Source organism: Nocardiopsis sp. KDC1DS13DA1 (assembly GCF_055632325.1).
In genome coordinates this window covers 56,173-113,843 of sequence record NZ_JBVMUY010000009.1, presented here as the reverse complement: position 1 = coordinate 113,843, position 57,671 = coordinate 56,173, and the positions used below count along the sequence as shown (strand labels likewise).

The following is a 57,671-nucleotide window of genomic DNA, read 5'->3' as shown; positions in this document are numbered from 1 at the left end:
GTCCCGGCGACTACCTCACCGTTCACGACTACCTGTGGCGGTGGGACACCGACTGGTTCTGGTGCTCGCGCGCCTTCGGCGCCCAGCACCCCCTCGTCCGTCCGCTGTGGCCGCGCTCCCTCAAGCGTTCCGACGTGTACCGCAGGCTCGTCGCCTGGGACCGGCGCACCGACTTCTCCCGCCTGCTCAACCACTACCGGGGCAGGCGCCCCCAGGAACCGCTCATCCAGGACGTCGAGGTGGGTGTGGAGCGCGGCGCGCAGTTCCTCGACTTCTTCCACTCCCGGATCGGCATGAGCCCCGTGTGGATGTGCCCGCTCCGGCTCCGGGAGCCCCGGCGGTCCGGGGCGGGGGAGGGGGAGCACGTGTGGCCCCTCTACCCCCTCGACAACGACCGCCTCTACGTCAACTTCGGGTTCTGGGGGCTGGTCGACATGCTGCCCCGCCAGCGCCGGGCACACCACAACCGCCTGGTGGAGGAGGAGGTCGCGCGGCTCGGCGGCCACAAGTCGCTCTACTCGGACTCCTTCTACACCGAGGACGAGTTCTGGCGCCTCTACAACGGACCCGCCTACTCCCGTCTCAAGGAGTCCTACGACCCCGGGGGACGGCTGCTCGACCTGTACGCCAAGTGCGTGCGCAACCGCTGACACCGCAGACACCGGGCGGTCCCCTCCAGGGGCGCGCCCGGGAGAGGGAGGACGAGAACGTGCGGCTTGCAGAGATCTTCGAGCGGGTCGTCGGCCCCGACGCACCCATCCGTTTCACCGCCTACGACGGCAGTTCCGCCGGGGACCCGGACTCCGACGTCGCCCTCCGCGTGCGCACGCCGGTCGCCGTCAACTACCTGGCCCAGTCCCCGAACGCGGTCGGCCTCACCCGGGCCTACGTGTCCGGACACCTGGACGTGGAGGGCGACATGTACACCGCCCTGCGTCGGATGTCCGACTTCGCCCTCGCCAAGGGGGTCAACCTCTCCCTCGGCGACCTGGCCGCCATCGTCCGGTCCGTCGGCTGGGTCAAGTTCGTCAACCGCGTGGCCCCGCCGCCGCAGGAGGTGCGCAGGAGCAGACTCACGGGCCTGGGCTGGCGCCACTCGAAGGGGCGCGACGCCGAGGCCATCCACCACCACTACGACGTGTCCAACGCCTTCTACGAGCTGGTGCTGGGCCCGTCCATGACCTACACCTGCGCCGTCTTCGACGACGGGGACGGCGCGCTGGGCCGGGTGGGGGCGTTCGACGGCGCACTGGAGAGCGCCCAGTTCCGCAAGTACGAGCTGGTCTCGCGCAAGCTCGGGCTGGAGCGGGGCATGCGCCTGCTCGACGTCGGCTGCGGATGGGGCGGCATGGTCATGCACGCCGCCCGCGAGTACGGCGTCAGGGCGCTGGGTGTCACCCTGTCCAAGGAACAGGCCGAGTGGGCGGCCAAGCGGATCGCCCAGGAGGGACTGTCGGAGCTGGCCGAGGTCCGCCACATGGACTACCGGGACGTTCCCGACGGCAGCTACGACCGGATCAGCTCGATCGGACTGACCGAGCACGTCGGCGCGCGCAACCTGGACTCCTACTTCGCGTCCCTGTACGCCAAGCTCGTCCCCGGCGGCCGGCTGCTCAACCACTGCATCACCCGCCCGCGCAACGACCTCAGGGCCATGGACTCCAAGGGCGTCATCAACCGGTACGTGTTCCCCGACGGCGAGCTCGAGGGGCCGGGTGCCCTCCAGACCGCGATGAACGACGCCGGGTTCGAGATCCGCCACCAGGAGAACCTGCGCGAGCACTACGCGCTCACGCTCCGCCACTGGGGCGCCAATCTCGACCGGAACTGGGCCGAGGCGGTCTCCCTGGTGGGCGAGGGCACCGCCCGGGTGTGGCGGCTGTACATGGCCGGATGCGTGCTCGGCTTCGAGGAGGACGTCGTGCAGCTGCACCAGATCCTCGGGGTCCGCCTGGACGGCGCCGAAGCGCACATGCCGCTGCGTCCGGCGTTCTGAGCGCGCCCCGGTGTCCTCTCCTGTTCGCCGGGAGGGGACACCGGCCCGTCGGGCGGGCGCGAACGGGTCCGTGGCGGCATGATGGAAGCCGTCACACCGACCCGCAGCACCGTGAAGGGACCCGACAGTGTCCTCCGAACCCTCCGACGAGAACGTGCCGCAGAGTGACGGGGAGGCCTCCGCCCCGGACCTGCCCGACCGCGTCAAGCGCACCGCGATCGCGCTCGTGGGCGCCTACGCCGACCGCAACCGGGACGAACTCGACGAGGCGGTCCCCGCGGCCGCCGACGACGTCGACGACGTGATGTCGGAGCTGAAGGTCATCGCCGCCTTCCTGAGCCGCCGGGTCCAGCAGACCGGCGTGGTGTGGAAGCCCGCCGACTCACGCGAGGCCGTCGCCCGCACGGTCGCCGAGATGCTCCCGCCCGAGCTGGAGTTCGCCGTCAGCACCGCGTGGGAGGCGCACTCCGTCGGTGAGGAGGAGACCGCCGAGCGGTTCGCCCAGGGCGACCCCATGGTCTTCGTGCACATGCTCGCCGCGTTCAGCGCCGCCATCGGACTGGCCGTGTACCGGCGTCCCGAACTCGTGGCCACCCTCCGCCAGGTGACCGGACTCGCGCAGGACTGAGGGGGTTCGCGGCGGCCCCGGGGCCGACCTCTCCTAACGGCTCAGACACAAGGGCGTGTTGTTTACTTCACACGGGGCGTTTCCTTACGTAGGTTTCCTACCATCCCCCGGGACCCTCGAAAGGAACGGGAGGCGCGCCGATGGCACGCAGACGAGCACAGACTCACGTTCACCTCCCCGCCGCGGCGATGGCCGTGACCCTCGTCGCCACCGCCTGCGGTATGGGCACGGGCGGCGACCCCGTGCCCGACAACCTGGTCGTCTGGATCATGGAGGGCACCAACCCCGACGCGACGGCCTACTTCGACGCGGCCAACACGGACTTCACCGGGCGGACGGGCGTCGAGGTCGACGTCGAGTTCGTACCGTGGAGCGACGCCCAGAACAAGATCTCCACCGCCATCGCCGGAGGCACGGTGCCGGACGTGGTCGAACTCGGCACGACCTTCGTCCCCGAGTTCGCCGACTCCGGTGCCCTGCACGACCTGTCCGGCTACGTCGAGGACCCCTACGCCTACACCCCGAGCCTGCTCCGGATGGGGCAGATCGACGAGCGGATCTACGGCGTGCCGTGGTACGCGTCCATCCGCTCCGTCGTCTACCGCACCGACATCTTCGAGGAGCACGAACAGGAGGTTCCCGGGAACTGGGCCGAGCTGCGGGCGACCGCCATCGCGCTCTCCAAGGCGGAGGAGGACATGATCGCCTTCCCGATCCCCGGCGACGCGCAGTACTCGGTCATGCCCTGGATCTGGGGCGGCGGTGCCGAAATCGCCGTCCAGACCTCCGACGGCACGTGGGTGTCGGAGGTCGACAGCGACGGAGGCCGTGCCGGGATGTCCTTCTTCACCGGTCTGGCCGTGGAGGACGGCGTCTCCACCACCGGCGCGGTGAACTGGAACGAGATCGACGTGATGGAGTCCCTGGCGCAGGAGCGGGCGATCATGGCGATCTCGGGCAGCGCCAACCCCAGGGCGATCCTGGAGTCCAACCCCGACCTCGAGGGCAGGCTCGGCGTCTTCGTCATCCCGGGGCGGGAGGGCGGCTACACCGACTCCTTCGCGGGCGGCTCCCTCCTGTCGGTGTTCGAGGGGACCGGCCAGGAGGACGTCGCCTGGGAGTACGTCGACCACCTGACCGGGGACGAGTTCTCCTCGCGTTGGGCCCGGGAGACGGGGTTCTTCCCGGGGCGCGAGGAGGCCGTGACCGCGTTCGCCGAGTCCGAGGACCCGCTGGTCCGGCCGTTCGCCGTGCAGCTCAGCGCCGCCAGTCGCGGAACCCCCGTCACCCCGGCCTGGGGGCGGGTGGAGGCGGAGAAGGTCATCGTCGCCATGCAGCAGAGCATCCTCAACGGTGACGCCACGGTGGACGGGGCCACGGCGACGGCCGCCGCGGAGATCGAACGCATCCTCAACGGAGGCTGAGCGTGGGCACACCGGTCGGACTGGGGGAGCCACGCGGGACGGAGGAGGCCGCCCGCTCCGCGGCGGGGGCACACCTGCCGCGGAGCCGAGGCCGACGGCGGCCCCCCCTCCTGCGCGCGGCGGTCCGCCGGACCCTCCTGCCGTGGGTGCTGCTCGCGCCCGCGCTGACGGTCGTCGGGGTGCTCCTGCTGTTCCCCCTCGGACGGGTCGTGTGGTTGTCCTTCCGCGACTTCCACCTGCGCAACCTGGTCTCGGGTGAGTCCGAGACCATCGGGTTCGACAACTACGCCGCACTCCTGGGCGACCCGTACCTGTGGCGGGTCGCCCTGCCCAACACGGTGGTGTTCGCCGCGGTCGCGGTGGTCTCGACCGTGGTCCTGGGCACGCTGGTGGCGCTGCTGCTGTCCACGCTGCGTCCGCTCGCACGGGTGGCCGTCGTCTCCTGCGTGATGGTGGCCTGGGCGATGCCCGCGGTCAGCGGCACGTACGTGTGGATCTGGATCTTCGACGTCGACCACGGCATCGTCGCCCGGGCGCTGACATCCCTCGGTGTGCTCGGCCCCGAGGGGTACAACTGGTTCGCCGACCGCCTCTTCTTCTACGCGATCGTCACCCTCAACGTGGTGCACAGCGGCTTCCCGTTCGTGGCGGTCACGGTGCTCGCGGGGCTGCTGACCGTGCCCCGGGAACTGCACGAGGCGGCGCTGATCGACGGCGCGGGCGCCTGGAAGCGGTTCTGGCACGTCACGTTCCCCGTGCTGCGGCCGGTGTTCGCGGTGGTGACCGTGCTCTCCACGATCTGGGACTTCAAGGTGTTCGCGCAGATCTACCTCATGCCCGGAGGGGACGTGGGCGGGTCGCGGATGCTGAACCTGGGGGTGTGGGCCTACGTACGGTCCTTCGGCCACAACGACTACGGGGCGGGGTCGGCCGTCGCGGTACTGCTCACGCTGCTCCTGCTGGGGATCACCGTGCTGTACCTGCGCGCCCTGTTCAGGGAGGACGAGCTGCGATGACCGGTCGACCCGCGGGGGCGGTGGGCGGGGGCGGGGTCCGGGCCCGGTCAGGCGGTCCCCTCGACGAGCTTCTCGCGGACCCGGCGCCAGTCCACGGCGGCCAGGGGGCGCCGGTCCAGGTCCTCCAGGACCGCCTCCATCGTGCGCAGGTCGTGGTCGCCCAGGGGGCGTCCGTCGTCGTGGCCGCGGTTCACCAGGTTGTTCACGTACACGAACAGGCGCTGCCCGGAGGGGTCGGCCAGGGCGTGGCGCACGGCGCTGTCGCGGAACCGCGCGTCGTGCGGGATCCAGCTGACGACGACCTCGGTGGGGGAGGGGCCGGCGGACTCGTTCACGGTCTCACGCCGCCGTCTCCGATGACCACGCCGACACGGCCGTCACCCCTCCACCGTCGCCTCGGCGCCGCGGGCGCCCCTTCACGGACAGAGCAGGAGTCTAACGGCCTCCCCCGGGCGGCCCACCACCCGACCGGACCCGGTGCGGGGCACCGGGGAGAGGAGCCGTGTTGGACACGCGCGTAGCCGCACCCGACGTCCGCCTGCGGCAGGACCGTGTCGCCCGGGCCCGCCGCAGGGGTGGGGCGCTCCGGGCGCTCCGGGCAGCGGCCAGGTCGGCGGGGGTGGTGGCCCTGTTGGCCTTCACCCTCTTCCCCGTCTACTTCATGCTGGTCAGCGCCTTCTCCGCCCGGAGCACCTCCGGGACGGGCGCGCTGGTGCCGACGGACGTCACGTTCGCCAACTTCACGTACGTGATGACCGAGGGGGACTTCACGGTCTACCTGCGCAACTCGCTGGCGGTCGCCTCGATCACCGTCGTGGGCGCGTGCCTCCTGGCGCTGCTGGCCTCCGTGGCCGTGGCGCGGTTCCGCTTCCGCTTCCGGACATCGGTGCTGGTGCTCGTCCTGGTCGTGCAGATGGTGCCGTTGGAGGCCCTGGTCATCCCGCTGTTCCTCCAGGTGCGCGACCTGCGGATGCTCAACATGGTGCTGGGGCTGGGGGTGGTGTACGTGGCGCTGTCGCTGCCGCTGGCACTGTGGATGATGCGCGGGTTCGTGGCGGCGGTGCCCAGGGAGGTCGAGGAGGCCGCCTACATCGACGGCGCGTCGTGGCCGCGCATGTTCTGGTCGGTCCTCCTCCCGCTCGTCGCACCGGGCCTGGTGGCCACGGCGATCTTCTCGTTCATCGTGGCGTGGAACGAGTTCGTGCTGGCCCTGACCTTCATGCAGCAGAGCGACCGGTACACGGTCGCGGTGGGGCTGCGCCAGTTCTTCGGCCAGTACGCCAACGAGTGGGGGCACGTCATGGCCGCGTCCACGATCATCACGCTCCCGGTGATGGTCTTCTTCGTCCTCGTACAGCGCTGGCTGGTCGCCGGACTGGTCCAGGGCGCCGTGAAGGGCTGAGCGGGGGCGGGGACACGGGCGGCGGACGCGCGCCCCTCCCCGGGCGCCGGAAGGGGCTCGGGGAGGGGCGGGGAGAGGGGTCAGCGCAGTTCGCGCTTGAGGATCTTGCCCGTGGCGGTCATCGGCAGCTCCGTGCGGAACTCGACCCGGCGGGGGTACTTGTAGGCGGCGAGGCGCTCCTTGGCCCAGCCGACCAGTTCCTGCTCGGTGAGCGTGGCGTCGGCCTCCCGGATCACGTAGGCCTTGGCCTCCTCGCCGTGGGTGTCGTGCGGCACGCCCACGACGGCGGCCAGGCTGACCTCGGGGTGGGTCATCAGGACCTCCTCGATCTCGCGCGGGTAGACGTTGTAGCCGCCGCGGATGATCATGTCCTTGGACCGGTCGACGATGAAGTAGAAGCCGTCCTCGTCCCGGCGGGCGATGTCCCCGGTGCGGAACCAGCCGTCCCTGATGACCTCCGCGTTCACCTCGGGCCGGTTGTGGTAGCCCTTCATCACGCAGTGGCCGCGCACCGCGATCTCGCCCTCGTCCTCGGCGTCGTTCCACTCGGGGTCGATCAGCTTCATCTCCACACCCCACACGGGCAGGCCGATGGAGCCGGTCTTGGCCCTGACCCGGGGGTTGTTGAAGGAGACGACGGGGGAGGTCTCGGACAGGCCGTAGCCCTCCTTGATCCCCACGCCGAAGGTCTTCGTGAAGTCCTCGGAGAGCTGGCCGGGCAGGGAGGCGCCGCCGGAGACCGCGTCGACGATGTTGCCCGCGATCTTCTCCAGGTCGTAGGTGCCCGGTTCGGCCGACTGCACCGCGTTGAGCAGGCCCCAGTACATGGTCGGTACCCCGGCGAAGCCGGTGACCTCTTCCTTGTCCATGAGCTTGAGCGCCTCGTCGGGGTCGAAGCGCGGCATGAGGACCAGGGTCCCGTGCCGGTACAGGGCCGCGTTGAGCATGACCGTCTGGCCGAAGATGTGGAAGAGCGGCAGGACGGTGAGGGAGACGTCGCGGCCGTCGGGGTGGGCGTTGACCAGGTTGGCGGACCCGACCGCGTTCATCATCAGGTTGTGGTGGGACAGCTGGGCGCCCTTGGGCTTACCCGTGGTGCCGCTGGTGTAGATGATCACGGCGGTGTCGTCCGAGCTGGCCTGCACGCTCTCGAACGTGCCGGGCTGGCCGTCGAGGGCCTTCCACAGCGTCTCGGCCCCCTCGATGTCGGACTGGGTGGCGCCGGGGGAGGCGGGCAGGTCGATGTAGGTCTCGCAGGAGTCCACCTGGTTGAAGGCCTCGAAGGCGCGTTCACCCAGGGGGAGCTCGGGGGAGCCGGTGAACGCGAACAGCGCCTTGGCTCCGGAGTCCTCCAGGTGGTAGGCGATCTCGCGCGGGGTGAGGAGCACGTTGAGCGGGACGACCACGGCGCCGGCCTTGAGGGCGCCGAAGTAGACGAAGGGGAAGTAGGGAAGGTTGGGGCTGGCCAGTGCGACGCGGTCGCCCGGCCGGACGCCCCTGGCCACCAGGAGGTTGGCGACCTGGTTGGCGATCATGTCGGTCAGGGCGTAGGTCAGGCGCAGGTCGCCCAGGACCAGGCACTCCTTGTCGGGAACCGACCGGGCGCCGTCCTCCAGAAGCACGGACAGGTTGAGCATGGGGGCCTCCCGCTACGAGTGAGTGACGGACCCAGGTGTGGTCTGGGTCTCGTGGTCCGCGTCACGTGAACGGCAGAGTAACAAACCATCCGGTCGGTGTGCGGAATGGGGATCGGATCGAAACCTAACAGTGTTCGGAAACAGTTTCCAGGGTCGCCCCGCCGGGGGCGGGGAACCGGAGCGCAGACGGGTCCGGAGCGGTTCGGGCGAGGCTGCGGCGGGGGCTGTCCACAGGGTGGGAAACCGGTCCGCGACCCCGGGTGCGTACCGCTAACCTGGAAACTGCACGAGCGGACACCCGACCCGGATCGGCGTGCCCGCACGCGACCGACCCAGAGACCGGCTAAGGGAACATCAGCGATGACAGCGGTAGACGGCGACCAGAAGACGGGCGACACCTACGACGCCCGCGCCCTCCAGGACAAGTGGCAGGCGCGCTGGGCCGCTGAGCTTCCGTTCCAGGCCGACGAGGACCCCGGCGACACCCGGCCCCGCACCTACGTGGTCGACATGTTCGCCTACCCCTCCGGTGACCTGCACATGGGGCACGCCGAGGCCTACGCCATCGGCGACGTCATCGGCCGCTACCGCTTCCAGCGCGGCGACAACGTCCTGCACCCCGTCGGCTGGGACTCCTTCGGCCTGCCCGCGGAGAACGCCGCGATCAGGAACGACTCGCACCCCGCCGAGTGGACCTACGCCAACATCGAGACCCAGGCGTCCTCGTTCCGCAGGTACGGGATCGGCGTCGACTGGTCGCGCCGTCTGCACACCAGTGACCCCGAGTACTACCGCTGGAACCAGTGGCTGTTCCTGCGCTTCTTCGAGCGCGGACTGGCCTACCGCAAGGACGGCCAGGTCAACTGGTGCCCCCAGGACCAGACCGTGCTGGCCAACGAGCAGGTCGTCCAGGGCCGGTGCGAGCGGTGCGGCTCCGAGGTCGTGCGCCGCAGCCTGAACCAGTGGTACTTCAAGATCACCGACTACGCCCAGCGCCTGCTGGACGACATGGACCAGCTGGACGGCGGCCGCTGGCCGGACGAGATCCTGGCCATGCAGCGCAACTGGATCGGCCGCTCCACCGGTGCCGACGTCCACTTCGCCATCGAGGGCCGTGACGAGCCGGTGACCGTGTTCACCACGCGTCCCGACACCCTCTACGGCGCCACGTTCTTCGTCGTGGCGGCCGACGCCGACCTGGCCGACGAGCTGTGCGCGCCCGAGCAGCGCGAGGCCTTCGAGACCTACCGGTCCGAGGTCGCCAAGCTGTCCGACATCGAGCGCCAGGCCACCGAGCGCCCCAAGACGGGCGTGTTCCTGGGCCGGTACGCGATCAACCCGGTCAACGGCGAGCGCATGCCGGTCTGGGCCGCCGACTACGTTCTGGCCGACTACGGACACGGCGCGATCATGGCCGTGCCCGCGCACGACCAGCGCGACCTCGACTTCGCCCTGGCCTTCGACCTGCCGGTCAGGGTGGTGGTGGAGACGGGTGAGCCCGACCCGGCCGAGACCGGTACGGCCACCGCCGGCGAGGGAACGCTGCGCGACTCCGGGCCGCTGGACGGCCTGAGCAAGGCCGAGGCGATCGACCGCATCGTCGAGGTACTGGCCGAGCGCGGCACCGGTGCCGCCACCATCAACTACCGCCTGCGCGACTGGCTGCTGTCCCGTCAGCGCTACTGGGGCACACCGATCCCCATCATCCACTGCCCCTCCTGCGGCGAGGTGCCCGTCCCCGACGACCAGCTGCCGGTGGCGCTGCCCGAGCTCAAGGGCGCCGAGCTGGCCCCCAGGGGCGTGTCGCCGCTGGCCTCCGCCACCGACTGGGTCGAGGTCGACTGCCCCTCCTGCGGCGGGGCGGCCCAGCGCGACACCGACACCATGGACACGTTCGTCGACTCGTCCTGGTACTTCCTGCGCTACTGCTCGCCGAACCTGGACACGGCGCCCTTCGACCGCCGGGCCGTGGACCGGTGGGGCCCCGTCGACGACTACATCGGGGGCAAGGAGCACGCGACCCTGCACCTGCTGTACGCGCGCTTCTTCACCAAGGTCCTGTACGACATGGACATGCTCTCCTTCACCGAGCCCTTCCGCCGCCTGACCAACCAGGGCCAGGTCATCAACCAGGGCAAGGCGATGTCCAAGTCCCTGGGCAACGGTGTGGACCTGGGCAGGGAGATCGACGAGCACGGGGTCGACGCGGTCAGGCTGACGATGCTCTTCGCCAGCCCGCCGGAGGAGGACGTCGACTGGGCGGACGTGTCCGTCACCGCCGCCACCAAGTTCCTCAACCGCGCCTTCCGCGTGATCAGCGAGGCGGGCGCCGCCAGCTCGCCGGGGACCGACACCGCGGCCGGGGACACCGAGCTGCGCCGGGCCACCCACCGCACCATCGACCAGGTCACCACCCTGGTGGAGGCGCGCCGGTTCAACGTGGCCATCGCCCGGATCATGGAGCTGGTCTCGGCCGCCCGCAAGGCGATCGACTCCGGCCCCGGCGCGGCCGACCCGGCCGTGCGCGAGGCGGCCGAGTTCGTGGCCGTGGCGCTGTCCCTGTTCGCGCCGTACGTGGCCGAGGAGGGCTGGGAGCGCCTGGGCCACACGGGCACGGTCGCCGTCGGCAACTGGCCCGAGGCGGACCCGGAGCTGCTGGTCCAGGAGTCCGTGACCTGCGTGGTGCAGGTGCAGAGCAAGGTCCGGGACAAGCTGTCCGTGGCGCCCGACATCGACCCGGCGGAGCTGGAGCGGCTCGCGCTGGCCTCGGAGAAGGCCCGGGGATTCATCGGTGACAAGCAGATCCGCAAGGTGATCGTCCGCGCGCCGAAGCTGGTGAACATCGTCGTCGGCTGATCCGGCGTCTGGGGCGGCGGTCGCGACCGGCGGTCGCCGCCCCCGTGTGACACGCCGGAACGAGCCACGACCGACAGGGAGGCGGTGGCCGGGTGTCCCGATCCGGTAGGTCGGGTGGTCCGCTGGTACGCGGCGCCGTCATCGTGTGCGGTGCCGCGGTGCTCTCCGCGGTGGCGATCGGCGGCGGGCTCGTGTTGGCCGGCGGCGACCCCGACGTCCCCGGTACCGACGACGTCCACACCGCCGCCCCCGACTGCGCCGCCGTACCCGGTTCCGCGGTCGAGGAGGCCCTGCCCGGTGCGGTGCCCGAGGCCGTCGAGTCCGGTCCGCGGCCGGGCGGCGACAACGCCGTGTGCACGTGGAGTTCGCTGGGCGCCGCCGATGACCCGGGTGTGCTGCGGGTGGAGTTCTCCGCTCTGTTCACCGACACCTCCGGCGAAGAGCCCGTCGCAGGCACCGAACAGGCCGAACGGGCCCTGGCCGCCCTGGTACCACCGGCGAGCGAGGGAGTACGGCTCCCGTCGGACGTCGGGGGGCGCGTGTGGGCGGACGAGGCACGGGGCACCGCCGACCTGGCCTTCACCACCGACAACCTGCTGGTCCGGGTGGCCTACTCCGGTGTCTCCGGGGACGGGCCCGCCGACCGTGAGGACGCGCGTGAGCTGACCGTGCGCGTCGCGGAGCAACTCGTGGAGGCGCTGTGATCCCTCAGGCCCCCCGTCCGCCCGTCCCGGCGACGCAGCCCCAGAGCCGGGGGTGCGCGGTCGTCGGTGTCACGGCCCTGGCCTTGGTGGTGGTCCTGCTCATCGCCGGAGGCGTGTGGTTCGCCCTCAACCGCGAGTCCCTGGAGTCGGGTGACTTCGAGGCCGCACCGGAGTGCGCGTCGGGGGAGACCGAGGTCCTCGACGCCGCGGTCCCCTCGCACACCCTGGAGATCCAGGAGCCGCTCGGCGGCCAGCAGGACGCGTTCGGTACCGGCTGGCAGTGCCGGTGGGCCACCCCGGCGGGGCCGGGGGAGGCGGTGCCGTCGTTCGCGACTCTGGTGATGGTGGCCGCGCCCAACCCCGGCGGGATCGAGACGGCCACCGAGAACCTGCGGAACACCACCGCGAACCAGGACACGACCGCCGTGGACGGTGTCGGCGACGAGGCGGTCTCCTGGACCGACGAGTCCGACTTCCCGTTCGCCTGTGTGGGCGCCCGCGTGTCCAACCTGTACGTGGAGACCTGCTACGGCGCCGCCGCCGACTACGGTGTCGCGCGCGCGGCGGAGGCGCAACGAGGGGTGCAGACGGCCGAGGAGCTCGCCCGCGCCGTGGTCGCCGAACTGCCCGCCTGACCGGGGTGCCCGGCGGGGACGGTCACCAGGCTCGGTCGAGGAACTCCTCCAGGGCCGGGGCGACCTCCGGGGCGAAGGGTCGGTCGGCGTCGAGTACGGCGGCACCGGGCTCGTCCCTGAACTCACGGAACACGTGGTCGGCGCCGGGGACGTCGACGCGTTCGGCGTCGGCGAACCCGGTCATGAGGCGGTCCACGTCCGACCGGGTGATCTGGGCGTCCTGGTCGCCCCACAGCACCAGCACCGGTGTGCCCTCGGGGACGTCCCGGGCCAGTTCCACGGGGTCGAAGGCGTCGATCCAGGACAGGAAGGCCGCGTTCTGCTCGGAGTAGACGTTCTCCAGAGCGGATGACAGGCCGTCGGGCAGGGTGCGCCCGCCGCGCAGAGCAGCACGTCCCGCCCGGGCGTCGGAGAGCAGCTCGACGCTGTCGACCTCACCGAGCTGTTCGCGCGCCTCGGCCACGCGGACCCTCTCGGTGAGCTGGCGGTCGATGAGGTCCAGGTAGCGGGTTCCGGGTGGGGCTGCCAGGACCAGAGCGGGTGAGGCGGCCACGAGTTCGTGGGCGCGCAGGGCGAACAGGGCGCCCTCACTGTGCCCGACGACGGCGGTGCGCTCGGGGTCCACCTCGGACTGGGCGAGCAGCTCCTCGTAGGCGGCGGCCACCTGGCGGTCGAACACCTCGGGGGCGACCGGCTCGTCCGGGTCGAGGCCACCCAGTCCCGTCTCGCCGCTGCCGAGTTTGTCGTAGCGCAGCGAGGCGACCCCGGCCTCGGCCAACACCCGGGCGAGGTTGAGGTTGGTGTCGGCGTCGGGACGCGCCGACGCGTTCCCGTCCCGGTCGGTGGGGCCGCTGCCGGAGATGATGAGCGCGCCGGGCACCGTACCGACGGTTCCCGGGGGCGCGGTGAACGTCGCGAACACCTCCTCGCCGTCCACGGTGAACGACAGGTCCCGGGCCGATCCGTTGACTCCGGGCGGCGGGATCGGGGGAGCCTCGCCGGAGCAGGCGGTGGAGAGCAGGAGGCCGACGGTCGCGCCGACGGCGGCGAGCGTCCGCCAGCGGCCGTGTGCGGGGGAGGCGGTGGGTGTGGGCACGCTTCTCAGCTTAGGGCGTGCGCGGCAAGCACGTGTTCCGCCGCGCGACCGGCCCGTCGCCGACAGGCGGACGGGCCGGGGAGCGGGTCAGACGCGGCGCATGACCGTGACGACCTTACCGAGGATGGTGGCGTTGTCTCCGTTGATGGGCTCGTAGGCCTCGTTGCGGGGCAGGAGCCACACGTGGCCGTCCTCCTCGCGGCGCAGCACCTTGACGGTGGCCTCGTCGTCCAGCAGGGCGGCCACGATGTCGCCGTTGTTGGCGTCCTGCTGCTGGCGGACCACGACCATGTCGCCGTCGGTGATGGCGGCCTCCGTCATCGAGTCACCGACCACGGTGAGCATGAACAGCCGCCCCTCGCCGACCAGTTGGCGGGGGAGGGACAGCACGTCCTCCACGGACTCCTCGGCGAGGATCGGACCGCCCGCGGCGATCCGGCCGAGGAGCGGCACGGCGGCGGCGCGTGCGGCGTCGGCGGTGAACTCCGGGCGGTCCGCCTGCGCACCGGACGGGCGGCCGGGGGTGCGCAGTTCGACGGCGCGTGGGCGGTTCTGGTCGCGGTGCAGGTAACCCTTGCGCTGGAGCACCTTGAGCTGGTGCGCCACGCTGGAGGGGCTGGACAGGCCGACCGCGTCGCCGATTTCCCTTATCGAGGGCGGGAAACCGCGTTCCCGTACGTAGCGCTGGATACAGTTCAGCACGCTCTGCTGACGCGCCGTGAGTTTGGGAGCGTCGGGCGTCGGCCCGCCCGCGTCGCCCACGGGCGAGAGGACGGTGGTGGTTCCGGGGTTCTCCTCCGGCACGGCCGGGCCTCCTCGGCGTTCGGTTCGGTCAGGGCCTGCTTGTGTGACTGGCCACGTCCGATCCGCGACCGCGCCGACCCGTGGGCCCACGTGATGGCGAAACCGGAGTGAAATCAACGTCAACATTAGTCGTTGCGGACGGTGATATCAAACAAGCGTTCGAGGGGTCGGACAATTGCGCACGCGTTTTCGCGGTCAATTCCCGGCCTCCACTTACGTGTACACGTGTACCCGTGCCGGTGTCCCGGGAATGCGTCAACAGAGTGTGTCCGTGTCCCCCGGGGTTCGCCGTTTCCCGCCGGGGTTCGCGCGCCGACCCCGGCGGGCGCGATGATGGCGACTCCCGGGTGCCCTGTGCCTCGGCGGCCGAACGGCGCGCCGGCGCTATCCTGGGAGGCGGATTTCGGGCGGCCCGGTCCACCGTCCGCGGGCCGTCCGCCGCCCCCCTCCCCCTCCGTGTTCCGGCTGTCCGGGCCCCTGCCTGCGGCCGCCCGGGCGTGCGTGGAGCGCGCGTACGTCCAAGGTTGCGCCGCCATGCGTGGGCGTCTAGGTTCGACCACAACATCTGGGTGTGTCGGGGAGGTTGTCGTCCAGAAGTTGTGGTTAAGTGGACGTGCGGGTCGTCGCGAGGGAAGCAGGTGAACAGGGATGCATTGTCCGTTCTGCCGCCATCCGGACACCCGGGTGATCGACAGCAGGTCCACCGACGACGGTGCGGCCATCCGCCGCCGACGGTCCTGCCCCGTGTGTGAGCGCAGGTTCACCACCCAGGAGACCGTCCTCCTGATGGTCGCCAAACGCTCCGGGGTCACCGAGCCCTTCAGCCGTACCAAGGTCATCGCCGGGGTGCGCCGGGCCTGCCAGGGCAGACCCGTCTCCGAGGACGCCCTGGCCAAGCTCGGGCAGCGGGTCGAGGAGGAGATCCGCAGCCGGGGCATGGCCGAGGTCCCCGCACACGAGATCGGACTGGCCATCCTCGGGCCCATGCGCGAACTCGACGAGGTCGCCTACCTGCACTTCGCCAGTGTCTACCGCGGCTTCGAGAGCCTGGCCGACTTCGAGGCCGAGATCGCCAGCCTGCGTCAGGACCACGAGGCCGGGCCCGGCGCGGACGGGGAGTAACACCACCACCTCCACCGCATGGCCCGGCCCGGGCCGGGCCGTCGACGCGTTCTCAGGGGGATGCCGTCATGACGGAGAACACGAGTGACCGGACGGGACGCGGGGGACTCGGGATGGGGCGTGTCCTCACCACACCCGGTGTCCATCCGTACGACACCCTCGAATGGGAACGCCGCGACGTCGTCATGACCAACTGGCGCGACGGAACGGTCAATTTCGAGCAGCGCGGTGTGGAGTTCCCCACCTCGTGGTCGATGAACGCCACCCAGATCGTGGCGAGCAAGTACTTCCGGGGGGCGCTGGGAACCCCCGAACGCGAGTGGAGCCTCAAACAGGTCGTCGACCGCGTCGTGGGTGCCTACACCGAGGCCGGCCGCTCGCACGGTTACCTCGCGGGAGACGAGGACGCCCAGACCTTCGACCACGAACTCAAGTACGCGCTCGTCCACCAGCTCTTCAGCTTCAACTCGCCGGTCTGGTTCAACGTCGGCACGACCTCACCGCAGCAGGTCTCGGCGTGCCAGCCCCGCGGTGCGAGGGTGAGTACACCGGCCGGGCTCGTCCCCATCGGCGAACTGGTGGACGACGACGCGGTCGGAACCAAGGTCTACGACGGACACGGCCTGACCCGTGTCGTCGCGACCAGGGCCAACGGGACCAAGCAGGTCCTGCGCCTGCACACCGGGGCAGGGCACCCGCTCGACGTCACCGAGGACCACCTGGTGTGGCGGAGCGGCGGGAGCGGTCCGTCCCGGGGACGCTTCGTACCCGCGGGGGAACTCCGGCCGGGTGACCTCCTCCAGTGGCACAGGAGGGGCTCCCACGGTGAATCCGAGATCCGTCCGGGTGACATCGCCCAGGCCGCTCTTGCGGGCTGGCTCCAGTGCGCCGGATCCGTCGTTTGGTACGGGGGGACCGACCGGTCACCCACCATCGAGGCGACGACCGCCACCCCGTCGGAGCTGGAGTGGGTGACCGCCGCGCTCGACGAGGTCCTTCCGGAAGCGCAGCGTGGGGAAACCCCCGTCACGGACCGCGGCCGGTCCCCGGACCGCCGACGCACACGCTCGTACGGAACGGGTCTGGGCGGGTTCGTCGAGAGGTGGGGGCTGCGTACGCGCGGCGCCGACACGGCGGTCCCGCCCTTCCTGTTCACCGCTCCGCTGCCGGTCGTGCGCGCGTACCTGCGCAGCGTCTTCCAGACCGGGGGCGGTGCCGCGGACCGGGAACGCCCGACGCCCGTCGGCCTGGACATGCCCTCCGAGGAGTTCGTCCGGGGGGTCCAGAGGCTCCTGTTCCGTTTCGGAGTCCTCTCCCGTGTGCGCAGGAGGGTGGAGCGGGGGCAGAGCCGCCGTGACCTCTGGTCGCTGGGCATACCGGCTCCGGGGGACCGGAGCGCCTTCCACGCGGAGATCGGTTTCGTCGACGGGGCCGGGCCGCCGGAACCGGAGCCCGGCCCCGAACGCCCCGGTGGGGCGGCGGGCGCGACGGAGCATCTCGAAGTCTCCCGTGTCGAGTGCCTCGGGCCGATGGAGGTCTACGACATCCAGACCGAGAGCGGTGAGTACCTCTCGGAGAACATCCGCGTGCACAACTGCTTCATCCTCTCCGTCGACGACACCATGGAGTCGATCCTGGACTGGTACAAGGAGGAGGGGATCATCTTCAAGGGCGGCTCCGGCGCGGGTGTGAACCTGTCCCGTATCCGCTCCAGCCGGGAGCCGCTCTCCTCCGGCGGTACGGCCTCGGGTCCGGTCTCCTTCATGCGCGGTGCCGACGCCTCGGCCGGGACGATCAAGTCCGGCGGCGCCACCCGCCGGGCCGCCAAGATGGTCGTGCTGGACGTCGACCACCCCGACATCGAGGAGTTCGTCGAGACCAAGGCGCACGAGGAGCACAAGATCCGCGCCCTGCGCGACGCGGGATTCGACGTGGACCTGGGCGGCGCCGACATGTTCAGCGTCCAGTACCAGAACGCCAACAACTCGGTCCGGGTCTGCGACGCGTTCATGCGCGCGGTCGAGGACGGCTCCGACTTCGGCCTCACCTCCCGTACCACGGGCGAGGTCATCGCCACCGTCGACGCCGGGGAGCTGTTCCACCGCATGGCCCGTGCCGCCTGGGAGTGCGCGGACCCGGGCATCCAGTACGACGGTGCCATCCAGGACTGGCACACCAACCCGGAGACCGGCCGGATCAGCGCCAGCAACCCGTGCTCCGAGTACCTCTCCCTGGACGACTCCTCCTGCAACCTCGCCTCGATCAACCTGCTGAGGTTCCTGCGCGAGGACGGCACCTTCGACGTGGGGACGTTCACCCGCCTCACGGAGCTGGTGTTCACGGCGATGGACATCTCCGTCGCCTTCGCCGACTTCCCCACGGAGAGGATCGGGGAGACCACCCGCGCCTACCGCCAGCTCGGCATCGGCTACGCCAACCTCGGCGCCCTGCTGATGGCCACCGGCCACGCCTACGACTCCGACGGCGGACGCGCCGTCGCCGCCGCGATCACCTCGCTCATGACGGCGACCGCCTACCGCCGCAGTGCCGAACTGGCCGGGGCGGTCGGCCCCTACGCCGGGTACGAACGCAACGCGCGGGCGCACCGGCGGGTCATGCGCAAACACGCCGCCGCCAACGACGACCTGCGCACCGTCACCGCGCTGGAGGAGCCGATCCACGAGGCGGCCACCCGGGAGTGGTCGGAGTGCCTGCGTCTGGGCGAGCGGTACGGCTGGCGCAACGCCCAGGCGAGCCTGCTCGCACCCACCGGGACCATCGGCTTCATGATGGACTGCGACACCACCGGCATCGAGCCGGACTTCTCCTTGGTCAAGTTCAAGAAGCTGGTCGGCGGCGGGTCGATGCGGATCGTCAACCAGGCCGTCCCGCGCGCCCTGCGGACCCTGGGTTACCAGGACGAGCGGATCGAGGCCATCGTCGGGTACGTGTCCGAGCACGGCCACGTCGTGGACGCCCCCGGGCTGAGCCCCGAGCACTACGGGGTGTTCGACTGCGCGATGGGCCGCCGCTACATCGAGCCCATGGGCCACGTACGCATGATGGCCGCCGTGCAGCCCTTCCTGTCCGGGGCCATCTCCAAGACGGTCAACGTCCCGGAGGAGGCCACGGTCGCCGACTTCGAGCACCTCTACCTGGAGGGGTGGCGCAGGGGACTCAAGGCGCTGGCCGTCTACCGGGACAACTGCAAGGTCGGCCAGCCGCTGTCCACCGGCGCCTCCGGGGCGGAGGCCGGCGCGGCCGGTCCCCGGCCCGCCGAGGAGGTCCGTCCGGTCCGCCGCCGCCTGCCCAAGAAGCGACCGAGCCAGACCACCTCGTTCTCCGTCGGCGGCGCCGAGGGCTACATCACCGCGGGCTCCTACCCGGACGACGGCCTGGGCGAGGTGTTCCTGAAGCTCGGCAAGCAGGGCTCGACCCTGGCCGGGGTGATGGACGCCTTCTCCATCGCCGTCTCCATCGCGCTCCAGTACGGGGTCCCGCTGGAGACCTACGTGGAGAAGTTCACGAACATGCGCTTCGACCCGGCCGGGGTGACCGACGACCCGGACGTCCGCATGGCGCAGTCGGTCATGGACTACATCTTCCGCCGTCTGGCCCTGGACCATCTGCCCTACGAGGAACGCGCCGCCTTGGGCGTGTTCTCGGCCGACGAGCGCAGAGCCCGGGTCGAGGGGGAGGACCCGTCACAGGTGGCCGCCGAGGTGGAGTCCCTCGCCCAGTCGGCCGCCACCAGCGACACCGTTTCCGGGGGCGCCGACGCACCGTCCGCGGGGGAGGAGGGGACGGAGCCGGACGAACCGCACTCCAGCACCGAGCTGATGGAGCGGCAGCAGGGGTTCGTCGCGGACGCCCCGTTGTGCATGACCTGCGGCACGAAGATGCGCCCGTCCGGGAGCTGCTACGTCTGCGAGGGCTGCGGAGCCACCAGCGGGTGCAGCTGACACCCGGAGCGAGACCGTCCGCCCGGGACGGCTGGTGCGCGGGGCGCGGTTGGTCCAGACCTGTGGTTGGCGGCTCGGGGAGCGGGTAGTCCTTCGGGACCGAGTGCCCCGCCAGTGGGAGGTGGTCCCCCGTGCTGATCGCCGCGATCCTCCGGTCCAAGGGGGCGGAGGTGGTCAGCGTCGCCCCCGACGCGACCGTCGCGTTCCTGCTCACCGAACTCGCCCGACACCGGATCGGCGCCGTCGTCGTCGCCGAGGGCGACCGCCTCGTCGGCATCGTCTCCGAGAGGGACGTCGTCCGCGGGCTCGACCGGTCCGGACCCGGACTCCTCTCCGCCCCCGTCTCGACCATCATGACCGGCGACGTCTTCACCTGCACCACCGAGGACACCGTCGAGGACGTCAGCGAGGCCATGACCCTGCGCCGCTTCCGGCACGTTCCGGTGCTCTCCGGGGGCAGACTCGTGGGCATCGTCAGCATCGGCGACGTCGTCAAGAGCCGTCTGAGCGTGCTGGAGGACGACCGCGCCGCGTTGGAGGCCTACATCCAGGGCCGCCGCGCGTAGCCGCCGGAGCCCCGGCGGGGGCACCCGTCACTCGTGTGCCCGGTCCCCCACGGTGACGGCGACCGCCGCCGTCGCGGCGGTCACGCCCAGGACGGCCGGCCAGGAGCCGACCTTCTTCGCCAGCGGGTGCGCCAGGCCGAACGCCCCCACGTACACCCCGGTCAGCGCGATCGCGGTGCCCGTTCCCGCACGCCGGCGCCATGTCTCGAACGCCGCCGCGCCGAACGCCGCCAGCACCGCACCGCCCAGCGGCCGGTTGCCGGTGGCGCGGGCGGTGGCGTAGCCGCCGATCAGTCCTGCGGTGGTCAGCGCCGCGGTCGGTACCGAAGTCATCGGATGCTCCTCCTCGTCGTGGCCGCCTTCCGGTGCGGCCCCGAGCACGACGGTAGCCCCCGCTCCGGGGGCACCGCCATACGGCACGCACGCGGGGCGGTGCACTGGGGGCGCCCGTGCTGGCGGATCCCCGGTGCCGCCGCAGGTCACGCTCAGGACACGGGCGATGGGTTTCGGACGTGACCCATGCGACAGTTGTTCCTGTCCGCTCCGGCTGATCCTGTCCGCTTACCCGCTCCTACCTGGAACCGGACCGGGGTAGGCCGCGTCGAACCCGACAGTTCCCCATCTCCGCCAACAAGGAGTCCACGCCTATGTCGTTCGCGCAGACCGTGCGCGGCGCCGCCGACGCCGTCGCCCAGGGAGGCGATCCGCGTCAGGCGATGGCCAGCGCCGTCCAACAGGTCTCGGACCAGGCCTCCGGCCAGTCCGCCGGAGGAGGCGGACTGGACCCCCGCGACTTCGTCGCCGCCCGTGAGCAGGGCGAGTCCGTCGGCACCCGGATCGAGCAGAAGACCACCTCGATCAACAACGCGGGCGAGGCCCTCAACCGCAGCTACCACGAGCGCGGCCGCACCGGCCCGGTTCACGTCATCTGCCCCATGGTCATCCCCCGCGGCCGCACGTTCCTCACGATGCTCCCGGCGATCGCGCTGGTGGTCCTCGGCCTCCTCGGCGCCTTCGCCGTTCTCGTCCCGGCCTCCCTCACCGGGGCGAACCCCCTCCTCAACCCCTTCTTCGGCATCCACTACTGGATCGTCACCATCGCCGTCACGGCGTTCATGTGGTGGCGCCAGGGGATGGTGATGGTCCCGGAGGGCTGTGAGGCGATCGTCACGCGCTTCGGCAAGCGGGAGGACAACTTCAGGCCCGGCAGGGTGACCCTGTTCAACCCCTGGAAGCGCGTCTCCTACATCGTCAACACCACGCGCGAGTACCCCTTCAACGCGCCCATCCGCTCCGCCCCCACCAAGAGCGGCGTCCAGGCGTCGGTCGACCTGTTCGTCCAGTTCCGGATCGAGGACGCGACCAGCTTCGTCTACACCCTGGGCGGCGTGCACGGCTTCCAGGAGAAGCTCAACAACGCGATCAGCGAGACCACCCGCAGCCTCATCTACGAGCAGGAGGCCTCGGCGATCTACGACATGGTCGGTGAGAGCACCCACGCCCTGCTCGACCAGCTCAACAGGCAGTTCGGCGGGATCGTCGTGCTGACCAGCGCCAACATCACCCACGCCGAGCCCTCCAGCCAGGAGTACCGGATGGACCTGGCGGCGCCGGAGATGGTGCGCGTGGCCAAGGACGCCTACACCTTCGAGTACGAGCTCCAGCTGCGCAAGGAGCAGAACGAGGGTGACCTGAACAAGGAACTGGCGACCCTGAACGAGACGCTCTCGGCGATCCAGGCGGACATCGCCCAGTACCAGGCGCAGATGGACACCGCCCTGGAGCGTGAGACCAACCGGGCGCGCGCACTGGCCCGCCAGCGCTTCGTCGAGGCCGAGTCCGAGGCCAACGCGAACGCCGCCCTCCTCCAGGCCCAGGCCCTGGACATCCGCGCGGTCAGCGCCGCCGAGGCCCCCGAGATCCTCAACTACCGCTTCCGCGAGAACCTCCTCGACAAGCTGGAGGCGGTCGCCGACAGCCTGCCGCAGGTCCTGCGGATCGGTTCGGGCGACGCCGCCTCCGTCGACTACCTGCGCATCGCCCAGGAGATCATCGGCCAGACCGACACCGCCCTGTTCTCCGAGGCGGACATGGAGGCCATCCGCGCCCGCCTGGGCGCGATCTCCGCCCGCATCGCCGAACGCGAGGAGGAGATCAGCGCGCTCGTCGCCGACCCCGGGGCCGAGCGGCGCCAGTCGGAGGGCGAGGACCCGGGCGAGGACCTGGTGGAGGAGATCCGCCAGTCGGTCTCGGAGGAGGCCATCGACGAACGCCTCACGGAGGCGCCGCAGGACACCGAGGACCTCGGTCCGAACCAGGGAGGTCTTTCCCGATGAGCCAGCCCGTGAACACCGGCAACGGTTCCAGCATCAAGGAGTCGCTCTCCTCCTGGGGAGACCTGGCCGGTCTGCTGCGCGGCGGCGACCAGGGGGCGCTCGTCCCCGTCGTCATCCCGCGCGACACCCGGGGCCTGCGCTGGACCGTCCTGGTCTGGTTCGGTCTGTTCGCCCTCAGCTCCGCGCTGATGATGGCGCTGAACGCCATGCTCGGCAACGGCGTGGTCGCCTACACCCTCCTGGCGATCCCCGCCATGCTCGTCGGCCTGCTGAGCGTCGTGGCCGCCGGTCTGTGGTGGTGGCGCGGCTCGATCGTGGAGATCGAGGAGGGGACCCACGGGATCCTCACCAAGTACGGCGCCATCGTCCGTGCGATCGGTCCGGGCCGCCACTACCTGTGGCACCCCTGGTCGCGGGTGGACTTCGTGGTCGACACCCGTACGGAGATCCCCTACACGGCGCCGGTCCTGGCGTGCCCGACCCGTGAGAACGTGCCGCTGAAGTCGATCGAGTTCTTTCTCAAGTTCCAGATCACGGACCCGATCCGGTTCGTGACGATCATCGGCGCGAGCAACTTCGACCTGGTGCTCTCCAGCGCCGTGCAGGACGCCATCCGCCAGCGCAGCCGCCTGGTCAACACCGAGTCGGCCTACGACCTGCGCGGGTCCAACGTCGAGGACATGCGCCGCCTGCTCAACTCCCAGCTGGAGAAGTACGGCGTGCGCATCACCGGCTGCAACATCCCCGACGTGCAGCTGCCCAACCAGTACCAGCAGCACCTGGCCACCCGTGAGCGGGTCGCCAAGGAGCTGGTCGCCTACGAGCAGGAGTGGGAACTGACGCGCAAGCGCCGCATCGACACCCTGCTCATGGACATCGAGCGCTCCAAGAAGACCCGCGACGCCAAGATCGTCGAGGTCAACGCAGCCCTCAACAAGGCGCGCAAGGACGTGGCGCAGATGCTGGAGGAGCAGGAGACCGAGGCGCAGCGGGTGCGCTACGAGATCGAGACCCGCGGCCGGGCCGACCTGGTCGCCGCCGAGAACGAGGCCAAGGCCCAGCAGCGGCTGGCCACCGCCTACCGGGACAACCGGGCGGTGCTGGAGTACGAGCTGGCGCGCCGCCGCCTGGACGTGGGCGCCGCGCTCGCGGAGCGGGCACCGCGTCCGGTGGTGGTGCAGACCGAGGCGGGTTCGGGCGACTCCTCGGCGCTGTCCACCCTGCTCACCGCGCAGCTGCTGCCGAAGGTGCTCGACGGTGCGGCGTCCTCCCACCGGGGCTCCTCCGCCGTGCCGTCGGCGGGTGCCCAGGAGGTGGTGGACTCCGCCCAGGGCGCGATCGCGGCCGCCGCCGAACGCCAGCAGCAGATGGCGGACGAGTACCAGCGCCAGCAGGAGACCGCGATGCGTCAGCAGTTCGAGCGCGGAGAGGGGTACGGCCGCCGCTGACGACATCCGCCCCGGCTCCTGAGTCCCGGGGACGGAACCGAGGAGGACCCGTGACGGCCGTCACGGGTCCTCCTGCCGTACACGCCCTCGCGCGCGGGTACCCGAGGGCCGGCCCTCACCCCGCGACGGAGAGGGAGGAGTAGCCCGCCGCGATGTCGATGCCGTTGCGCACGGCGATCTCCACGAGGTCCTCCACCTCGCCCGCGAGGGCGCTGGCGAGATCGTCGTCGCCGGTGGCGTGCGCCCGACGCAGGGCGGTGATCGAGTCGTGGATGCGCAGGTGGAGGGTGAGGGCGAACTGACGCATGGGGCAGCTCCTCGGGGTCGGTGAGGCCGTGGGGGAGGGGTCGGGGACCCTTCCCGGGGGTGCCCCCTGTCTACCGGGCCAAGGTGAGAGCCGGATGTGAGCACGGTAGCGGGCGGCAAAGGGCCGGGAAAGAGGGCCGCGTCGCCCGTCACCCGCGGGTGCGGAGCCCGCCCTAGTGGCTCACCCACACGTACCAGTCACCGGACACGTGCTCGTAGATCCGGGAGCCCTGCCCCGGGACGAACACGCCGACGGGCAACTCCTCCGTGCTGCGGGCGAACCCGGCCGCGGGGTCCAGCAGCCCGGCTCCCTCGACCGTGAAGTGGACGAGGTCGCCGGAGACCGCGACCTCGTCCAGCGGGTAGGCCCCCGTCCACGCGCCGTCACGCGCGGCGGTCGACCCGTCGCCGACCTCCCCGGCCAGTTCGATCAGCTGGTCGGCGGAGGCCGCCAGCCGTAGCTGGAGGGGCACGTCGGCACCGGACAGGCCGAGGGCGGCCGCAGCGATCAGCGGCGCGGAGATCCACCGCAGCCAGTAGCGGCGGATCATCGGACGGGCGACGACCAGCGCGATCCCCAGGCGCAGGGCGCCCATCGCGGCGAGCAGCAGGCCGCACACCAGGCCGACGGTGAACGCGGCAAGGTGCCCGGCCGGGACGCTGTCCTCGAAGACCAGGATGAGCGCGACCAGGGCGCACGAGGGGATGTAGAGCCGGCCGGGCGGCCGGGACGCCCAGCTGATCAGGCGTTGGCCGAGGGTCGGCGGCTCCGCGATCTCGATCAGTTTGGCAACGGACCCGTCGGGGTCCGGGCCGGAACCTGCGGCGGACATGGGTTCCCCTCCGTCGAATCCGCGTCCTCGTGACGCGGTCCGTCGGGCATGCCGAAGGGCCGAACCGGCCGCGTCACAGTCGAGACGGCCGTCCAAGCGCGGCCTCACCCACAGGATAGAGCAGTGGCGGAGCGTGTTCGGGCCGTCGGGAGGAAAAGGGGGGAGCACCGTCGCGGGCGGGCGGCCGCTCCGGGGCGGTGTCCCGGGGGCGGTCGCCGGAACGGGAGGGCCGGGCGGTCCTGGGCGCCAGCACCAGATGGTCCCAGGACCACCGCCCGCCGCGGACGGCCATGAGTACGCACACCGTTGTGACCAGCACGGTCGTCGGCCAGGAGGCGAGCGGGGACAGGTCCGTCCCACCGCCCTCCGAGGCGAGCGCGCCGACCAGGGCGGCCGCCGCGAGGAGGGGACCGGTCAGCCATGTGAGCAGCCCCACGGCGAAGGCGACCGACAGCCCGATCAGCAGTGCCGGAAGCAGGGGGACCAGGGCGCCCGCGACCGTCGTGCCGGGGTCGGACAGGCGGGCGGACACCTCGTCGGCGCGCCCCCGCACCTCCAGGCCGTGTTCGACGAACATCCAGCCGACTCCGACCCGGGTGAGGGCGGCGACGATGTCGTACAGGCCACCTCGGGAGATCCGGGGGCGGCTCCTGGTGGACCGCATGTCCATCCCTCCTGAGGTGGGATCGTGACTGAGCCGACAAGCGGAAACTACCGAACGTGGCCGTGCGCGGCGTCGCGTCACGCGCGGTGAGTCGTGGAAAACCGCCCCCGCACCGCCGGCGGCGGAGGCGCACACGCCACCGGGGGCGGCCCCCAACCCCTATGGTGGTCGGGTGAGCACCACTTCCACGAGCCCCCGCCCGCCCGCCGCCCCCACGTTCGAGGTGGAGGACGAGCTCCGCGCCGACGGTGCCCGGGTCGTGGCGGGGATGGACGAGGTCGGACGCGGCGCGTGGGCCGGCCCGCTGCTGGTCTGCGCGGCCGTGCCCGGCGAGGGCGATCCGCCCGCCGGACTGACCGACTCCAAGCGGCTCACCCCCAGACGCCGCGGGGAACTCGCCGCGCGGGTCGGGCCCTGGGTCGCCGACCACGCCTTCGGCTGGTCCGAACCCGCCGAGATCGACGAGGTGGGGATGACCGAGGCACTGCACCGCGCCGCCCACCGCGCCCTCGACGGCCTGTCGGTGCGCCCCGACGCGGTGATCCTCGACGGCCGCCACGACTTCATCGGCCGCCCCTGGCGGGTGCGCACCCAGGTCAAGGGCGACCTGACGTGTGTGAGCGTCGCGGCCGCCGCGATCCTGGCCAAGGTGCGCAGGGACGCGTTCATGGCCGAACTGGACGCCGACCACCCCGGATACGGCTTCGACGGCGCCGCCGGGTACCCCTCGCCCGTGCACCGCGCGACCCTGGCCGAGTCCGGTCCCACCCCGCACCACCGGTTGAGCTGGTCCTACCTCGACGCCCTCCCGCGCTGGCGCCACCTGCGCACGTACCGCGAGGGCACCGGGCCCACCACCGCGGCGCCGCCCGGAGCGCGGGGAGACGGCCCCGAGGACCAGGGTGAGCAGTTGTCCCTGCTGTGACCGCCGCGCGGACGGCGGCCGACGCGTCCGCGCCCGGACGGGGGACGGCGCCCCGCCCGGATCCGTGCCCCTCCGGGCGCGACACGCCGCCTCGCACTGGACATCCACACCACTTCGGGCAAGGCTGGTGGCGTTGCCGATGCCGTGGACACGGCTGTGGAGCCGGTCCCCCCGGCACCACCTCGGCCGGCCCCCACGGTCAGGAGAGCCGACCTCCCACGGACCCCCAGGCAGGAAGGGTACGGATGACGCGCGATACGCATTCCACCGCCGCCGCGGAACCGGAACGCGCGTCCGGCCTCGCCCGTGTGCGCGCCCTGTACCACCGCGTCCCCCTCGGCAGGCGGCTGGTGGCCGCTCTGGTCCTGGTCACGGTGGTCGCCGTCGTCGCGCTCGTGGTGAGCCTGCCGGTCCTGGGCGCGGTGGCCACCACACTCGCCCTCCTCCTGCTCCTCGCCGCCCTCATGCGTTCGCTCGACGCGTTCGTCACGGTGTTGGTGTGCATCGTGTGGCTGACGGTGGCCATCCCCCTGTTCCAGATCCCGCTCACCGGAGAGCCGGCGACGCTCCTGCTCCTCCCGCTGCCCCCGCTCGTCGTCCTCGCCGCGAGCCGCGTGCGCGAGTTCCCCGTGTGGCACACCGCCGCGCTGTCCCTCACCGCCGGGCTCGTCACCGGGTTCTCCCTTGCCCTGGCCGGGATGATGATTCCCGCGCTGCCCGCCTCCTGGGGCGTCGCGCTGCTCTACGCCGCCGCCGGGGCCTGCCTGGTGTGGCGGCTGACCGCCTCCCGGCAGATCACCAGGGAGGGCGCAGCCGCGCGCACGACCCCGGCCTCCGCTCCGGACACCCGGTCGGGCGGCGGACGCACGTCCCGGGGCGACTCCGAGCCGGTGCGCGGCCGGACGGGGGACGGGACCCGCGCGGCGCGGGGAGGGAACGGCTCCGCCGACGACACCGAGCCCGTGCCGGTCGACCAGGCCCTGGCCGAACTGGAGGCCATGATCGGGCTCGACCCGGTGAAACAGCAGGTCCGGGGACTGGCCGCCTCCATCGAGGCAGCCCGGCTGCGCGCCGACGCCGGATTCCGCGTCGAGCGCCCCCTGCGCCACCTGGTCTTCTCCGGGCCGCCCGGCACCGGAAAGACCAGCGTCGCCCGCACACTCGCCACGATCTTCCACTCCTTCGGGCTGCTGCCCACCGCCCGCGTCGTGGAGGCCCAGCGCGCCGACCTGGTCGGTGAGTACCTGGGCGCTACCGCGATCCGCACCAACGAGCTCATCGACCGCGCGCTGGGCGGGGTGCTCTTCATCGACGAGGCCTACTCCCTGGTCAACGAGGGCGACGGCCAGCCCGACCGGTTCGGCAACGAGGCCGTGCAGACCCTGCTCAAGCGCGCCGAGGACGACCGCGACCGGCTCGTGATCGTTCTGGCCGGGTACGAGCAGGAGATGGACGCCTTCCTGGCCTCCAACCCCGGCCTGGCCTCGCGCTTCGCCACCCGCATCACCTTTCCCAGCTATTCCGCGGACGAGCTGTCCCGTATCGCCGGGTTCCTGGTGTCGCAGCGGGGCGACAGCCTCGACGACGACGCGGCCCGGGAGCTCCGGCGCGGCTTCGACCAGGCGGTGCGGATCGAGGCGGTCGACGAACTCGGCAACGGACGCTTCGCCCGCTCGGTGGTGGAGAAGGCCGCCCAGGCACGTGACGTGCGTGTGGTCACGGCCGGTGCGCGGGAGGGGGAGCCCGCGCACCGGCCCGAGGCCGAGGACCTCATCACGGTCCGCGCCGTCGACGTGGCCACGGCCTACGGGGAGCTCACCTCCCACCTGCCCGGTTTCGGTGAGGCGCCGGGTATCGAGGAGGCGATGGCCGAACTGGACGCCATGATCGGGCTGGAACCGGTCAAGGAGCAGGTCCGCTCGATCGTCGCCCAGCTGCGGGTCGCCAAGCTCCGTGAGGAGCAGGGCCTGCCCAACCAGGCACCGATGCGGCACTTCGTCTTCTCCGGTCCGCCGGGTACCGGCAAGACCACGGTCGCGCGCGTCCTCGGCCGGGTCTTCTCCGCGCTGGGGCTGCTCGGCCGGGCCGAGGTGGTCGAGGCCCAGCGCGCCGACCTGGTCGGTGAGCACCTGGGCGCCACCGCGATCCGCACCAACCGGCTGGTCGACCGCGCGCTGGGCGGCGTGCTGTTCGTCGACGAGGCCTACTCCCTGGTCAACCCCGGTTACAGCGGCGGTGACGCGTTCGGGGCTGAGGCCGTGCAGACCCTGCTCAAGCGCGCCGAGGACGACCGCGACCGGCTGGTCGTGGTCCTGGCCGGGTACCCCGACGAGATGGAGCGCTTCCTGGTGTCCAACTCCGGACTGTCCTCGCGGTTCAACGTGCGCGTGCGTTTCCCCTCCTACACCGCGGAGGAGCTGACCGCGATCGCCGAGGCGGTCGCGGCGCGTACGGGCGACGCCTTCGACGACGGCGCGCGCGAGGACCTGCACAGCATCTTCACGCACGTGTGCGCGGAGGGCTGGATCGACGAGTTCGGCAACGGGCGCTTCGCCCGCTCCCTGTTCGAGAGGGCGTGCTCCCACCGCGACCTGCGGGTCTCCCAGGAGGTCGGCGAGACCGCGACCGCGGCCCAACTCACCGTGGTCACCAGCGCGGACGTCCGGCTGGCCTACGCCGACGCCACCCAGCAGGCCTGAGGAGCGGGTCCCCCCGACACGGCCTCGGCGCCCGGCGGGCCGACTGCTAGGGTCCGGTCCATGACCGCGACACCCTCACCTTCCGCGCCTCCCGTCACCCAGGCGCTCATCCTCGCCGGCGGCCAGGCCACGCGGCTGCGGCCCTACACCGACACCCGCCCCAAGGCGATGGTCGAGGTGGCCGGACGCCCGATCATCGACTACCAGCTGGAGTGGCTGGCCTCCCACGGTGTCGAGCAGGTCGTCGTCTCCTGCGGCTACAAGGCCGAGGTGCTGCGCGACCACCTGGCCGCACGGACGGAGGGGCCGGAGATCACCCTGCTGGTCGAGGACGAACCGCTCGGCCGGGGCGGGGCCCTCCGGTACGCCGCCAGCGGGCTGCGCGACCGGGAGGCACCCTACTTCGCGCTCAACGGGGACGTGCTCACCTGGTTCCCGCTCGACGCGATGACCGCGCACCACCGCGAGCGCGGCGGGCTGGCCACCCTCGCCCTGTCGCAGTTCCGCACCACATGGGGCATCGTCGACGTCGACGACCAGGACCGGATCGAGGGGTTCACCCAGAGCCCGCTGCTCCCGGTGTGGATCAACGCGGGCGTCTACCTGTTCGAGCCGGGGATCACCCCCCTGCTGCCGGTCAAGGGCGACCACGAGTCCTCCACCTTCCCCGACCTGGCCGGGCAGGGCCGGCTGACGGCCTACCGCATCGACGGCTTCTGGCGCGGGGTGGACACCGCCAAGGACGTCAAGGAGGCGGGCGAGGCGATCACCGCCATGGGCCAGGCCGATCCGCCCCGTTAGGCGCCCCTTCCCCGGAACGTCAGACGCGGGCCGATCGGGTTCTGGGGCGGGTGGGTATCGTCGCGAGCGTGACAAAAGACGGATTCATCCTCCCCAGCGCCCCCAACTTCCGTGACCTCGGCGGCCACCGCACGACCTCAGGGCACACGGTCCGCACCGGGGTCCTCTTCCGCTCCGACGCCCTGCACTCGGTGTCCGACGAGGACCTGCCCGCCTACCACGGCCTGGGCATCCGCCAGTTGGTCGACCTGCGCACGCCCCGCGCACGGGCGAGTCTGCCCGACATCATGCCGACCGGGGCCGAGTACGCCCCCGTGGCCGTGCAGGACCCCGACACGGTCGGGGCCAACCTCGAGGACGTACTCGCCGACCCCGAGGCCGCCCGCGCCATGTTCGGCGACGGCGCGGCCGAGCGCTTCATGCACGCCGTCTACCGGGCACTGGTCACGGACAGCACGGCCCTGAAGGGCTACCGCGACCTGGTCGAGCGCGCCGCCGAGGGACCCACCGCCCTCGTCTTCCACTGCAGTGCGGGCAAGGACCGCACCGGTTGGGGCGCGGCGCTCCTCCTGCGCCTGCTGGGCGTCGACCACGCCACCGTCGTCGCCGACTACCTGGTCAGCAACGAGCGCCAGGAGGGCACCGAGCGGTGGATGCGCAAGCTGTCGGCCAACAGCGGGCTCGACTGGGCGGACCTGGCGCCGATGACACGGGTCCGCCCCGAGTACCTGGACACCGCGCTGTCGCACGCCGACGCGGTGTACGGCTCCTTCGACTCCTACGTCACCGAGGGTCTCCGGATCTCCGACGGCACCGTGCGGCGGCTGCGGGAGCGCATGCTGGACTGAGTTCATGCGCGCTCGCAGGCTCGCGCGGGGCTCGGGGCGTGGAGAACGGGGATTCTTCATTCTCGGTGGCGCCTGTGGCTCGTTCCTCGCCGACGGCTTGCCTCGTCTTGCAGAACCCCGTACGCCCCTTGCTGTTCATGCGCGCTCGCAGGCTCGCGCGGGGCTCGGGGTGTGGAGGACGGGGGGTCTTCGGTCTCGGTGGCGCCTGTGGCTCGTTCCTCGCCGGTGGCTTGCCTCGTCTTGCAGAACCCCGTACGCCCCTCGCTGTTCATGCGCGCTCGCAGGCTCGCGTGGGGCTCGGGGTGTGGAGGACGGGGGGTCTTCGGTCTCGGTGGCGCCTGTGGCTCGTTCCTCGCCGACGGCTTGCCTCGTCTTGCGGAACCCCGTACACCCCTCGCTGTTCATGCGGCCTCGCGGGCCCGCCCGTCGCCCGCCGGGACTCAGAGTGAGTCCAGGCGGCGGCGCAGGTCGGTCTCGTCTGAGGCCGACTCCAGTTCCGCGCCCAGGGCGGCCAGTACGCCGGGTCGGTCCACGCCCCGGTCGAGCAGGCGTCGGGCTGCCCGCCACAGGTGAGCGGGGCGCCCGTGCCAGAGCCGTTCGGCGAGCCGTTCGTGCCGGTCCAGTTCCCGCTCGCGCTCGGGATCGGTCCCGGTCACCGGGCGGTACCAGTGGTCCTGCCCGGTGGAGTGGCGGCCGCTGTGGGGGGTGGCGGCATCGTACTCGCCGTAGTGGTCCAGACGGAGCAGCGCCCGGCGGCCGTCCCGGGTGGCGGGGTCGAACTCCTCCGGGGCGCCCGCGACGATCTCGCTGGCCAGCAGGGGGAACGCGAACATCCGCCGGGCGAGCGAGGCGAAGTCGCCGTCGGGCAGCAGGCGGCGGACCGCCTCCTGGCGCAGCCCCAGCGGTCTGGCCGGGTCGCGGTAGGTGCGCACGAAGGGGCCGGTGGACTCCCACACGGCGTCGAGCGTTGCTCCCACGGCGACCTCCGGCAGCCGCGAGAGCGCTCCCGCCCAGCGCACCCACGCCGCCAGGACGTGCGGCATCGCCTCCTGCTCCTCCGGCAGCAGCACGACGCGTCCGGGCAGCCAGTGCAGCAGGAACGACTCCACCTTGCGGGGGCTGACGCGCAGCGGCCGACCGGAGTCCACGTCGCAGCCGTGGGCGATGACGTGGTCGACACAGCGGCTGGCGGCGTAGGAGTCCGAGAGCCCGGCGGCCTCCTCCGAGGCCAGGAAGCGCGCCGCGAGCACGGCGCGGCTGTCGCGCCGCCACACCGGGACGGCCGGGGCGTCGGGCCCCGGGGCCGGGAGCGCCCGGACCCGGGAGCGGGCGAGTGCGTAGTGGGCGGCCAGGGAACCGCCGGTGAGGTCTGCGGCGCCCAGTCCGACGGCGTGCACCGTGGGACCCGCACCGGGGTCGTCGGAGGCCCCGCCCACGACCAGGTCGGTTCGTTCCAGGGCCCGGGTGAGCAGGGCGCGGGCCGATCCGAGGCCGATCGCGCAGAACCGGGTGAAGTCGTCCTCCTCCGCGCGGGCGCGGCACTGGTCGAGTAGCTGGTCGACCTTGGAGGTGACCCACGCGTCGCGCAGCAGTCCGCCGCCGTTGTGGTCCACCACCAGGATCAGGGCGTGCTCCGGCGGAGGGGGCGCCGCTCCCTCGTCCCGCCCCCGCCCGAAGACGCACACGACGTCGTCGGTGTCACCGAACCGGTCGCCGTGGACGTACACGGCCAGCGGGGTGACGGCACCGAGTTGGGAGGCCCACTCGGGCACCTGGAGGCCGTGCTCCCTGAGCGCGATCATCCCCTGTTCGGCCAGGTGCCGTTGGGCCGGAGAGGTGCCCAGGGCGCTGACGGCGGCCAGCACACCCAGCCCCGCCGACTTGCCGGAGGCGGTCGCGTGCGCGACCAGCCCCTCGCCGAGCAGGCGCTCCACGTCCACTCCCGGGACGCGCTCACCCCACCAGCTCCCGAGCATCTCGCTGAAGGCCAGCTCCGCGTCCAGGGGTTCGCGCATGGCCAGCAGTGCTCGGGCGGCGCGCAGCATCTCGTCGAAGACGGCGCCGGGTACGGGCTCGGGTCCGGTGGGAGGTTCAGGGGTGGGCACCACCCGAGGGTATGCCAGCGCCGCCGGAACCTGGTCCGGCCTGTGGACGGCGGGGCGGCGGCACGGAGTTGACCATCGCCTCCAGGTGCTCACGGGCGACCCTCTCGACCAGGTGCGGGGTGACCGCGATGCCCAGGTGCTCGACGCAGTTCCACGTGTCGCTGACACAACGCTCGACACAACGATGGGACAGGTTGCTGAACTCGTCGTGGAGCCTCGCCGAGATCCGCCTGAGATCCTGGACCGGGAAGGTCTGGAGCATTCTCGCTCACACCCCTTGCTGGCTTGCTGGAAGATGGCCTGGACGGTGACCTCCACCCATTCCACTTGTTCTGGACGGACTGTCAACCCCCGTCGCGGTGCGCTGTTGACAAAACCTCGGGGAGACAGCGTTTACTCTGGTCTCCCCATCAACGCGGCCCAGCGGTGAGAATTGGACTTTTCGGGCGTATAAAGCCTGGTTTCGGAGTTGGGGTCGGAAACCGGTCGCACGGTGCCGACTTCGACAATGGCGGCGAAACGCCGGAGGGAAACGGCTGGTTGACCGTTTCGCGGCCGGTGCGTGGCTCCGCCCTGACCTTCCGTGTTCGGGCCGCCCTGTCCACAGGGGCCGTTGCGCGAGTGCGGGTGTGTCTTATGCTTGAGCGGTGACAGCGGCCGAGAGGAGTCGCGTCCCCAGGGAAAACGAGTGGGGAGTCCGACGGTTCCGGAGGTGTCGAGCAGGTGAGCGCCGAGACGTCCATTCCGCCTCCCCGGATCGAGGGGGCCGAACTGCCAGACGCGGTGAAATCGCTTCTCACCGACGCCCCCGTCGGATTCGCCCTGATCGGTTCCGACGACCGGCTCGGGACCGTCAACCAGCAGCTCGCCAGCATGTTCGGCGTCGTCCCGGCCGAGTGCCTCGGCCGGACCCCCGCCGAACTGCTGGAGGAGTCGGGCGACTCCGCGGCCGCGGCGGCGCAGCGCGCCTCCCTGGCCGCCGTCCGCGGTGGCGGGGGCACCGTCCGGGACCGGTTCAGCACCTCCCGGGGGCAGGGGTGGGACCTGACCTGGTTCCCGGTCACCGACCCCGAAACCGGGGAGGAACAGGTCGGCCTCCTCGCCGCCCGCGAGCACGAGTCCGCGGTCGCGCGGCGCGACGAGCGCCGGCTGCGCGCCCTGCTCCAGGCGGGCCACCAGATCGTCTGGGCCGCCGGGCCAGGCGGGGACATGCACGAGGACTGTCCCCGGTGGCGCTCCGTCACCGGTCAGGACGCCGAGGCCTACCTCGGCCGCGGCTGGCTCGGGGCGATCCACCCCGACGACCGCACCAGGGTCGAGCGGGCGTGGAACGACGCGGTGCTCGACGTGACCCCCTTCGACGCCATGTTCCGCGTGCGGACCCGTTCGGGCGGCTACGACCATTACCGGGCACGCGCCAACCCGATCAAGGACGGGACCGAAACCGTCGAATGGATCGGCACCTTCGTGGACGTCACCACCGAACGCGAGGCCGACGAACTCCGCGAGCGGCTCAACCAGCAGCTCAGTGAGGCGGCCATGCGCACCGCCCGCCTCCAGAAGGCCACCTCCGACCTCGCCGAGGCGCTCACCGTCGACGACGTGGTGGGCGCCATGTCCGAGATCGGCCGCTCCGGTGTGGGCGCGGACCACACCCGGGTCGTCCTGTACGACCGCGACCGCCTCCGCCTGCGCACCATGGCCGCCGGTCACACCCACGCGCCGCACCGGGCCTCGTTCCCGCTCGAACACCCCGACCCCGCCGCCCGGGCCGTCGCCGACCAGGCGCCGTGCCTGGCCGCGAGCCCGGCCGAGCTGAGCGCGCTGTTCGAGGACGCGCCGGAGGTCGACGAGCTGGTCGAGGCCACCCCGGAACGCGCCTGGGTCGCCCTGCCGATGGCCATCGCGGGCCGGACCATCGGCGCGCTGCGCCTGTCCTTCACGGAGCCGCGCGAGGTCACCGACGAGGAACGCGTGTTCCTGGAGGCGCTCGCCGGGCAGTGCGCCCTGGCGGTCGGGCGTGCCCAGCTCTACGAGCGCGAACACGACACCGCGCAGGCGCTCCAGCACAGCCTCCTGCCCGAGGAACTGCCCGAGATCCGCGGTGTGCGCCTGGCCGCCTACTACCGCTCGGGCTCCCAGCACGTGCAGGTGGGCGGTGACTGGTACGACGCCTTCCCGCTGCCCTGCGGCCGCGTCGCCGGGGTGCTCGGCGACGTCATGGGCAAGGGCATCCCGGCCGCCGCGGGGATGAGCCGCATCCGCAACGCGCTGCGCGCCCTGGCCTTCAACATGCCCGAACCCGCCGACGTGCTCACCGGCCTGGACCGGATGTTCGACGCCACCGAGGGGATGGACCAGGTCACCACACTCGTCTACTTCGTTCTCGACCCGGTCACCGGCCAGCTGGACCTGAGCAACGCGGGCCACCTGCCCCCGCTCGTGGTGGCGGGCAACGCCGGCCCCTCACTGCTGGAGGGGGAGCCCGACACGCCGTTGGGCGTCAGCGCTCCCAGAGGCCACCACAAATTCTTCGTGCAACCCGGTAACACCGTGGCCCTGTACTCCGATGGTCTGGTTGAGAACCGCAAACGGTCCGTCGCCTCCGGTCTCGACGAGTTGGTCCGTGTGGCCGCCTCGGCGCCGCCGGAGGCTGTGGGCGACCCACATCAGATGCTGGAGTACCTTGTTGAGAGCATGCTCGAAGGGTACGAGCAGGACGACGACGTCACACTGCTCGCCGTTCAGCTTCCGGTGATCGACTCCGCGTCGGAGCGGTAGACCGTACGAACAAGTCCATTGCCTTGCCTACAGTGAAGAAGCCGTTCCGCCCCGCGACGCGGGGGTGATCCTCCAGGGGGATGACCTCCAGGAGCGCATACGCTTGATAGACAAACGGCTTCCCCGCCCCAGTGGGGACGATCCCAGGCCGCAGGTGGGAGAGGGCGCGCGCCCGGTCCCGGCCAGGCGGACCACCGGGTCCGACAATCTCGCCACACGTCCGTTCGAGAGGTGTTTGTGTCATCTGCCAGTTCGACTCGCTCGAAGCAGTCCGAGTCACTGCAAGAGCCCGTCATTCAGCAGCTGATCGAGCGTGGGCGGTCCCAGGGCTATCTTGAGCCCGAGGACGTGCGCCGTGCCTTCGAAGAGGCCGAAATCCCGATGTCGCAGGCGCAGTCCGTGCTTCGCATCCTCGCCAAGGAGGACGTGACCGTACGAGTGCCCGAGTCGGCCTCCTCGCGGCGCAAGGCTCCCCGGCGCAAGACGGCGGCCACGCGGTCCACCTCGACCAGGTCCACCAAGACCACGACCACGCGGTCGACCAAGCCCGCGCGCGCCGCGGCGGCCCAGCAGCAGCCGGAGACGGTCACCGCCGTCGTCGGCTCGGACGACGCCGAGGACGCTCCCACCGGTACCGCTGCCGCCGGGAAGACCGCGGCCAAGAAGACGACGACCGCCAAGAAGGCGGCGCCGAAGAAGCCCGCGGCCAAGAAGGCGGCCGCCACCAAGAAGGCCGCCACCAAGAAGACGGCCAAGAAGGACCTCGAACTCGCGCCCGCGGGAGAGTTCGAGGACGAGGGGCTGGACGACCTCGAGCACACCGGCGCCGAGCTGGAGCTGGTCGAGGACCCGCCGGAGGCGGCGGACAAGGACACCAAGCCCGCCAAGCCCGAGGCCGTCGGCGCGCCCACCGCGCCCAAGTCCGAGGACGAGTCCTTCGTCCTGTACGACGATGACGACGACGCCCCCGCCGCCCAGGTGGTCGCGGCCGGTGCCACCGCGGACCCGGTCAAGGACTACCTGAAGCAGATCGGTAAGGTGCCGCTGCTCAACGCCGAGCAGGAGGTCGAACTCGCCAAGCGGATCGAGGCCGGCCTGTTCGCCGAGGAGAAGCTCTCCGAGGAGGGCGACGTCCTCACCTTCGAGCTGCGCGACGAGCTGGAGTGGATCGCCGAGGACGGCGGCCGCGCCAAGAAGCACCTGCTGGAGGCCAACCTCCGCCTGGTCGTGTCGCTGGCCAAGCGCTACACCGGACGCGGAATGCTGTTCCTGGACCTGATCCAGGAGGGCAACCTGGGCCTGATCCGCGCCGTGGAGAAGTTCGACTACACCAAGGGCTTCAAGTTCTCCACCTACGCCACCTGGTGGATCCGCCAGGCCATCACCCGCGCGATGGCCGACCAGGCGCGCACCATCCGCATCCCGGTGCACATGGTCGAGGTCATCAACAAGCTGGCCCGCGTCCAGCGTCAGATGCTCCAGGACCTGGGCCGCGAGCCCACCCCGGAGGAGCTGGCCAAGGAGCTGGACATGACCCCCGAGAAGGTGGTCGAGGTCCAGAAGTACGGCCGTGAGCCGATCTCCCTGCACACCCCGCTGGGCGAGGACGGCGACAGCGAGTTCGGTGACCTCATCGAGGACTCCGAGGCCATCCAGCCGGGCGAGGCGGTCAGCTTCACGCTCCTCCAGGAGCAGTTGCACTCGGTCCTGGACACCCTGTCCGAGCGGGAGGCCGGCGTGGTCTCCATGCGCTTCGGGCTCACCGACGGCCAGCCGAAGACTTTAGACGAAATCGGCAAGGTCTACGGGGTCACCCGCGAGCGTATCCGGCAGATCGAGAGCAAGACGATGTCCAAGCTCCGTCACCCGTCGCGTTCGCAGGTGCTCCGTGACTACCTGGACTAGGCCGTGGTCCGGGCAGTGACGATCTGAAGAGGCCGTTTCCGGTGTGCCGTCCCGATCCCTCGGGACGGCACACCGGTGTGCTTCCGCCCCGCCGCCCGCGGGTGTGGCGATCCCCGCGTGTCCTCGGGCGCACCGGGCACTTCCCCGTGTGTTCCAGGGTGTGTCGACGTCCATCCGACGGCAGCCATGCTGTCACCCGGCGTGTAGGTGTGGGATAAAGGCGTGACACGGGGGACGACCGCAGCGGTCGTCCCCCGTGTCACGTCCCGGTGCGTCTCCTCCGGTCAGTCCCGGACGACGACGTCCATCGTGCGGACGGTCCCGGGCCTGGCCGCGGGGTTGAGCTCCACCGTGTGCCCGAGGTCGCGCAGCGCGGCCACCAGCGCCTCCGGGGTCGCGGCGTCCACCCCCTCGGTCAGCAGAACCCGGGCGACGTCGCCGCGGGTGGCCTTGGCCATGTGGCTGACGACGGAGCGGCGCGCCTCCCCGTCGACGACCCGCTCGCGCAGGACCCGGACCGCGACCGTGCGCCCGGCGGCCGCGCCCTTGGGCCGGAACGCGGCGGCGTAGGCGGCCGAGCGGCAGTCGACGAGCAGCCGGTCCTCGGCCAGCTCACCCAGCGGGCCGCTCATGGCGCGCCGCCAGTACGCCCCCAGACCGCCCAGGGGGGGCAGTCTGACCCCCATCGACAGCCGGTAGGGCGGCAGCCGGTCCTGGGGGCCGACCACGCCCCACAGCCCGGAGAACACCAGAACGCGTTCCCGGGCGCGTTCGGCGGCGGGGGAGTCGAGCAGCGAGGGCAGCCCCAGGCGGTCGTAGAGCACGCCCGTGTACAGGTCGGCGGCGCGCAGCGTGGGTGCGGTGTCCAGGTCCAGGTTGCGCTTGAGCGCGTCGGCCTGCCCGGCGGACAGCCCCAGCACCTCCAAAGCCGTCTCCGTCGGACCGGAGCACACGTCGGCCAGCGCCGCCGCGACCTCCTCGCGGGCCCCGGTGAGCGCGGGGAGGGTCAGCGAGGTCGGGTCCAGCCGGGGCCCCTCTCCTGAGGTGGCCTTGCCCTCGGACGGCGGCAGCAAGATGAGCATGGTGGGACTTCCCTGGTACTGCGGGTGGAGAGCCGGATCGGCCCTGCCATGGATCGGCCCTGCCATGGTACGGGGTGGGGGGTAGCATCGTCGGATCATCGGAACCGTCGGGGGGCTCGGGATGCACGCGTGGGCACGGAGGATCGCCCGGGACTGGCCTCCGGAGGAGGCGCGGGTCACCGGCGGGTGGTACCTGGGGTACGCGGAGGGCGTGACCTTCCGCGCCAACTCGTCCGTGCTCCTGGACCCGTCCGTCGCACGGGTGGAGACCGTCGAGCGGTTCTACCGGGAGCGCGGTGCGCCCCCGGCGGTACAGGTCTGGAAGGGGATGGACGACCTGGACCGGGACCTGGCCGCACGCGGGTACGCGAAGGGACGCGCCGCCGTGGTCATGGTGCGCGACATCGGTGCCGCGGACGACGGCGCGGATCCGGCCAGGAGCGGGGTCGAGGTGGCGTCGCGCCCCGACGGGCGGTGGCGGGCGCTGTGGTCGGCGGAGGGTGTGGACACGCGGGTCGCGGAGGGCCAGCACCGGATCATGGACCGCGTCCCGGTCATGGGATACGCGGTGGAGTCGTCGGGCGGGGCCCGGGGATGCGCGGCGGTCGCCGACGGATGGGTCGGGCTGTACAACATGTTCACGGATCCGCGGCTCCGGGGGCTCGGACACGCCCGGGAGATCATCCGGGCACTGCTCGCCTGGGGCCGCGGCCGGGGTGCCGAACGGGCCTACCTGCTGGTCCTGGAGGACAACGCGGCGGCGCTGCGGGCCTACGAGCGCGCGGGCTTCGCCGAGGCGGACCGCTACCACTACCGCGTGGGCGAACCGTAGGCGGCCAAAGGACGCCGGCCGTACCGCCGCCGGGCCCCTCCGCACGACGGCGCGTTTGCGTCGCACACGGAGAGGGCGGCGACCCCTGCCGGGGCCGCCGCCGCATGTCCGTACTTCCGTATGGAGTTGTCCTTCGTGGCTAACGCTCGTCGGCGGTGGCCTTGCTCTCGTGGAGCCTGTCCGTCTCGTCCTGGATGTCCGAGGCGATCTTGCGGAGGGATTCGTCGTGCTTGCGCATGTGGTGCGCGCAGAAGAGAAGCTCGCCGCCGGAGTTCAAGAGCACCCGGACGTACGCCTGTGCACCACAGCGGTCGCAACGGTCGGCAGCCGTCAGCTGCTGGGTGGGGGCAAGGGTTCCAGTCACTTCGCCATCCTCAATACTCGGCGTTAGTCACCTCTGACAACATCTAACCGTCTCCAGACGTTCCCAACCGGTTCGGCTGTACGCCGACAGCGGAATCCGCCCGGTTGGCCACCCGGATGAACGAGATGGGGTCTTTGTCGCCCGCTGTCGGTTCCCTGCCTTGTTGATACCCCCTGTGTGGCTCCGGCATCCCCAGAAAGTGGGAGTATCCAGGTCGCATCCACAGGAGGTGGTAGTCTCGCGCGGGGCGGTACCCGTCGCCGCGTCCACGCGGCCGGACACGGGCGGCCCCCGGCGACGACGCCGGACGCCACTCATGCGGCCCACGACCCCGTCCACTCCACCACGTGGAAACCGACCGGCACGCCGTGGCCTGCCCCCTTTCGTCGGTGCGGCGCGGTACAAAGGGCACGCACCGCATCAGAGCTCCGAAGGCCCTCAAGACGCAGGAGATGTCCGAGTGACCGCCTTGACCGCAGCCGTCCACGACCCCGAGGATTACTCCGCTCGGCACCTGTCGGTCCTGGAGGGCCTGGAGGCGGTACGCAAACGTCCGGGCATGTACATCGGCTCCACCGACAGCCGGGGCCTGACCCACTGCATGTGGGAGATCATCGACAACTCCGTCGACGAGGCGCTGGGCGGCTTCTGCGGCCGGATCGACGTCACGCTCCACTCCGACGGCTCCGTCTCCGTCAGTGACGACGGCCGCGGCATCCCGGTGGACGCCGAACCCAAGTCCGGCCTGTCCGGTGTCGAGCTGGTCATGACCAAGCTCCACGCGGGCGGCAAGTTCGGATCGGGTTCCTACACCGCCTCCGGCGGTCTGCACGGCGTCGGCGCCTCCGTCGTCAACGCCCTGTCCGCCCGGGTCGACGTCGAGGTGGACCGCCAGGGACACACCCACGCCATCAGCTTCCGCCGCGGCATCGCGGGCCGTTTCGCGGGTGCCGGGCCCGACGCCGAGTTCACCCCGGTCTCCGGCCTGGATCAGGTCCGCAAGGTCGCCAAGAAGATCACCGGCACCCGGATCCGCTTCTGGCCGGACATGCAGATCTTCCTCAAGGGCGCCGAGATCGCCCGCGAGTCCCTCCTCGACCGCGCCCGCCAGACGGCGTTCCTCGTCCCCGGCCTGACCATCGCGGTGCGCGACGAGCGCGCCGACGGCGAGCCCGCCTACACCGAGGAGTTCCGCTTCGACGGCGGCATCAGCGAGTTCTGCACCTTCCTGGCGCCCGACGAGCAGGTCAGCGACGTCCTGCGCATCCAGGGCTCGGGCACCTTCACCGAGACCGTCCCGGTCCTGGACGACGCCGGGCACATGGTGCCCGCCGACGTCGAGCGCCGCCTGGACGTGGACGTGGCCCTGCGCTGGGGCACCGGCTACGACACCACCGTCCGCTCGTTCGTCAACGTCATCGCCACCCCCAAGGGCGGCACGCACATCAGCGGCTTCGAGCGCGCCCTGGTCCGGGTGATCAACGACCAGCTGCGCGCCACCAAACTGCTCAAGACCAACGATGACCCCGTCACCAAGGACGACACCCAGGAGGGCCTGACCGCGGTCGTCACCGTCCGTCTGCCCGAGCCGCAGTTCGAGGGCCAGACCAAGGAGATCCTGGGCACCTCCGCGGCCTCCCGGATCGTCTCCCAGGTGGTCGGCAAGGACCTGCGCGAGTTCCTCACCTCCACGAAGAAGGCCGAGAAGGCCAAGGCGCGCACGGTCCTGGAGAAGGTCGTCGGCGCGGCCAAGGCCCGGCTCGCCGCGCGCCAGCAGCGCGAGACCCAGCGGCGCAAGAACGCGCTGGAGAACTCGGCGCTGCCCGCCAAGCTGGTGGACTGCCGCAGCGAGGGCCTGGACCACAGCGAACTGTTCATCGTCGAGGGCGACTCGGCACTGGGAACCGCCAAGCTGGCCCGCGACTCCGAGTTCCAGGCACTCCTGCCGATCCGGGGCAAGATCCTCAACGTGCAGAAGTCGTCGGTCACCGACATGCTCAAGAACGCCGAGTGCGCCGCGATCCTCCAGGTGGTCGGCGCGGGTTCGGGGCGCACGTTCGACATCGACGCCGCCCGCTACGGCCGCATCATCCTCATGGCCGACGCCGACGTGGACGGCGCGCACATCCGCTGCCTGCTGCTCACGCTCATCTACCGCTACATGAGGCCCATGCTGGAGGCGGGCCGGGTGTACGCCGCCGTGCCTCCGCTGCACCGCATCGAGCTGACCAACACCCGGCGCAAGCGCGGCGCCCGGCCCGAGGACCGCTACGTCTACACCTACTCCGACGCCGAACTGTCGCGCACGCTGTTGGACCTGGAGAAGCGGAAGGTCTCCTGGAAGGAGCCGGTCCAGCGGTACAAGGGGCTGGGCGAGATGGACGCCGACCAGCTGGCCGAGACGACCATGGACCCGCGTCGGCGCACCCTCCGCCGTATCCGCGTGGAGCAGGCCGAGGAGGCCGCCTCGGTGTTCAACCTGCTCATGGGCAACGAGGTGGCGCCCCGCCGCAGGTTCATCCAGGAGGGGGCCCAGGAGCTGGACGTCGCGCGCATCGACACCTGACCCGCCTCCTGGGGCCTGCCGCTTCGCTTCGGCCCGTGTTCGGGCGCCTCAAAGGCAGGGATGCTTCATCCTCGGCGGCGCCTGTCGCTCGTTCCTCGCTGCGCGGCTTGCCTCGTCTTGCAGCACCCTGCCGACGCCCGAACGTCAAACCCCCTGGGGCCTGCCGCTCGGCCCCAGCCCTCCCGGGGACCTAGTTCTCGGGCGGGCTCGGCGGTGCCCAGTCCCCGCTCCCGAGCAGTCGGTCGATGGCCGCACGGTAGGGGGCCGGGTCCAGACCGCGCTCGGCCACCCAGGCGTCGTCGTAGTAGCTGTGCTGGTAGCGTTCGCCGCCGTCGCAGATCAGGGTGACCACGCTGCCCCTGCGGCCCTCACGGAGCATCCTGGCGACCAGGTGCCACACGCCCCACAGGTTGGTGCCGGTGGAACCGCCGGCGCACAGGCCGGTGACCTCGTGCAGGTGCCGCATCGCCGCGATGCTCGCGGCGTCGGGGACCGGCATCATCAGGTCGATCACCGACGGCACGAAGCTCGGTTCCATGCGCGGGCGGCCGATGCCCTCGATCCGCGACGGCATCCCCGTGGCGTAGTCGGTCGCGCCGGTCACCCAGCCGGGGAAGAAGGCGGAGTTCTCCGGGTCCACGACCGCCATCCGGGTGCCCAGCCGCCGGTAGCGCAGGTAGCGGCCGATGGTGGCGGACGTGCCGCCCGTGCCCGCGCCCACCACGATCCACTCGGGACACGGGTGGCGCTCCATCGAGAGCTGCTCGAAGATCGACTCCGCGATGTTGTTGTTGCCCCGCCAGTCGGTGGCGCGCTCGGCGTAGGTGAACTGGTCCATGTAGTGACCGCCGGTCTCCCGGGCGAGCCGTTCGGCCTCGGTGTACATGTCCGGCGGGGAGTCCACGAAGTGGCACCGGCCTCCGTAGCGCTCGATCAGCGAGATCTTCTCGGGGCTGGTCCTGCGGGGGAGGACCGTGACGAACTCGAGCCCGACCAGCTGTGCGAAGTAGGCCTCGGACACGGCGGTGGACCCCGAACTGGCCTCCACGATCGTGGTGCCCTCGGTGATCCAGCCGTTGGCCAGGCCGTAGAGGAACAGCGAACGCGCCAGGCGGTGCTTGAGGCTGCCGGTGGGGTGCACCGACTCGTCCTTCAGGTACAGGTCGATGCCCCACTCGGGCGGCAGCGGGAACACGTGCAGATGGGTGTCGGCCGAGCGGTTGGCGTCGGCGACGACCCGGCGGACCGCCTCGTCGGCCCAGGCCCGGGCGCGATCGCTGGAACGGTCCACACACGCGGGGTCGTCAGAGGGGTCGGGGCTGCCGGGGGCCTCGGGACGTGTCATGCCCAGCAGCGTAGCCGCTGCGGGGGACGCTCCGTCCTGGTACGCCCCGGCCGTGCCGGTGTCGCGGGCGGCTCCGCCGGACCGGCGGAGCCGCGCCCGGGACGGTTCAGTCGAGCGATCCGCCGGACATCGCCGCGTGCATACGCCGGTAGGTCGAGGCCTCCTCGTGGCGGCTCTGGCGTTCCAGGGTCCGCGCGAGCGCGATGTGGGCCCAGTTGTCGACCGGGTCCAGTTCGATGATCCTGCGGAAGGTCTGTTCGGCCTTCCGCAGCTGCGCGGAGTGGAAGTAGGCGCGGCCGAGCAGTTCGAGGAGGGAACGGCTGTCCGGCTCGTGTTCGACGATCGGTTCCAGGGTGCGGGCGGCGTAGATGGGGTCGCCCAGCTCCATGAACATGCGTGCGCGGTTGAAGATCTCGTAGGTGTTCTCTTCCACGGTGCTCCTCTCGACGGCGGGGCCGTCCCGGATCACAACGGCCACCGTGGTGACCGCATTCCCAGACGAGACACGGGGCGGGAACGGCCCGGTGCGCACTCGTGGAACACCCCGCCGCATCCGCCCCCACTGGAGAGATCCCCGGACGGCGCCGCGCGCACACACGGGCGCCACCGTCGGTCCCAGGGGGACGGGTGCGGCGGGGAGGAAGCCGCAGCTCAGACGTCGGCGGGGGTGATCCGGCCGGAGTCCACGTCGTAGATCGCGCCCGCCACCGGCAGGTCCGCGGGCAGCAGCGGGTGGTGCCGGATCCGCTCCAGGTCGTGCTTGAGCGCGCCGATCTGGTCGTTGTTGGTGTGGAACTCCAGGCTGCGGGTGTCCACCCCGTACTCCTCCTGGATGAGGTCGTGCACGGCGTCGTCGCCCGGCACCGACGCCATCTTGCAGTTGGTGTGCGGAAGGATGAGGACCCGCTCCACCCCCAGCAGGTAGACCGCCAGGACGAGCGTACGCAGGGTGTCGTCGGTCACCCTGGCGCCCGCGTTCCGCAGGATCTTGGCGTCGCCGGGCTTGAGACCCAGCATGTCCAGGGGTTCGATCCTGGAGTCCATGCAGGTCACCAGAGCCAACCCTCGGGCGGCCACGGGCTTGAGGCCCTGCAGGGCGAACTCGGCCACGTAGTCGTCGTTGGCGGCGAACACGTCGTCGAAGGCCCCCCGCGCGCGGGCGGAGTCGTGGGACTCACTCACGTGGGTCACTCCCTGTCTTCATGGTCTTGGGCCGTGTACATGGAACCAGACCCATGTACACGGCGTGTTGCAACACGTTCAAACACTGCGCTCAGGGGTGGTGATCCCGACGCTGGTGCGTCCGGTCCCCACCGTGGTGATGGCACGCGGGAGCGGCTCGCCGGAGCCGTCGCGGCGCTCGCTGGTGTCGGGCAGCCGCACCGGCCTGCCGTCCGCCCGGGAGGCCCGGGCGGGCGCCCTGCCGATCCAGGCGAACAGCAGTGCGTCCTCGCCCTTGAGGTAGCGGTGGCAGCGTACCCCGCCGGTCGCCCGGCCCTTGGAAGGGTAGGCCTCGAACGGGGTGACCTTGGCCGATCCGGCCTGGGTGCCCGCCAGGGCGTGGGAGGCACCGGAGACGGTCACCACGACCGAGTCCTCGGGGGAGTGGACCGCGCCGAACCACAGGACGTGCGCCTCCTCCGGCAGACGGACGCCCGCCACACCGCCGGCGGGGCGGCCCTGCGGGCGCACGGCGGTCGCGGAGAAGCGCAGCAGTTGGGCCTCGGAGGTGACGAACGCCAGGTCCTCCTCGCCGGTGGACAGCTGGGTGGCGCCGACCAGGCGGTCGTCGTCCTTGAGCGTGATGATCTCGAAGTCGTCCTTGTTGGGCGGGAAGTCGGGGGCGACCCGCTTGACGATGCCGCCCCGGGTGCCCACGGCGAATCCGGCGCCGGAGGTGTCCATCGCCACCACCGAGACCACCCGTTCGTCACCGTCGAGCTCGACGAACTCGCCGACGTCCAGTCCGGCGGCCAGGGGCGGGCGTTCCTCGCCCTCGTCGGGGAGTTCGGGAATCTCCACGACGGGAACGCGGATCATCCGTCCCAGGTCGGTGACCAGGCCGACGTCCGAACGCGAGGTCGTGGGCACGGACGTGGCGATCGCGTCGTGCCGGGTGCGCAGACCCTCGTACATCCTCGGCGGGGTGGCGCCCCTGCTGCGGCCGACGGTGCCGTCGACGCCGAGCAGGACGTGGCAGGCCTGGTCGGCCATCTCCAGGGGGATCACCGCCCCGCGCGCGGCGCCGTCGCTCTCGCGCAGCTGGGTGCGGCGCGGTGTGGCGAACTTCTTCGAGACCTCGGCGAGCTCCTTGGACACCACGCGGCGCAGCTTCTTGTCCGAGTCCAGGATGGACGTGAGTTCGGCGATCTCCTTGTCGAGCTGCTCGCGCTCGGTCTCCAGCTCCATCCGGTCGAAGCGGGTCAGGCGGCGCAGCGGGGTCTCCAGGATGTAGCGCGCCTGGGTCTCGGACAGCTCGTAGGCGCCCATGAGGGACTCGCGGGCGGCGGCGGTGTCGTCGGCCTCCCGGATCAGGGCGATCACGCGGTCGATGTCGAGCAGCGCGACCAGCAGGCCGTCGACCAGGTGCAGGCGCTCCTGGCGCTTGCTCCTGCGGAACTCGCTGCGGCGGCGGACCACGTCGAGGCGGTGGTCGACGTAGACCTGGAGCAGCTCGCGCAGGCCGAGGGTCTGGGGCTGGCCGTCGACGAGGGCGACGTTGTTGATGCCGAAGGACTCCTCCATCGGCGTGAGCCGGTAGAGCTCCTCCAGGACCGCCTCGGGGTTGAAGCCGTTCTTGAGCTCGATGACCAGGCGCAGCCCCTGGTTGCGGTCGGTGAGGTCCTTGAGGTCGGAAATACCCTGGAGCTTCTTGGACTGCACCAGCTCCTTGATCCGGCTGATGACCTTCTCCGGGCCCACGCTGTAGGGGAGCTCGGTGACGATCAGGCCGGTGCGGCGGGCGGAGACCTTCTCGATCGCGACGGTGGCGCGCGTCTTGAACGTGCCCCGGCCCTTCCGGTAGGCGTCGCGGACGCCGTCCAGGCCGACGATGGTGCCGCCGGTGGGCAGGTCCGGTCCCGGGACGAACTCGGTGAGCTCCTCCAGGGTGGCGTCGGGGTGGGCGATCAGGTGACGGGCGGCGGTGACGACCTCGCCCAGGTTGTGCGGGGCCATGTTGGTGGCCATGCCGACCGCGATGCCGGAGGCACCGTTGACCAGCAGGTTGGGGAAGGCCGCGGGCAGTACCTCCGGCTCGGTCTCCTGGCCGTCGTAGTTCGGCTTGAAGTCGACGACGTTCTCGTCGATGGACGAGACCAGGAGTTCGGCGCTGTGCTCCAGGCGCGCCTCGGTGTAGCGCATGGCGGCCGGGGCGTCGTCGCCGCCGAGCGAACCGAAGTTGCCGTGGCCGTCGACCAGCGGCACCCGCATGGCGAAGGACTGGCTGAGCCGGACCAGGGCGTCGTAGATGGCGCTGTCGCCGTGGGGGTGGAGGCGGCCCATGACCTCGCCGACGACGCGGGCGCACTTGACGTGTCCGCGGTCGGGGCGGAGCCCCATCTCGTTCATCTGGTACAGGATGCGCCTCTGGACGGGTTTCATGCCGTCGCGGGCGTCGGGCAGCGCACGCTGGTAGATGACCGAGTACGCGTACTCCAGGAAGCTGCCGCGCATCTCCTCGGAGACGTCGATGTCGATGATCTTCTCGGCGAGATCCTCGGGGGGACGGGAAGTTGTACGGGCCATGACCGTAATTCTGTCCTGTTCCAGAGACTGAAACGTACGTCGGCCCGTGGTTGGGGGCATGTGACCCGTGCGACTGTGGGGGTTTTGGGCATGCCTGGGGCGGTTTCCGCCCTGTGAACGAACAGACGCGGAAACCGCCCCCGGCGCCGGGCCCGGGCCGTCGGGGCCCGCCCCCGACGTCAGCCGGAGAAGGGGATCGTGACGGTGGCGCCGCCCTCGGCTCCGGTCAGGACCGCCGAGGGGGCGTCGCCCAGGGCGCTCCACAGCTCGACGCGGACGGATCCCCCGTCCAGGTCGCCGAGGGAGCCCCCGGCGCCCGCCAGCCCCTGGACGTGGGTGTAGTCCTCCCAGCCGTCCAGGTCGTCGGTGGCGAAGTAGCGGTAGGTCTCGACGCGGTCGTCGGTGCCGTCGCCCTCCAGGTCGTAGACCACGCGGACCTGGACCGCGTTGGCGACCGCGCCGCCGGAGTCCACGGGCAGGGAGAAGGCGGTGGAACCTCCCGTGTGCGAGCCGGTCAGACCGTCGGCGCTGAGGACCACCCGGTCCTGGGGCGGCCGGCCGTCCTGGTTGGCGCCTCCGGCGGAGGCCACGGTGACCTCTCCGGTCCGGTCGTGCGGGAGGAGGGAGAGCCCGGTCGGGGTCAGGTGGAGGGTTCCGTCCCCCACACCGCCGTCCCCGTCCCCGCCGCCGTCCCCGTCACCGGGGTCGCCTCCACCGCCCTCACCCGTGGTGGACGCCAGCGAGCGCGGCTCCACGTCGAGTCGCGTTCCGTCGGAGAAGGTCACGGTCAGCGGCGTGTCGGACGGGTTGAACGCGGTGTGGGTGCGCTCGCCGTCATCGTCGAAGACCGCGTAGTGCGCGGCGTCCGCCGTGACGGAGGTGTCCACGGTCCCCACCTCGGCGAGGGTCGACACCCACTGGTAGGTGTGCGGCTTGGACTCGCCCGCCTCGGGTTCGTAGGAGGTCCACTGCTCCTCGAAGCGCCGCAGGGCGCGGGGGCCGTCCGAGAGGGCCAGCTGCTCCCAGTGGATGTCCCGCCAGGTCTCGGGTCGGCGGCCGAGCCGGTCCTCCAGGGACTGGTGCAACCGGCCCGCGTGCTCGGGGTCGTACCCCAGGTAGAGGGACCCCGCGGTGACGGGCAGGTAGTTGATGCCGTAGTGCTCCTCCGTGCTGCCGTCCCACCAGATGCGGTAGTCGGCGCCGTCGCCCCAGACCATGGCGGCGATGTCGTTCGGATAGTCGTCGGGGAAGGTCCCGCCGCCGTGGTCGTGCCAGTAGAGGGCGATGGCGGAGGCCTGGGTGGTGTGCAGGTACACGCCCAGGTCACGCAGTTCGTCGTCACCGGTCAGGGCACCGAACAGGGCGGTGGCCGCGGCGAAGTGCATCCCCTCGGAGGAGGACTCCTGGTTGTTGCCGGAGGCGAACCCGGCGTGCCCCGAGGCCCAGCCGTGTCCGGCGTAGGGGGAGAACGAGCGCAGACGGGGGAACATGCCGCTGTCGGGGTCGGTCTCGGCGACGTCCCGGACGAGCAGGCGGATCATGCCGCCCCAGGCGTCCTCGGCGGCCCAGTCGGCGTCGTAGCGGGCGACGACGGCCGCCGCGGAGACGAAGTAGCCGTAGTGGAAGTCGTGGTCGTTGACCTCGGTCGCGGCGCCGAAGCTGTCGGGGTAGCCGAGCATGGTGCCCCATCCCGGTTCGTAGTGGAACCGGCGCTCGCCCCCGGCGGTCAGCCACTCCTCCAGACGGCTCCTGACCAGGGAGAGGAGGGTGTCGCGCGCCTCCGTGTACCCGATGGAGTCGGCGATCGGGACGAGCTGTGCCAGCCGGCCCAGGGCCTTGCCGTCCCAGTAGGTGTCGCCGGGCGAGGGGAAGTGCGCCTCCTCGGCGAGGACCTCGTCCAGCAGGAGCCGTATGCGGTCGTGGTCGGCCGTGTCCACGGTCGGCAGGCTGGGCAGGATGCCCTGGGTGGTGAGCTCGGTGGTGAAGCCCGTTCCCCGCACGACGCGCATCTCCCCCCGGGGCGAGGCGTAGGAGAGGTCCGTGACGGGTGTGGTGGCCGCCCGCCAGTGGTGCGGGTAGAGGGCGGTCAGGGTGCCGTCCTCGGTCCCCTCGCGCGGCTCGGTCTCCAGCCGGTAGGTCGTGGTGAGCGTGGCTCCGGCCTCGTCGTACTCGTAGGAGACCCGGGACCCGGTGACGAAGGAGTGCGCGTAGGGGGCGAAGTCGGGCAGGTCGTCGGGGGTGGGCAGGAGGGCGACCGAGTAGTGGCCCTCGGCGCCGGTGGCGGCCGTGAAGGTGGTGCCCGAACGGGTCCAGGCGGTGTCCGAGGGGGCGAACAGGGCGTAGTGCCGGCCGTTCAGGCTGGCGCCGACGACCGGCCCCTCCTGGTGCCAGACCTCCGGTGCGCCGGTGAAGGCGACCCGCGCGTCGCCGCCCGCGGTGTCGGCGTAGGCGAAGGGCAGCCCCTGGCCGACGGTGACGCGCAGGGTCCGCCCGTTCCCCTCCCACTGGGGGGTGACGGTCCAGTCACCGTGGTCGGCCACCCTGGTGTCGGGGGAGGTGAGGCCGTCCACGCCCATCGACAGGTCGGCGGTGTGGGGGTACTCGTACTTGAGCCCGTCGCCGACGATCCGGTGCTGATCCGGATAGCCGACCTCCAGCCCCTCGGCGTGGGGGCGGAAGCTGAAGGGGTGGGCGAAGAGGTTCTCGCCGTACGGGTTGTCCGGGTAGCGCTGGAAGATCAGCGACGACCACCACTCGTTGGTGGGGGCGGGGCCGTCGAAGTCGTCGGTGACCTTGGGATCGACCGGCGTGCCGTTCAGGTCCGAGGGGCCGGGGGCTCCCCCGGGCAGGCCCCGCGTGTAGCCCCCGGCACCGACGGGGACGTCCGCGGCGGAGGCGGGCGGCGGGGCGGCCGTGACGGCCGCGGTGCAGACCAGGGCGGTCGCGGCGGCGAGCACACCGCGGCGCAGGCGGGTGCGGGGCGGCGGGGCGGCGGGTGGGCGGGGGGTTCTCACGGGGGCATTCCTTCCGGTGGCGGACAGGGAATGGGAGCGCTCCCAGGTCATCGGGGTCGAGTGTGGGCGCAAGGTCGGCCGCGGGGCAATGCGGGCAGACCAAGGAGTTATCGGGTCGTTACCGAAAGTGCTGGTCGGCGGAGGCCCCGGAGAGACGGGGCCGGACCGCACCGTTCGGGAACCCGGGCTGTGGACAACCGCTCCGAGGTCTCTGCGCTCTGGTACCAAGGAACGCATGGCGACATCTGCTGGCGACGCGCCCACCACCGAGACCGACCCGGACGAGCCCGTCGGCCGCGACGCCTCCCGTGACCGTGGGGGCCCGGCCCGCGACGACGCGCTGCGCGCGGCGGCCGAAGGGCACCTGCGTGCGCTGGCGGGGGAGTCGGCGCGGCTGCGCGAGGACCAGTGGACGGCCGTCCACGCCCTGGTCGCCGAGCACCGCAGAGCGCTGGTCGTCCAGCGCACCGGATGGGGCAAGTCCGCCGTGTACTTCGTGGCCACGGCGCTGCGGCGGGCCGAGGGGGCGGGGCCGACCGTCATCGTCTCCCCGCTGCTGGCCCTGATGCGGAACCAGATCGCCGCCGCCGAGCGCGCCGGGATCCGGGCGCGCACCATCAACAGCGCCAACAGCACCGCGTGGGAGGCCGTCTACGCCGACGTGTCCGCCGGGGAGGTGGACGTGCTGCTGGTCAGCCCGGAGCGGCTGAACAACCCCGAGTTCCGCGACCGCGTCCTGCCCGAGCTCGCCGCCGGCGCGGGCCTGGTCGTCATCGACGAGGCGCACTGCGTGTCGGACTGGGGACACGACTTCCGTCCCGACTACCGCCGGATCCGCTCCCTGCTGCACGACCTGCCCGACGGGGTCCCGGTCCTGGCGACCACCGCCACCGCCAACGAGCGCGTCACCCGCGACGTCGCCGAACAGCTCCGCGCGGGTGACGCACGGCAGGACACCCTGGTCCTGCGCGGCTCCCTGGAACGGGAGAGCCTGCGGCTGGCCGTGGCGCGCCTGCCCGACCCCACCGCCCGGCTCAGCTGGCTGGCCGAGCACCTGCCCAAGATCCAGGGGTCGGGGATCGTGTACACGCTCACTGTCAGCGCGGCGCTGGAGACCGCGCGGTTCCTCGCCGAACAGGGCCTGGACGTGCGTGCCTACACCGGCCAGACCGACCCGGACGAGCGGCGCCGCGCCGAGGACGACCTGCTGGCCAACCGGGTCAAGGCGCTGGTGGCCACGAGCGCCCTGGGGATGGGCTTCGACAAGCCCGACCTCGGGTTCGTCGTCCACCTGGGCGCCCCGCAGTCACCGATCTCCTACTACCAGCAGGTCGGACGTGCGGGCCGCGGCGTGGAGCGGGCCGAGGTGGTCCTGCTGCCCGGCCGGGAGGACACACAGATCTGGGCGTACTTCGCCGGACTGTCCTTCCCGCCGGAGGCCACCGTGCGCGAGACCCTCGCCGTCCTGGCCGCCGAGGAGGCGCCGATGTCCGTGGCGCGCCTGGAGACCCGTGTGGACCTGCGGCGCACCCGACTGGAACAGATGCTCAAGGTGCTGGACGTGGACGGCGCGGTGCGGCGCGTGCGCGGCGGCTGGACCGCCACCGGGCGGCCCTGGGAGTACGACGCCGAGCGCTACGCCGCCGTCGCCGAGGCACGCGAGCGGGAGCAGGGCGCCATGCTCGACTACCTGGCCACCGACACCTGCCGGATGGAGTTCCTGCGGCGCCAACTGGACGACCAGGCGGCCCGACCGTGCGGACGCTGCGACGTGTGCACCGGTCAGTACTGGCCCACCGACGTCGATCCCGGGCGGCGTGCGGCGGCCGCGGACCACCTGGACCGGCCCGGAACCCCGATCACACCTCGGCGCCAGTGGCCCACGGGCATGGACGCCCTGGGCGTGTCGTTGTCCGGGAAGATCAAGGAGGAGTTGCGCGCGGGTGAGGGACGGGCCCTGGCCCGGTTCACCGATGTCGGCTGGGGCACCGAGCTGCGCCGGATCCTCGCCGAGGAGGCTCCCGACGAACCGGTCGGTGACCGCGTGCTCCAGGGCATCGTCCGGGTCCTGGCCACGTGGGGCTGGGAGCGTCGCCCGGTGGGTGTGGTGGCCATGCCCTCGCTCACCCGGCCGACGATGATCACCGACCTGGCCCGGAGACTCTGCGACCTGGGCCGACTGGCCCCGGTCGGGGCACTGGGCTACCGCTCCGAGAGCGGCCCGGGGCCCCGACGGCACAACAGCGCCCTGCGCCTGGGGCAGGTGTACTCGGAGCTGGTCCTGGGGGACGAGACGGCCCGACGGCTGGCGGACCTCCAGGCGGACACGCCGGGTCCCGTCCTGCTGGTCGACGACCACACGGACACGGGATGGAGCCTGACCGTGGGCGCGGCTCTCCTGCGCCGTGCCGGGGTCCCCGAGGTCCTGCCCCTCACCCTGGCCACGAGCGGAGGCTGAGCCGCGCCCCCAGGTGTCGGTTGAGGGTGTCCCGCTCCGCCGCGCGGCGGCGGGTGACGGGCGGGCCCGGGGAACCCCGCCTACCGCAGCCGCTGTCCGCGCGGTGCGCCGCGCCGGACCGGCTGTCCCTCACCCAGGTCGGGACGGGCGCCCGGCTGGTGCAGGGCGCGTGCCGCGAGCCGGTGCCCCCGGCCCAGCGCCTCCTTCGGGTGGCGCCCCGCCAGCCACTCGGGCAGGAACCCGGCGATGAACGCGTCACCGGCGCCGACCGACCCCGGCTTCGGATCGACCGGCTCGGCCGGGGCGGACACCACGCCCTCACGGGTCTTGGACGCCCACAGGCCGCCCTCGTCGCCCAGCTTGAGCACGACGTTGGGGTAGTGCGCGGTCAACACCCTGGCGGCGGCCTCCGGTTCGTCCTTGCCGGACAGCACCTTGGCCTGGGCGAGGTTGGCGAACAGCAGTCGTACGCCCTGCGTCCACTCCAGGAAGTGCTCCGCCCCCGCGCGCTCCAGCGGGGCGTGGGAGCCGCCGTCCACCGAGATGGACATGCCGCTCTCCCGGGCCATGCGCAGCGCCACCCGGGCGGCGCGCCGCGAGTCGGGGTTGATCAGGGTGTACCCGGACACGTGCAGGTGCGCGTCCGGGGCGAACACGTCCCGGGGCAGGTCCTCGGGTTGGAGCCGGGCGTTGGCACCGGGGTCGCTCAGCATCGTCCGGTCACCGCGGTGGGTGATCATGACCACGCATGTCCCGGTCGGCCGCTCCGGATCCATCACCATGCGCGAGTCCAGGCCGTACCCCATGAGCTCCATCTCGCGGGTCCGGCCGGTGATGTCGGAGCCGCGGCGGCCCACGAACGTCGTGTCGACCCCCTCGACGGCCAGCCACGAGGCGATGTTGGCCCCGGACCCACCGCCGTACATGACCACGGACGCAGGAGTGTCACTGCCGCGGGCCAACGGGTGGAACGCCTGCGCGACGGCATCGGTCATGAGGTCACCGATTACGACCACTCGTGTCATTTCGCCAGCCACCACCGAGTTGTGAGAATCCGTGCCCGCACGACGTTAACAGGTTAACGATCAGCGGCGTGTAACGAAGTGACGGCGCCACGAGTACATGACCAGACACGTCAGACGGCGCTTCGCGACCGGACCGCTCGCACCAAGGGCGCGGGGAGCGGCGGACCGGCACCCGGTCATTTCGGTCCTCCCGCATGGACTTTCCCCAGATTCGACCGAATGTCGTCTAGTCTCGCTGTCGTGCAGTCCTACCCGAACCACTGGGAAGCCGACGTCGTCCTCACCGACGGAGGCACCGCGCACCTGCGCCCCATCACCCCCGACGACGCCGACCTCCTCCGGGAGTTCCACGCGCGACTCTCCCCGGAGACGATCTACTACCGCTTCTTCGCGCCCTACCCGCGGCTGTCCGACCGCGACGTGCGCCGGTTCACCACCGTCGACTACGAGGACCGCGTGGCCCTGGTGGCCACCATCTCCGACTCCCTCGTCGCCGTGGTGCGCTACGACAAGGTCTCTCCGGAGGAGGCCGAGGTCGCCTTCGTGGTGGAGGACGCCCACCAGGGGCGCGGGTTGGCCTCGGTTCTGTTGGAGCACATCGGCGCGGCCGCCCGTGAGCGCGGTGTCCGCCGGTTCATCGCGGACGTCCTGCCCGAGAACCGCCGGATGATCAACGTCTTCCGCGAGGCCGGGTACACGGCCCAGCAGACGTTCGACGAGGGCGTCATCCGGCTCACCCTGGACCTGCAGCCCACGGACGACGCGAAGGAGGTCATGCAGGCCCGTGAACAGCGCGCCGAGTCGCGCTCGATCGCCCGCCTGCTCTTCCCCGAGTCCGTGGCCGTCATCGGTGCCAGCCGTACCGCCCACACCATCGGCCAGACCTCGCTGCGCAACCTCCTCGGTGGCGAGTTCCAGGGGCCGGTCTACCCGGTCCACCCCGAGGCCAAGGCGGTCGTGGGCGTGCGCGCCTACCCTTCCGTGCTCGACATCCCCGACCAGGTCGACCTGGCCGTCGTCGCGGTGCGGGCCGAGTCCGTCACCGAGGTCGTCGAGCAGTGCGCCGAGAAGGGCGTGCACGGCCTCGTGGTGGTCAGCTCCGGGTTCGGTGAGGTGGGGCCCGAGGGCCGGGCCCGGCAGGACGAGCTCGTGCGCACCGCCCGTGCCGCCGGGATGCGCGTCGTGGGACCCAACTGCCTGGGTATCGCCAACAGCGACCCGGCGGTCTCGCTCAACGCCACGCTCTCCCCGGACCTGCCTCCGCGCGGTCCCATCGGTTTCTTCTCCCAGTCGGGCGCGCTCGGCCGCGCCATCCTCCAGCGCGTCGCCGAACGCGGCATGGGGCTGTCGACCTTCGTCTCCGCGGGCAACCGCGCGGACGTGTCCGGCAACGACCTGGTGCAGTACTGGCAGGAGGACCCCGCCACCGAGGTCGTGCTCCAGTACCTGGAGTCGCTCGGCAACCCGCGCAAGTTCACCCGTCTGGCCCGCCGCCTGGCCAAGCAGAAGCCGGTCGTGGCGGTGCGCAGCGGCGGGTCCGCCCAGACCACTCCGACCGGGCACGCCGCGGGCGGGCTCGCACTGCCCGACTACGCGGTCACGTCGCTGTTCCAGCAGGCGGGCGTGGTGAGGGTCGACGACATCACGCAGATGTTCGACGCCGCCCAGGTGTTCGCCTACCAGCCTCTGCCGGAGGGCCCCAGGGTCGGTATCATCGGCAACTCCGACTCCCTGGAGCTGCTGGTCAAGGACGCCGCCGTGCGGCAGGGGCTCAAGCCGCACGAGCCGGTCAACCTCGGTCCGCAGGCCACGGCCGAGGACTTCGACCTGGCCCTGGAGACCGCCCTGGCCGCGGAGGACGTGCACTCGGTCGTGGTCGTCTTCGTCCCCGCGCTCCAACCCATCGGCGACGACGTCGCCCGCGTGCTGCGCGCCCGATCCCTGGGTTCGGACAAGCCGGTGGTCGCCACCTACCTGGCCCGGCAGGGGATCCCCGAGGAGCTGCGCCACGTCGGCGAGCGCGGTGAGACGCTGCGCGGTTCGGTGCCCTCCTACCCCTCACCGGAGGACGCGGTGCGCGCGCTCGCCCACGCCACGCGTTACGCCCAGTGGCGGGACCGCAAGCCCGGGCGCCACCCGGAGCTGCCCGACATCGACCGCGCCCGCGCCCGCGCCACCATCACCCGCGCGCTGAAGGGTTCGTCCGGTGACGACACGATCGCCTGGTTCGGCGGGGAGCGCCGTTACGACGAGGAGACGGCGATCTCCAGCGAGGCCGCGCGCGACCTCCTGGCCTGCTACGGCATCGCCGCCTACCCCGACATCCCGGTCACGTCCGCCGACGAGGCCGTCGTGGCCGCCGGTGAGCTCGGCTACCCCGTCGTGGTCAAGGCCGACGCCCCCGACCTGCGGGTCCGGGCGGGCGGCACGTTCGTGCGCGCCGACCTGCGTACCCCGGACGACGTGCGTAGCGCCTACCTGTCGCTGCACGACCGGTTCGGTGCGGAGGCCGACCTCGTGGTGCAGCGCATGGCCGCCCCGGGCGTGCCCACGGTGATCCGCGCGGGTGACAACAAGTCCTTCGGTTCGGTGGTCTCCTTCGGTCTGGCCGACGTGACCGCCGAACTGCTCGACGACCGGGCCTTCCGTCTGGCGCCCCTCACCGACATGGACGCGGCCGACCTCATCCACGCCGTCCGGGCCGCGCCCCTGCTCTTCGGGCTGCCCGCCGGTGCGACCTCGCTCGCCGAACAACCCAACGTGGAGGCGTTGGAGGAGCTGCTCATCCGGGTGTCGCGCCTGGTCGAGGCCTTCCCCGAGATCGGGTACGTGGACCTGGACCCGGTGCTGGTCAACGCCACCGGGGCGCACGTGCTGGGAGCGCGCATGTGGTTGCGCGAGGCCCCCGAGGTGCGGCCCGACGCCGGTCCCCGCAGGCTGCGAGGGGTGACCTTCTGATCATGGGTTGGCCCGGGCGATGGCCGTCCCGGTCGCGAAGTGTCGCCCGGAGAGGGCAGGATAGGGGTATGAGGAAATCACGTGCCGTGTCCACCGACTGGCGGCTGGAGATCGAGCGGAGCGGGTACTACCCCGCTCTGGTGATCGACGCCGTCGCCACGGCCCTGGGGGACGAGGACGCCGAAGCCTTCATCGTCCACCACGAGGCGACCTTCGACCCGGCCATGGAGATGCGGCGGCACATCACCGTCATGCTGCTGACCGCGACCCGTCTGGTGGTGTGTCACACCGACGAGCACCCGCCCACCGAGCCGGGCGGTGCCTCACACGCGTCGACCACCACCGACAGCATCCAGGTCGGCAACGTCCAGTCGGTCGCGCTCACCCGGGTGGTCCCCAACCCCGCCCAGTACACCCCCGGAAGCCTGCCGAGCGAGCTGGTGCTGAGCGTCAACCTGTCCGTGAACTGGGGAACCACCGCGCACATCGACCTGGAACCCGCCGCCTGCGCGGACGAGACCTGCGAGCTCGACCACGGGTACACCGGGGCGATCACGGCCGAGCCGCTCACCCTGCGCGTGAGTGAGGCCGCCGACGGGGCCGCGGCGGTCGCGGCGATGATGAACTTCGCCGACTCCCTCTCCGCGGTGACGGCCCGGTAGCGAGGCCGGGTCAACGGCCAGGGGCGTACGGGACTCTGCGACACGGGGCAGACCGTGTGCGAGGAACGAGCGGCAGCCGCCGCCGAGGATGGGGAACCGCGCTCTCCACGCCCCCGAGC

Annotated in this window: 43 protein-coding genes (1 of these 43 running past the window's edge); 25 read left to right on the top strand and 18 right to left on the bottom strand. The window is 71.6% G+C overall.

All coding sequences use genetic code 11. The features are described 5' to 3' along the window. The 5 genes from ACTVAJ_RS06880 to ACTVAJ_RS06860 all read left to right on the top strand — a co-directional run. Positions 1 to 650, top strand: the end of a protein-coding gene (locus tag ACTVAJ_RS06880; RefSeq protein WP_470387220.1) for an FAD-binding oxidoreductase. It extends 796 nt beyond the left edge of the window; only the last 650 of its 1,446 coding nucleotides appear in the window; the start codon falls outside the window, past its left edge; it ends in the stop codon at positions 648 to 650. A gap of 59 nt (positions 651 to 709) precedes the next feature. Beyond that, a complete protein-coding gene (locus tag ACTVAJ_RS06875; RefSeq protein WP_470387219.1) occupies positions 710 to 1,996 on the top strand; it encodes a class I SAM-dependent methyltransferase in 1,287 nt (428 codons plus the stop codon). A gap of 127 nt (positions 1,997 to 2,123) precedes the next feature. Then, complete coding sequence (locus ACTVAJ_RS06870) at positions 2,124 to 2,624, top strand: hypothetical protein (protein WP_470387218.1); 501 nt, start codon at positions 2,124 to 2,126, stop codon at positions 2,622 to 2,624. A gap of 140 nt (positions 2,625 to 2,764) precedes the next feature. Continuing rightward, positions 2,765 to 4,048, top strand: a complete 1,284-nt coding sequence (locus ACTVAJ_RS06865) for a sugar ABC transporter substrate-binding protein (protein WP_470387217.1) — start codon at positions 2,765 to 2,767, stop codon at positions 4,046 to 4,048. A 110-nt stretch (positions 4,049 to 4,158) separates the two neighbouring features. Then, positions 4,159 to 5,064 (top strand): carbohydrate ABC transporter permease, encoded by a 906-nt coding sequence (locus ACTVAJ_RS06860; protein WP_470387289.1) that lies wholly within the window; start codon positions 4,159 to 4,161, stop codon positions 5,062 to 5,064. A 47-nt stretch (positions 5,065 to 5,111) separates the two neighbouring features. Here the strand turns inward: ACTVAJ_RS06860 and ACTVAJ_RS06855 are convergent, their stop codons facing one another. Further along, entirely contained in the window at positions 5,112 to 5,399 is a 288-nt protein-coding gene (locus ACTVAJ_RS06855; protein WP_470387216.1) for a hypothetical protein, read from the bottom strand. A gap of 170 nt (positions 5,400 to 5,569) precedes the next feature. On the opposite strand from ACTVAJ_RS06855, the gene ACTVAJ_RS06850 reads away from it, so the two are divergent. Beyond that, positions 5,570 to 6,466 (top strand): carbohydrate ABC transporter permease, encoded by an 897-nt coding sequence (locus tag ACTVAJ_RS06850; RefSeq protein WP_470387215.1) that lies wholly within the window; start codon positions 5,570 to 5,572, stop codon positions 6,464 to 6,466. Between the two features lie 80 nt (positions 6,467 to 6,546). Here the strand turns inward: ACTVAJ_RS06850 and ACTVAJ_RS06845 are convergent, their stop codons facing one another. Beyond that, positions 6,547 to 8,103 (bottom strand): long-chain-fatty-acid--CoA ligase, encoded by a 1,557-nt coding sequence (locus ACTVAJ_RS06845; RefSeq protein ID WP_470387214.1) that lies wholly within the window; start codon positions 8,101 to 8,103, stop codon positions 6,547 to 6,549. A 360-nt stretch (positions 8,104 to 8,463) separates the two neighbouring features. Between ACTVAJ_RS06845 and leuS the strand changes: the two genes are divergently transcribed. The 3 genes from leuS to ACTVAJ_RS06830 all read left to right on the top strand — a co-directional run bounded on the left by leuS (position 8,464) and on the right by ACTVAJ_RS06830 (position 12,298). Continuing rightward, complete coding sequence (leuS, locus tag ACTVAJ_RS06840) at positions 8,464 to 10,959, top strand: leucine--tRNA ligase (RefSeq protein WP_470387213.1); 2,496 nt, start codon at positions 8,464 to 8,466, stop codon at positions 10,957 to 10,959. A 92-nt stretch (positions 10,960 to 11,051) separates the two neighbouring features. After that, on the top strand, positions 11,052 to 11,663 hold the full coding sequence (locus ACTVAJ_RS06835; protein WP_470387212.1) for a hypothetical protein: 612 nt from the start codon (positions 11,052 to 11,054) through the stop codon (positions 11,661 to 11,663). After that, on the top strand, positions 11,660 to 12,298 hold the full coding sequence (locus ACTVAJ_RS06830; RefSeq protein ID WP_470387211.1) for a hypothetical protein: 639 nt from the start codon (positions 11,660 to 11,662) through the stop codon (positions 12,296 to 12,298). The genes ACTVAJ_RS06835 and ACTVAJ_RS06830 overlap by 4 nt, the downstream gene beginning before the upstream one ends. Before the next feature lie 22 nt (positions 12,299 to 12,320). Here the strand turns inward: ACTVAJ_RS06830 and ACTVAJ_RS06825 are convergent, their stop codons facing one another. Both ACTVAJ_RS06825 and lexA read right to left on the bottom strand, forming a co-directional pair. Further along, a complete protein-coding gene (locus ACTVAJ_RS06825) occupies positions 12,321 to 13,394 on the bottom strand; it encodes an alpha/beta hydrolase family protein (RefSeq protein WP_470387210.1) in 1,074 nt (357 codons plus the stop codon). Between the two features lie 87 nt (positions 13,395 to 13,481). Then, positions 13,482 to 14,198 (bottom strand): transcriptional repressor LexA, encoded by a 717-nt coding sequence (gene lexA, locus ACTVAJ_RS06820; protein ID WP_470387209.1) that lies wholly within the window; start codon positions 14,196 to 14,198, stop codon positions 13,482 to 13,484. A gap of 648 nt (positions 14,199 to 14,846) precedes the next feature. Between lexA and nrdR the strand changes: the two genes are divergently transcribed. The 3 genes from nrdR (at position 14,847) to ACTVAJ_RS06805 (ending at position 19,848) form a co-directional block, all read left to right on the top strand. Further along, positions 14,847 to 15,320 carry a transcriptional regulator NrdR gene (gene nrdR, locus ACTVAJ_RS06815; protein ID WP_470387208.1) on the top strand — a complete coding sequence of 158 codons (474 nt, stop codon included), beginning with the start codon at positions 14,847 to 14,849 and terminating at the stop codon, positions 15,318 to 15,320. A gap of 68 nt (positions 15,321 to 15,388) precedes the next feature. Continuing rightward, entirely contained in the window at positions 15,389 to 19,282 is a 3,894-nt protein-coding gene (locus ACTVAJ_RS06810) for a vitamin B12-dependent ribonucleotide reductase (protein WP_470387207.1), read from the top strand. 131 nt (positions 19,283 to 19,413) lie between these two features. Then, positions 19,414 to 19,848 (top strand): CBS domain-containing protein, encoded by a 435-nt coding sequence (locus ACTVAJ_RS06805; RefSeq protein ID WP_470387206.1) that lies wholly within the window; start codon positions 19,414 to 19,416, stop codon positions 19,846 to 19,848. Positions 19,849 to 19,875: 27 nt separating this feature from the next. Here ACTVAJ_RS06805 and ACTVAJ_RS06800 read toward each other — a convergent pair whose 3' ends face one another. Next, positions 19,876 to 20,181: a hypothetical protein gene (locus tag ACTVAJ_RS06800; RefSeq protein ID WP_470387205.1), complete on the bottom strand. Its 306-nt coding sequence runs from the start codon at positions 20,179 to 20,181 to the stop codon at positions 19,876 to 19,878. A 314-nt stretch (positions 20,182 to 20,495) separates the two neighbouring features. On the opposite strand from ACTVAJ_RS06800, the gene ACTVAJ_RS06795 reads away from it, so the two are divergent. Together ACTVAJ_RS06795 and ACTVAJ_RS06790 are read left to right on the top strand one after the other, a co-directional pair. Continuing rightward, complete coding sequence (locus ACTVAJ_RS06795) at positions 20,496 to 22,184, top strand: SPFH domain-containing protein (protein WP_470387204.1); 1,689 nt, start codon at positions 20,496 to 20,498, stop codon at positions 22,182 to 22,184. Next, positions 22,181 to 23,632 carry an SPFH domain-containing protein gene (locus ACTVAJ_RS06790; protein WP_470387203.1) on the top strand — a complete coding sequence of 484 codons (1,452 nt, stop codon included), beginning with the start codon at positions 22,181 to 22,183 and terminating at the stop codon, positions 23,630 to 23,632. Before ACTVAJ_RS06795 ends, ACTVAJ_RS06790 begins: the two co-directional genes overlap by 4 nt. 115 nt (positions 23,633 to 23,747) lie before the next feature. On the opposite strand, the gene ACTVAJ_RS06785 is transcribed toward ACTVAJ_RS06790, so the two are convergent. The 3 genes from ACTVAJ_RS06785 to ACTVAJ_RS06775 form a co-directional block, all read right to left on the bottom strand. Continuing rightward, on the bottom strand, positions 23,748 to 23,939 hold the full coding sequence (locus ACTVAJ_RS06785) for a hypothetical protein (RefSeq protein WP_470387202.1): 192 nt from the start codon (positions 23,937 to 23,939) through the stop codon (positions 23,748 to 23,750). Between the two features lie 172 nt (positions 23,940 to 24,111). Beyond that, positions 24,112 to 24,771, bottom strand: a complete 660-nt coding sequence (locus ACTVAJ_RS06780) for a hypothetical protein (RefSeq protein ID WP_470387201.1) — start codon at positions 24,769 to 24,771, stop codon at positions 24,112 to 24,114. Positions 24,772 to 24,844: 73 nt separating this feature from the next. Beyond that, positions 24,845 to 25,435, bottom strand: coding sequence for a DoxX family membrane protein (locus ACTVAJ_RS06775; RefSeq protein WP_470387200.1), 591 nt, complete (start codon positions 25,433 to 25,435; stop codon positions 24,845 to 24,847). 172 nt (positions 25,436 to 25,607) lie between these two features. Between ACTVAJ_RS06775 and ACTVAJ_RS06770 the strand changes: the two genes are divergently transcribed. The 4 genes from ACTVAJ_RS06770 to ACTVAJ_RS06755 all read left to right on the top strand — a co-directional run bounded on the left by ACTVAJ_RS06770 (position 25,608) and on the right by ACTVAJ_RS06755 (position 30,708). Then, on the top strand, positions 25,608 to 26,360 hold the full coding sequence (locus tag ACTVAJ_RS06770; protein WP_470387199.1) for a ribonuclease HII: 753 nt from the start codon (positions 25,608 to 25,610) through the stop codon (positions 26,358 to 26,360). Between the two features lie 245 nt (positions 26,361 to 26,605). Further along, complete coding sequence (locus ACTVAJ_RS06765; RefSeq protein WP_470387198.1) at positions 26,606 to 29,059, top strand: AAA family ATPase; 2,454 nt, start codon at positions 26,606 to 26,608, stop codon at positions 29,057 to 29,059. Between the two features lie 60 nt (positions 29,060 to 29,119). Then, entirely contained in the window at positions 29,120 to 29,860 is a 741-nt protein-coding gene (locus ACTVAJ_RS06760; RefSeq protein ID WP_470387197.1) for a nucleotidyltransferase family protein, read from the top strand. Positions 29,861 to 29,910: 50 nt separating this feature from the next. Beyond that, the gene (locus ACTVAJ_RS06755) at positions 29,911 to 30,708 is read left to right on the top strand and encodes a tyrosine-protein phosphatase (RefSeq protein ID WP_470387196.1); all 798 of its coding nucleotides are present in this window, start codon (positions 29,911 to 29,913) and stop codon (positions 30,706 to 30,708) included. A 440-nt stretch (positions 30,709 to 31,148) separates the two neighbouring features. Here ACTVAJ_RS06755 and ACTVAJ_RS06750 read toward each other — a convergent pair whose 3' ends face one another. Then, entirely contained in the window at positions 31,149 to 32,753 is a 1,605-nt protein-coding gene (locus ACTVAJ_RS06750; protein ID WP_470387288.1) for a hypothetical protein, read from the bottom strand. A 46-nt stretch (positions 32,754 to 32,799) separates the two neighbouring features. Then, positions 32,800 to 33,075 (bottom strand): hypothetical protein, encoded by a 276-nt coding sequence (locus ACTVAJ_RS06745; RefSeq protein WP_470387195.1) that lies wholly within the window; start codon positions 33,073 to 33,075, stop codon positions 32,800 to 32,802. Between the two features lie 461 nt (positions 33,076 to 33,536). Between ACTVAJ_RS06745 and ACTVAJ_RS06740 the strand changes: the two genes are divergently transcribed. Together ACTVAJ_RS06740 and ACTVAJ_RS06735 are read left to right on the top strand one after the other, a co-directional pair. Continuing rightward, positions 33,537 to 35,594: a SpoIIE family protein phosphatase gene (locus tag ACTVAJ_RS06740; protein ID WP_470387194.1), complete on the top strand. Its 2,058-nt coding sequence runs from the start codon at positions 33,537 to 33,539 to the stop codon at positions 35,592 to 35,594. Positions 35,595 to 35,831: 237 nt separating this feature from the next. Further along, positions 35,832 to 37,499: an RNA polymerase sigma factor gene (locus ACTVAJ_RS06735; protein ID WP_470387193.1), complete on the top strand. Its 1,668-nt coding sequence runs from the start codon at positions 35,832 to 35,834 to the stop codon at positions 37,497 to 37,499. A 284-nt stretch (positions 37,500 to 37,783) separates the two neighbouring features. On the opposite strand, the gene yaaA is transcribed toward ACTVAJ_RS06735, so the two are convergent. Further along, positions 37,784 to 38,581 (bottom strand): peroxide stress protein YaaA, encoded by a 798-nt coding sequence (gene yaaA / locus ACTVAJ_RS06730; protein WP_470387192.1) that lies wholly within the window; start codon positions 38,579 to 38,581, stop codon positions 37,784 to 37,786. A gap of 121 nt (positions 38,582 to 38,702) precedes the next feature. Here yaaA and ACTVAJ_RS06725 point away from each other — a divergent pair, with 121 nt between their 5' ends. Then, the gene (locus ACTVAJ_RS06725) at positions 38,703 to 39,413 is read left to right on the top strand and encodes a GNAT family N-acetyltransferase (RefSeq protein WP_470387191.1); all 711 of its coding nucleotides are present in this window, start codon (positions 38,703 to 38,705) and stop codon (positions 39,411 to 39,413) included. Between the two features lie 139 nt (positions 39,414 to 39,552). Here ACTVAJ_RS06725 and ACTVAJ_RS06720 read toward each other — a convergent pair whose 3' ends face one another. Beyond that, positions 39,553 to 39,777, bottom strand: coding sequence for a DUF7455 domain-containing protein (locus ACTVAJ_RS06720; protein ID WP_017597872.1), 225 nt, complete (start codon positions 39,775 to 39,777; stop codon positions 39,553 to 39,555). 460 nt (positions 39,778 to 40,237) lie between these two features. On the opposite strand from ACTVAJ_RS06720, the gene ACTVAJ_RS06715 reads away from it, so the two are divergent. Then, positions 40,238 to 42,343: a DNA gyrase/topoisomerase IV subunit B gene (locus ACTVAJ_RS06715; protein ID WP_470387190.1), complete on the top strand. Its 2,106-nt coding sequence runs from the start codon at positions 40,238 to 40,240 to the stop codon at positions 42,341 to 42,343. A gap of 190 nt (positions 42,344 to 42,533) precedes the next feature. Here ACTVAJ_RS06715 and cds1 read toward each other — a convergent pair whose 3' ends face one another. From cds1 to ACTVAJ_RS06690, 5 genes are all read right to left on the bottom strand, one after another. Next, on the bottom strand, positions 42,534 to 43,688 hold the full coding sequence (gene cds1, locus ACTVAJ_RS06710; protein WP_470387189.1) for an L-cysteine desulfhydrase Cds1: 1,155 nt from the start codon (positions 43,686 to 43,688) through the stop codon (positions 42,534 to 42,536). 106 nt (positions 43,689 to 43,794) lie between these two features. Next, entirely contained in the window at positions 43,795 to 44,121 is a 327-nt protein-coding gene (locus tag ACTVAJ_RS06705; RefSeq protein WP_470387188.1) for a tetratricopeptide repeat protein, read from the bottom strand. Between the two features lie 218 nt (positions 44,122 to 44,339). Then, entirely contained in the window at positions 44,340 to 44,870 is a 531-nt protein-coding gene (locus tag ACTVAJ_RS06700; RefSeq protein ID WP_470387187.1) for a beta-class carbonic anhydrase, read from the bottom strand. A gap of 78 nt (positions 44,871 to 44,948) precedes the next feature. Next, positions 44,949 to 47,435 carry a DNA gyrase/topoisomerase IV subunit A gene (locus ACTVAJ_RS06695; RefSeq protein WP_470387186.1) on the bottom strand — a complete coding sequence of 829 codons (2,487 nt, stop codon included), beginning with the start codon at positions 47,433 to 47,435 and terminating at the stop codon, positions 44,949 to 44,951. A gap of 179 nt (positions 47,436 to 47,614) precedes the next feature. Continuing rightward, entirely contained in the window at positions 47,615 to 50,500 is a 2,886-nt protein-coding gene (locus tag ACTVAJ_RS06690) for a glycosyl hydrolase (RefSeq protein WP_470387185.1), read from the bottom strand. 184 nt (positions 50,501 to 50,684) lie between these two features. Here ACTVAJ_RS06690 and ACTVAJ_RS06685 point away from each other — a divergent pair, with 184 nt between their 5' ends. Then, positions 50,685 to 52,907, top strand: coding sequence for a RecQ family ATP-dependent DNA helicase (locus ACTVAJ_RS06685; protein WP_470387184.1), 2,223 nt, complete (start codon positions 50,685 to 50,687; stop codon positions 52,905 to 52,907). 80 nt (positions 52,908 to 52,987) lie between these two features. Here the strand turns inward: ACTVAJ_RS06685 and ACTVAJ_RS06680 are convergent, their stop codons facing one another. After that, positions 52,988 to 53,923, bottom strand: coding sequence for a carbohydrate kinase family protein (locus ACTVAJ_RS06680; RefSeq protein WP_470387183.1), 936 nt, complete (start codon positions 53,921 to 53,923; stop codon positions 52,988 to 52,990). 249 nt (positions 53,924 to 54,172) lie between these two features. Here ACTVAJ_RS06680 and ACTVAJ_RS06675 point away from each other — a divergent pair, with 249 nt between their 5' ends. Both ACTVAJ_RS06675 and ACTVAJ_RS06670 read left to right on the top strand, forming a co-directional pair. Further along, the gene (locus tag ACTVAJ_RS06675; protein ID WP_470387182.1) at positions 54,173 to 56,890 is read left to right on the top strand and encodes a bifunctional acetate--CoA ligase family protein/GNAT family N-acetyltransferase; all 2,718 of its coding nucleotides are present in this window, start codon (positions 54,173 to 54,175) and stop codon (positions 56,888 to 56,890) included. Between the two features lie 68 nt (positions 56,891 to 56,958). Beyond that, a complete protein-coding gene (locus ACTVAJ_RS06670) occupies positions 56,959 to 57,552 on the top strand; it encodes a DUF5998 family protein (protein ID WP_470387181.1) in 594 nt (197 codons plus the stop codon). The last annotated feature ends 119 nt before the right edge of the window (positions 57,553 to 57,671 follow it).

What these genes read in the sequence shown, in the direction of transcription:
- ACTVAJ_RS06865 (WP_470387217.1), top strand. Translation starts at nt 2,765, where the DNA reads ATGGCACGCAGACGAGCACAGACTCACGTTCACCTCCCCGCCGCGGCG.
- ACTVAJ_RS06845 (WP_470387214.1), bottom strand. Translation starts at nt 8,103, where the DNA reads ATGCTCAACCTGTCCGTGCTTCTGGAGGACGGCGCCCGGTCGGTTCCC.
- leuS (WP_470387213.1), top strand. Translation starts at nt 8,464, where the DNA reads ATGACAGCGGTAGACGGCGACCAGAAGACGGGCGACACCTACGACGCC.
- nrdR (WP_470387208.1), top strand. Translation starts at nt 14,847, where the DNA reads ATGCATTGTCCGTTCTGCCGCCATCCGGACACCCGGGTGATCGACAGC.
- ACTVAJ_RS06810 (WP_470387207.1), top strand. Translation starts at nt 15,389, where the DNA reads ATGACGGAGAACACGAGTGACCGGACGGGACGCGGGGGACTCGGGATG.
- ACTVAJ_RS06800 (WP_470387205.1), bottom strand. Translation starts at nt 20,181, where the DNA reads ATGACTTCGGTACCGACCGCGGCGCTGACCACCGCAGGACTGATCGGC.
- ACTVAJ_RS06795 (WP_470387204.1), top strand. Translation starts at nt 20,496, where the DNA reads ATGTCGTTCGCGCAGACCGTGCGCGGCGCCGCCGACGCCGTCGCCCAG.
- ACTVAJ_RS06790 (WP_470387203.1), top strand. Translation starts at nt 22,181, where the DNA reads ATGAGCCAGCCCGTGAACACCGGCAACGGTTCCAGCATCAAGGAGTCG.
- ACTVAJ_RS06785 (WP_470387202.1), bottom strand. Translation starts at nt 23,939, where the DNA reads ATGCGTCAGTTCGCCCTCACCCTCCACCTGCGCATCCACGACTCGATC.
- ACTVAJ_RS06780 (WP_470387201.1), bottom strand. Translation starts at nt 24,771, where the DNA reads ATGTCCGCCGCAGGTTCCGGCCCGGACCCCGACGGGTCCGTTGCCAAA.
- ACTVAJ_RS06775 (WP_470387200.1), bottom strand. Translation starts at nt 25,435, where the DNA reads ATGCGGTCCACCAGGAGCCGCCCCCGGATCTCCCGAGGTGGCCTGTAC.
- ACTVAJ_RS06765 (WP_470387198.1), top strand. Translation starts at nt 26,606, where the DNA reads ATGACGCGCGATACGCATTCCACCGCCGCCGCGGAACCGGAACGCGCG.
- ACTVAJ_RS06760 (WP_470387197.1), top strand. Translation starts at nt 29,120, where the DNA reads ATGACCGCGACACCCTCACCTTCCGCGCCTCCCGTCACCCAGGCGCTC.
- ACTVAJ_RS06750 (WP_470387288.1), bottom strand. Translation starts at nt 32,753, where the DNA reads ATGCTGCGCGCCGCCCGAGCACTGCTGGCCATGCGCGAACCCCTGGAC.
- ACTVAJ_RS06745 (WP_470387195.1), bottom strand. Translation starts at nt 33,075, where the DNA reads ATGCTCCAGACCTTCCCGGTCCAGGATCTCAGGCGGATCTCGGCGAGG.
- yaaA (WP_470387192.1), bottom strand. Translation starts at nt 38,581, where the DNA reads ATGCTCATCTTGCTGCCGCCGTCCGAGGGCAAGGCCACCTCAGGAGAG.
- ACTVAJ_RS06725 (WP_470387191.1), top strand. Translation starts at nt 38,703, where the DNA reads ATGCACGCGTGGGCACGGAGGATCGCCCGGGACTGGCCTCCGGAGGAG.
- cds1 (WP_470387189.1), bottom strand. Translation starts at nt 43,688, where the DNA reads ATGACACGTCCCGAGGCCCCCGGCAGCCCCGACCCCTCTGACGACCCC.
- ACTVAJ_RS06695 (WP_470387186.1), bottom strand. Translation starts at nt 47,435, where the DNA reads ATGGCCCGTACAACTTCCCGTCCCCCCGAGGATCTCGCCGAGAAGATC.
- ACTVAJ_RS06690 (WP_470387185.1), bottom strand. Translation starts at nt 50,500, where the DNA reads ATGACCTGGGAGCGCTCCCATTCCCTGTCCGCCACCGGAAGGAATGCC.
- ACTVAJ_RS06685 (WP_470387184.1), top strand. Translation starts at nt 50,685, where the DNA reads ATGGCGACATCTGCTGGCGACGCGCCCACCACCGAGACCGACCCGGAC.
- ACTVAJ_RS06670 (WP_470387181.1), top strand. Translation starts at nt 56,959, where the DNA reads ATGAGGAAATCACGTGCCGTGTCCACCGACTGGCGGCTGGAGATCGAG.